The organism is Hymenobacter persicinus (assembly GCF_004167665.1).
Taxonomy (GTDB): domain Bacteria; phylum Bacteroidota; class Bacteroidia; order Cytophagales; family Hymenobacteraceae; genus Hymenobacter; species Hymenobacter persicinus.
In genome coordinates this window covers 1-56688 of sequence record NZ_SEWE01000021.1, presented here as the reverse complement: position 1 = coordinate 56688, position 56688 = coordinate 1, and the positions used below count along the sequence as shown (strand labels likewise).

The 56688-nt window shown below is 65.5% G+C and carries 47 protein-coding genes and 1 pseudogene (1 of these 48 only partly in view); 23 read left to right on the top strand and 25 right to left on the bottom strand.

Annotation, left to right across the window (positions count from 1 at the left end; genetic code table 11):
* Together EWM57_RS11550 and EWM57_RS11545 are read right to left on the bottom strand one after the other, a co-directional pair.
* A protein-coding gene (locus EWM57_RS11550; protein ID WP_207218304.1) for an alpha/beta hydrolase family protein crosses the window boundary here: on the bottom strand, window positions 1-412 show its 5' end (the start). Its footprint begins 479 nt before the window's first position; only the first 412 of its 891 coding nucleotides appear in the window; the start codon lies at window positions 410-412; its stop codon lies off the left edge, out of view.
* A gap of 107 nt (window positions 413-519) precedes the next feature.
* Window positions 520-996: a hypothetical protein gene (locus tag EWM57_RS11545; protein WP_129921301.1), complete on the bottom strand. Its 477-nt coding sequence runs from the start codon at window positions 994-996 to the stop codon at window positions 520-522.
* A 182-nt stretch (window positions 997-1178) separates the two neighbouring features.
* Between EWM57_RS11545 and EWM57_RS11540 the strand changes: the two genes are divergently transcribed.
* The 3 genes from EWM57_RS11540 (at window position 1179) to EWM57_RS11530 (ending at window position 3623) form a co-directional block, all read left to right on the top strand.
* Window positions 1179-2372, top strand: coding sequence for a helix-turn-helix domain-containing protein (locus EWM57_RS11540; protein ID WP_129921300.1), 1194 nt, complete (start codon window positions 1179-1181; stop codon window positions 2370-2372).
* Window positions 2373-2498: 126 nt separating this feature from the next.
* Window positions 2499-3035 carry a hypothetical protein gene (locus EWM57_RS11535; RefSeq protein WP_129921299.1) on the top strand — a complete coding sequence of 179 codons (537 nt, stop codon included), beginning with the start codon at window positions 2499-2501 and terminating at the stop codon, window positions 3033-3035.
* Between the two features lie 27 nt (window positions 3036-3062).
* Entirely contained in the window at window positions 3063-3623 is a 561-nt protein-coding gene (locus tag EWM57_RS11530; RefSeq protein ID WP_129921298.1) for a YceI family protein, read from the top strand.
* 73 nt (window positions 3624-3696) lie between these two features.
* Here EWM57_RS11530 and EWM57_RS11525 read toward each other — a convergent pair whose 3' ends face one another.
* The 5 genes from EWM57_RS11525 to EWM57_RS11505 all read right to left on the bottom strand — a co-directional run bounded on the left by EWM57_RS11525 (window position 3697) and on the right by EWM57_RS11505 (window position 8209).
* Window positions 3697-3984, bottom strand: coding sequence for a hypothetical protein (locus EWM57_RS11525; RefSeq protein ID WP_129921297.1), 288 nt, complete (start codon window positions 3982-3984; stop codon window positions 3697-3699).
* A 163-nt stretch (window positions 3985-4147) separates the two neighbouring features.
* Complete coding sequence (locus tag EWM57_RS11520; protein WP_129921296.1) at window positions 4148-5572, bottom strand: alpha-amylase family glycosyl hydrolase; 1425 nt, start codon at window positions 5570-5572, stop codon at window positions 4148-4150.
* Between the two features lie 135 nt (window positions 5573-5707).
* Window positions 5708-6103 (bottom strand): DUF983 domain-containing protein, encoded by a 396-nt coding sequence (locus EWM57_RS11515; protein ID WP_242510051.1) that lies wholly within the window; start codon window positions 6101-6103, stop codon window positions 5708-5710.
* Between the two features lie 169 nt (window positions 6104-6272).
* Window positions 6273-7136: an AraC family transcriptional regulator gene (locus EWM57_RS11510; protein ID WP_129921295.1), complete on the bottom strand. Its 864-nt coding sequence runs from the start codon at window positions 7134-7136 to the stop codon at window positions 6273-6275.
* A 122-nt stretch (window positions 7137-7258) separates the two neighbouring features.
* The gene (locus EWM57_RS11505) at window positions 7259-8209 is read right to left on the bottom strand and encodes an aldo/keto reductase (RefSeq protein WP_129921294.1); all 951 of its coding nucleotides are present in this window, start codon (window positions 8207-8209) and stop codon (window positions 7259-7261) included.
* 155 nt (window positions 8210-8364) lie between these two features.
* On the opposite strand from EWM57_RS11505, the gene EWM57_RS11500 reads away from it, so the two are divergent.
* The 3 genes from EWM57_RS11500 to EWM57_RS11490 all read left to right on the top strand — a co-directional run bounded on the left by EWM57_RS11500 (window position 8365) and on the right by EWM57_RS11490 (window position 11240).
* Window positions 8365-8802 carry a YciI family protein gene (locus EWM57_RS11500; protein ID WP_165370494.1) on the top strand — a complete coding sequence of 146 codons (438 nt, stop codon included), beginning with the start codon at window positions 8365-8367 and terminating at the stop codon, window positions 8800-8802.
* A gap of 130 nt (window positions 8803-8932) precedes the next feature.
* Window positions 8933-9736 carry a class D beta-lactamase gene (locus EWM57_RS11495; RefSeq protein ID WP_129921292.1) on the top strand — a complete coding sequence of 268 codons (804 nt, stop codon included), beginning with the start codon at window positions 8933-8935 and terminating at the stop codon, window positions 9734-9736.
* Between the two features lie 121 nt (window positions 9737-9857).
* Window positions 9858-11240, top strand: a complete 1383-nt coding sequence (locus EWM57_RS11490) for an OmpA family protein (RefSeq protein WP_129921291.1) — start codon at window positions 9858-9860, stop codon at window positions 11238-11240.
* An 81-nt stretch (window positions 11241-11321) separates the two neighbouring features.
* Here EWM57_RS11490 and EWM57_RS11485 read toward each other — a convergent pair whose 3' ends face one another.
* A complete protein-coding gene (locus EWM57_RS11485; RefSeq protein WP_129921290.1) occupies window positions 11322-14342 on the bottom strand; it encodes a TIM-barrel domain-containing protein in 3021 nt (1006 codons plus the stop codon).
* A gap of 119 nt (window positions 14343-14461) precedes the next feature.
* Here EWM57_RS11485 and EWM57_RS11480 point away from each other — a divergent pair, with 119 nt between their 5' ends.
* On the top strand, window positions 14462-14851 hold the full coding sequence (locus EWM57_RS11480; RefSeq protein ID WP_129921289.1) for a hypothetical protein: 390 nt from the start codon (window positions 14462-14464) through the stop codon (window positions 14849-14851).
* Between the two features lie 241 nt (window positions 14852-15092).
* Here EWM57_RS11480 and ggt read toward each other — a convergent pair whose 3' ends face one another.
* Entirely contained in the window at window positions 15093-16838 is a 1746-nt protein-coding gene (gene ggt, locus EWM57_RS11475) for a gamma-glutamyltransferase (RefSeq protein ID WP_129921288.1), read from the bottom strand.
* Between the two features lie 221 nt (window positions 16839-17059).
* On the opposite strand from ggt, the gene EWM57_RS11470 reads away from it, so the two are divergent.
* Complete coding sequence (locus tag EWM57_RS11470) at window positions 17060-19099, top strand: alpha amylase C-terminal domain-containing protein (RefSeq protein WP_129921287.1); 2040 nt, start codon at window positions 17060-17062, stop codon at window positions 19097-19099.
* Window positions 19100-19171: 72 nt separating this feature from the next.
* Here the strand turns inward: EWM57_RS11470 and EWM57_RS11465 are convergent, their stop codons facing one another.
* From EWM57_RS11465 to EWM57_RS11455, 3 genes are read right to left on the bottom strand one after another with little or no spacing between them, the layout of a single operon-like run.
* The gene (locus EWM57_RS11465; protein ID WP_129921286.1) at window positions 19172-19639 is read right to left on the bottom strand and encodes a YdeI/OmpD-associated family protein; all 468 of its coding nucleotides are present in this window, start codon (window positions 19637-19639) and stop codon (window positions 19172-19174) included.
* A gap of 13 nt (window positions 19640-19652) precedes the next feature.
* Window positions 19653-20129 (bottom strand): YdeI/OmpD-associated family protein, encoded by a 477-nt coding sequence (locus EWM57_RS11460; RefSeq protein ID WP_129921285.1) that lies wholly within the window; start codon window positions 20127-20129, stop codon window positions 19653-19655.
* A 22-nt stretch (window positions 20130-20151) separates the two neighbouring features.
* Window positions 20152-21093: a glycosyltransferase family 4 protein gene (locus EWM57_RS11455; RefSeq protein WP_129921284.1), complete on the bottom strand. Its 942-nt coding sequence runs from the start codon at window positions 21091-21093 to the stop codon at window positions 20152-20154.
* Between the two features lie 244 nt (window positions 21094-21337).
* Here EWM57_RS11455 and EWM57_RS11450 point away from each other — a divergent pair, with 244 nt between their 5' ends.
* The gene (locus EWM57_RS11450) at window positions 21338-23758 is read left to right on the top strand and encodes a glycoside hydrolase family 31 protein (RefSeq protein WP_129921283.1); all 2421 of its coding nucleotides are present in this window, start codon (window positions 21338-21340) and stop codon (window positions 23756-23758) included.
* Window positions 23759-23859: 101 nt separating this feature from the next.
* On the opposite strand, the gene EWM57_RS11445 is transcribed toward EWM57_RS11450, so the two are convergent.
* The 5 genes from EWM57_RS11445 to EWM57_RS11425 all read right to left on the bottom strand — a co-directional run bounded on the left by EWM57_RS11445 (window position 23860) and on the right by EWM57_RS11425 (window position 28268).
* On the bottom strand, window positions 23860-25212 hold the full coding sequence (locus tag EWM57_RS11445; protein ID WP_129921282.1) for an esterase/lipase family protein: 1353 nt from the start codon (window positions 25210-25212) through the stop codon (window positions 23860-23862).
* Window positions 25209-26183, bottom strand: coding sequence for a T9SS type A sorting domain-containing protein (locus tag EWM57_RS11440; RefSeq protein WP_129921281.1), 975 nt, complete (start codon window positions 26181-26183; stop codon window positions 25209-25211). Before EWM57_RS11440 ends, EWM57_RS11445 begins: the two co-directional genes overlap by 4 nt.
* 135 nt (window positions 26184-26318) lie before the next feature.
* Window positions 26319-27143, bottom strand: a complete 825-nt coding sequence (locus tag EWM57_RS11435) for a rhomboid family intramembrane serine protease (protein WP_129921280.1) — start codon at window positions 27141-27143, stop codon at window positions 26319-26321.
* A 43-nt stretch (window positions 27144-27186) separates the two neighbouring features.
* Window positions 27187-27762: a SusC/RagA family TonB-linked outer membrane protein gene (locus EWM57_RS11430; RefSeq protein ID WP_129921279.1), complete on the bottom strand. Its 576-nt coding sequence runs from the start codon at window positions 27760-27762 to the stop codon at window positions 27187-27189.
* A complete protein-coding gene (locus EWM57_RS11425; protein ID WP_129921278.1) occupies window positions 27714-28268 on the bottom strand; it encodes a hypothetical protein in 555 nt (184 codons plus the stop codon). The genes EWM57_RS11430 and EWM57_RS11425 overlap by 49 nt, the downstream gene beginning before the upstream one ends.
* Window positions 28269-28432: 164 nt before the next feature.
* On the opposite strand from EWM57_RS11425, the gene EWM57_RS11420 reads away from it, so the two are divergent.
* The 5 genes from EWM57_RS11420 to EWM57_RS11400 all read left to right on the top strand — a co-directional run bounded on the left by EWM57_RS11420 (window position 28433) and on the right by EWM57_RS11400 (window position 32200).
* The gene (locus EWM57_RS11420) at window positions 28433-28732 is read left to right on the top strand and encodes a hypothetical protein (RefSeq protein WP_129921277.1); all 300 of its coding nucleotides are present in this window, start codon (window positions 28433-28435) and stop codon (window positions 28730-28732) included.
* Window positions 28733-28805: 73 nt separating this feature from the next.
* Window positions 28806-29066 carry a hypothetical protein gene (locus tag EWM57_RS11415; protein ID WP_129921276.1) on the top strand — a complete coding sequence of 87 codons (261 nt, stop codon included), beginning with the start codon at window positions 28806-28808 and terminating at the stop codon, window positions 29064-29066.
* A 62-nt stretch (window positions 29067-29128) separates the two neighbouring features.
* Window positions 29129-29701 carry a hypothetical protein gene (locus tag EWM57_RS11410; protein WP_129921275.1) on the top strand — a complete coding sequence of 191 codons (573 nt, stop codon included), beginning with the start codon at window positions 29129-29131 and terminating at the stop codon, window positions 29699-29701.
* Window positions 29688-30329 (top strand): M15 family metallopeptidase, encoded by a 642-nt coding sequence (locus tag EWM57_RS11405; protein WP_129921274.1) that lies wholly within the window; start codon window positions 29688-29690, stop codon window positions 30327-30329. The genes EWM57_RS11410 and EWM57_RS11405 overlap by 14 nt, the downstream gene beginning before the upstream one ends.
* A gap of 110 nt (window positions 30330-30439) precedes the next feature.
* Window positions 30440-32200: a glycoside hydrolase family 10 protein gene (locus EWM57_RS11400; RefSeq protein ID WP_129921273.1), complete on the top strand. Its 1761-nt coding sequence runs from the start codon at window positions 30440-30442 to the stop codon at window positions 32198-32200.
* A 129-nt stretch (window positions 32201-32329) separates the two neighbouring features.
* Here the strand turns inward: EWM57_RS11400 and EWM57_RS21935 are convergent.
* Window positions 32330-32395 (bottom strand): annotated as a pseudogene (locus EWM57_RS21935) (hypothetical protein); the annotation flags it as partial.
* 264 nt (window positions 32396-32659) lie between these two features.
* On the opposite strand from EWM57_RS21935, the gene nagB reads away from it, so the two are divergent.
* The 5 genes from nagB (at window position 32660) to EWM57_RS11370 (ending at window position 41834) form a co-directional block, all read left to right on the top strand.
* On the top strand, window positions 32660-34576 hold the full coding sequence (nagB, locus tag EWM57_RS11390) for a glucosamine-6-phosphate deaminase (protein ID WP_129921272.1): 1917 nt from the start codon (window positions 32660-32662) through the stop codon (window positions 34574-34576).
* A 145-nt stretch (window positions 34577-34721) separates the two neighbouring features.
* A complete protein-coding gene (locus tag EWM57_RS11385; protein WP_129921271.1) occupies window positions 34722-37925 on the top strand; it encodes a SusC/RagA family TonB-linked outer membrane protein in 3204 nt (1067 codons plus the stop codon).
* A gap of 18 nt (window positions 37926-37943) precedes the next feature.
* On the top strand, window positions 37944-39242 hold the full coding sequence (locus EWM57_RS11380) for a RagB/SusD family nutrient uptake outer membrane protein (protein WP_129921270.1): 1299 nt from the start codon (window positions 37944-37946) through the stop codon (window positions 39240-39242).
* A gap of 150 nt (window positions 39243-39392) precedes the next feature.
* Window positions 39393-40574 (top strand): acyltransferase family protein, encoded by a 1182-nt coding sequence (locus tag EWM57_RS11375; RefSeq protein ID WP_129921269.1) that lies wholly within the window; start codon window positions 39393-39395, stop codon window positions 40572-40574.
* Window positions 40575-40652: 78 nt separating this feature from the next.
* Window positions 40653-41834, top strand: coding sequence for an acyltransferase family protein (locus EWM57_RS11370; protein WP_242510050.1), 1182 nt, complete (start codon window positions 40653-40655; stop codon window positions 41832-41834).
* Here the strand turns inward: EWM57_RS11370 and EWM57_RS11365 are convergent.
* From EWM57_RS11365 to EWM57_RS11350, 4 genes are all read right to left on the bottom strand, one after another.
* Complete coding sequence (locus EWM57_RS11365; RefSeq protein WP_129921268.1) at window positions 41831-43480, bottom strand: 3-(methylthio)propionyl-CoA ligase; 1650 nt, start codon at window positions 43478-43480, stop codon at window positions 41831-41833. The genes EWM57_RS11370 and EWM57_RS11365 overlap by 4 nt on opposite strands.
* A 125-nt stretch (window positions 43481-43605) precedes the next feature.
* Window positions 43606-45288, bottom strand: coding sequence for an FG-GAP-like repeat-containing protein (locus EWM57_RS11360; protein ID WP_129921267.1), 1683 nt, complete (start codon window positions 45286-45288; stop codon window positions 43606-43608).
* 243 nt (window positions 45289-45531) lie between these two features.
* Window positions 45532-48873, bottom strand: coding sequence for a glycoside hydrolase family 3 N-terminal domain-containing protein (locus EWM57_RS11355; RefSeq protein WP_242510049.1), 3342 nt, complete (start codon window positions 48871-48873; stop codon window positions 45532-45534).
* Between the two features lie 145 nt (window positions 48874-49018).
* Entirely contained in the window at window positions 49019-49675 is a 657-nt protein-coding gene (locus EWM57_RS11350; RefSeq protein WP_129921266.1) for an outer membrane beta-barrel protein, read from the bottom strand.
* Between the two features lie 198 nt (window positions 49676-49873).
* On the opposite strand from EWM57_RS11350, the gene EWM57_RS11345 reads away from it, so the two are divergent.
* Window positions 49874-51136 carry a carboxypeptidase-like regulatory domain-containing protein gene (locus EWM57_RS11345; RefSeq protein ID WP_165370493.1) on the top strand — a complete coding sequence of 421 codons (1263 nt, stop codon included), beginning with the start codon at window positions 49874-49876 and terminating at the stop codon, window positions 51134-51136.
* A 95-nt stretch (window positions 51137-51231) separates the two neighbouring features.
* Here EWM57_RS11345 and EWM57_RS11340 read toward each other — a convergent pair whose 3' ends face one another.
* Window positions 51232-51480 carry an antitoxin VbhA family protein gene (locus tag EWM57_RS11340; RefSeq protein WP_129921264.1) on the bottom strand — a complete coding sequence of 83 codons (249 nt, stop codon included), beginning with the start codon at window positions 51478-51480 and terminating at the stop codon, window positions 51232-51234.
* 254 nt (window positions 51481-51734) lie between these two features.
* On the opposite strand from EWM57_RS11340, the gene EWM57_RS11335 reads away from it, so the two are divergent.
* From EWM57_RS11335 to EWM57_RS11325, 3 genes are all read left to right on the top strand, one after another.
* Window positions 51735-52082, top strand: a complete 348-nt coding sequence (locus tag EWM57_RS11335) for a hypothetical protein (protein WP_129921263.1) — start codon at window positions 51735-51737, stop codon at window positions 52080-52082.
* Between the two features lie 196 nt (window positions 52083-52278).
* On the top strand, window positions 52279-53265 hold the full coding sequence (locus tag EWM57_RS11330) for a YitT family protein (protein ID WP_129921262.1): 987 nt from the start codon (window positions 52279-52281) through the stop codon (window positions 53263-53265).
* A gap of 108 nt (window positions 53266-53373) precedes the next feature.
* Entirely contained in the window at window positions 53374-54648 is a 1275-nt protein-coding gene (locus EWM57_RS11325) for a cation:proton antiporter (protein WP_129921261.1), read from the top strand.
* Between the two features lie 90 nt (window positions 54649-54738).
* Here the strand turns inward: EWM57_RS11325 and EWM57_RS11320 are convergent, their stop codons facing one another.
* Together EWM57_RS11320 and EWM57_RS11315 are read right to left on the bottom strand one after the other, a co-directional pair.
* Complete coding sequence (locus EWM57_RS11320; protein ID WP_129921260.1) at window positions 54739-55455, bottom strand: 3-ketoacyl-ACP reductase; 717 nt, start codon at window positions 55453-55455, stop codon at window positions 54739-54741.
* 164 nt (window positions 55456-55619) lie between these two features.
* Window positions 55620-56688 (bottom strand): PAS domain-containing sensor histidine kinase (locus EWM57_RS11315; protein WP_129921259.1); only part of this gene is annotated, 1069 nt, incomplete at its 5' end.

Genomic DNA, 56688 nt, shown 5'->3' with positions numbered 1-56688 from the left:
CCAGGACGCGGCGGGGCAAAATCGGGTAGCGCCGGGCCAGTTCGGGCAGGAAGTCGAAGCCCCGGGCCACGTCCTGAAACGTGCCGGGCCAGCCACCCCCGCGCTGGCCGAGGCGGCGGTACTCCAAATTCCAGGTGGCGTAGCCGGCCCGGGTGAGAGCTTCGCAGACGGGCGTCATGGTCTGCAAATCGTACGTGGCCAGCCAGCAGCCCCCGTGCAGCGCCACGACTACCGGAAACGGCCCCGCCCCCGGCGGCAGGCGCAGCTCCCCAAACTGCCGCAGCGACTCGGGCCCGTAGGCCAGGCGGCGGACGGCGCCCGCCGGAGCTGGCGGGGTGGCACCCCGGGAGTGAACTGGCCGCTGGCACGTGGGAAGCAACACCGAAAGCAGGAGCGCCAGAAGTATTTTCACCGTCGGGGAGTAAGTAGCCACTGAGCCGCTACGAACGCAAAACTGCGCCGCTCCGGATTGCCCGGGCGGCGCAGTTTATCTAAACGCGGCGCTGGTGCGGCCGCAGCTTATTTCTTCAGAATTGCCTGCACGTCGTTGGCGGGGTCGGCCAGGTTGGCTTCCTGGGGCGCCGACTGGCCGTTGAACAGCAGCAGGCCCCACGAATACGCCGGACTGCTCAAATCCAGCAGCGTGGGGCTGCCGGTGGTAGCAAAGCGCAACTGGGTGGCCGTGGTTTCAATAACCCGGATGCCCTTCGACTGCAGGTAGGCCCGCGACTTGGCCACGTAGGTCTGGTTGTCGTCGGCGCTGGCGCTGAAGTTACTGTCGCCGTACTGCTGGCGCAGGTAGCGGATTTTGGCCGCGTTAGGGGCGTACAGCACTGCGCAGGGTCCGGAAATGCTCAGCGTGGCGCCCTGGGCATCGGAGCTGGTGGTAGTGGTAGTCGTGGTGGAAGAAACCCGGGCAGCGGCGGCGGCCAGGCGCTGCTGGGCGTGCCCGGTCAGGGGCAGTAGCAGGGCGGCAGATAGTAGCAGTTTTAGCATGATAACGCGAATAAGGAGGCGGCCGGATTTTGGTAGAAAAGATACGGAAAAGCCCGCCGCTGGTATCGGCGGAAACGCCCGGGCCGCGTTTATTTTTTGGGGGCGGAAGTCCGGAACGCTGAACCGGGCCGCGCCCGGCGAGTAGGGTGGACCGGAAGGCGGAAAAAGCAGTTCTTTGCCGTATGCAGGTTGCCGTTACTCCCGACGTCGTGGTGCTGTTTGCCGTGCTGGCCCAGGCCGTATTTGCCGCCGCCCTGCTCTGGGGCGCGCGCTACAACCGGGTGCCCAACCGCTTTCTGGCCCTGCTGCTGCTGGCCATTGCCCTGTGGGTGCTCGACGGATTTTTCCGGGTCTCCGATATCTACGGGCAAAACCCGGACTGGTACTTTCTGCCTATCTACTACTCCTTCGCCTTCGGGCCGCTGCTGTATTTCTACGTGCAGAGCCTGATCAACCACGAGTTTCGGCTGCGGCCCGCCCAGGCTTGGCACTTTGCGCCCGTGCTGCTGCAGGCGGGGCTCTACTGGTGGCTGTGCTTTCAGCCCTACGCGTTTCGGCTCTGGTTTTGGCTGCACGTACACCGGCCCTACACCTACCGGCTGGAGTTTATTGGCACTTGGCTTTCCCTGCTGATTTACCTGGGGCTGAGTCTGCGGCGGCTGCGGGCCTACCAGCGCTGGCTGCCCGACAACTTCTCCGAAACTTCCCAGCTGCGGCTTTACTGGCTGCGGGCCCTGCTGCTGGTGCTGGCCCTGGTGAGCGGGCAATGGCTGGTGGAAGTGGTGCTGCGCGAGTTTTTCGACATCTACTACACCTACGACTACTCCACCTGGCTGCTGGGCGGCGTGGTGCTGCTCATCGGCGTGGTGGGCCTGCGCCAGGCTGATATGCAGGCCGTAAACTTCGTCCCGGAAGAGCCCCGGCCTGCGGGGACTTCCCCAATGCCGGCTACGGTCAGCAACCCGCTGCCACTCACCGTGGCCGAAGCAGCTCCGGCCGAGCAGGCGCCGGCTGCCGAAGTGCCCGGACCGGCCGTGGTGGCACCGGCTGTGGTGGAGCGCATTCGCCGGGCGCTGGAAGACGAGCAGCTGTACCTGAACCCAACCCTGACCCTGGCCGAGCTGTCGGCGCACACCGGCTTAGCCCCGCGGCTGATTTCATTTACCGTCAATGCTGGGTTCGGCAAGTCGTTCAACGACCTGGTAAACGGCTACCGGGTGGAAGCCGTGAAGCGCCGCCTGGCGCGGCCCGCCGACGTGGCTCGCCTCACCCTGCTGGGCATCGCCTTCGAGTGCGGCTTCAATTCCAAAACCACCTTCAACCGCATCTTCAAGCAGTTTACCGGCCTCGCTCCCAGCGACTACCGGTCCGACTAAGCAGACAGTGGGGTAGGGTGGAATCCGGCCCAGATCATGATTCGGGACGTGCCGCATCCGGATTCGGGGCGCTTCCGGGCGAGGAGGCCGCCACTTTTGAGCCGTACTTCTACCCCGAAAACGGCCATGAAAAATCTGCTTTTCCCGCTGGTGCCGCTGCTGCTTGGCGCCTCCGTCGCCCCGGCCCAGCATGCTGCCCCGGCGGCCTGGACCGACCACACCCGGGCCCTGCCCGACAAGCTCCGGCGGGTGCCCGTGGGCCTCACGCTCTGGCATTCGCCTAACCCCAACTACCCCGAGGCTGATCCGGCCCAGCCCGGCAAATACGTTTGGAAGCACCGCACCATGGTGCGCAACGAAGTAGGCGAGGCCCTGCAGGTGGTGGAGTGCGGCAGCTTTATCTGGTACAGCGCCGCGGGCTGGCAGGCCAATATGGTGGAGACGCCGGCGGAGTTTGCCGAGCTGTTCGAGTGCCCCCAGGGCCGGCTGCGCCGCGGCGTGACTTACACGTTTGCCAAAAATTACCGCTACGGCGACGGCGCCAAAAGCCTGTACGGGGGCGACGCGCTCTGGTACATTCTGGCCAAAGACTCGGCCGGCAAGCTCTACAAAGGGTTTGGGCTCATCGAAACCGAGGCTACCGTGCAGCCAGCCGGAAAGTAAACGCGCCACCCGCAACGACCTGCACCCATGAAAACTATCTTGCTTACTTGGCTGAGCTGCTGCCTGCTGGCCTTCCAGCCGGCTCCACTACCGTACCAGGCTGATACCGCTGCCAGCCAGCTCACCTGGATTGGCCACGCCGAAACCGGCCCCTGGGCGCCCTCGGGTACGCTGCGGCTGCGCCAGGGCCGCTTCGACTACGAGGGTACCCGGCTGCGCAACGGCCGCTTCGAGTTCGACATGACCACCATCACCCACGCCGATAACAAATTGCAGGAGCACCTGCGGGGCGAGGATTTCTTTGCCGTGGACCGGTTTCCGACGGCCGTTTTTGAGCTGCGCGAACTGCGGCAGGGGCAGGCCGTCGGGCAGCTCACGCTGAAGGGCATCACCCGGCCCGTCCGGTTTGCGGCCACCCTCACCCGTCGCCCCGACGGGCAGCTGCAGGTGCGCGGCACGGCCAGCGTCGACCGGACTCAGTTTGGGGTCAACTACAACTCGAGCAGCTTTTTTCAGAACCTGGGCAGCTACGCCATCCGCAACGACTTCCAGCTCACGTTCGACCTGCTGGCCGCGCCGCGGCGGTAGGAGAGGGCATAAAAAAAACGCCCGGCTGCGGGAATGGCAGCCGGGCGTTTGGGAAAGCAAAGCCTTGCGAAAACTAGTCGCGGGGCTTGATTTTAGCTTTTTTACGCTTGTCTTTCACTTTCGCGTCGGCGGGTACAGTTTGCACCGGAGCGGTCTGGGTGACCGTCGTGGCCGGGTTCACGGTCGTCGTGGTCGATTCTACGGTTGTCGTCGAAGCAGGAGCAGGCGTCTCCACGATAACCGGCGCCGTCGTCGGAGCGGGCGTGGTAGTCGTTTGCTTGGTCGTTGTGGTGCTGGTCTGAGCACTGGCCGAGTAGGCACCCGTGACGAGCAAGGCGGCAGCAACAAGAAGCTTTTTCATGGGAGCAAGAGTTTTCAGTGGAAACTACGCCCGCTGCAATGCAGGAGCTTTATTGTAGAAGCCTCTAACGGAGCTTTACCGGGAATGTTGCCGACAGCGGGATTTTGTTTGCAATTTCATCGGCCGCCACGGTCCGCCTGCGGCTATTGGTCTGGGCATTGTCCTACTTTTCCGGAATCCGCTCATACACCGCGTAGCCGTGCGGGGGCAGCGAAACGACGGTGCCGGCCTCCAGGCGCCGGGGCTGCCCGGTGAAGATTTCGCGGTAAGAGCCCGCGGGCACCTCGGCCAGGGCCAGCTGCCGCGCCTGCGCCGCCACGTTCACTGCCACCACGATGCCGGCCTCGGCTTTCTGTCGCGCGAAGGCAACTACGTCGGGCGAGTCGGGGGTGGGCAGCACCAGCAGCCGGCTGCACGGGTCGCCGTTGAGCAGGGCCGGATGCTGCTTTTTGAGCGTGAGCAGCTTGGTGTAAAAGCCCGCCAGCGGGTAGCCCTGCCAGGCAATGGAATCTTTGTCGAAAAAGGAAAGGCGCTTTTTCAGGGCGGCTTCCTGCCCGCTATACACCATGGGCATGCCCGGCAGGGTGGCGGCCAGCACGGCCATGGGCAGCACGTTGGGCCCCAGCCGCTCATACTCGCTGCCGTCCCAGGCGTTGATGTCGTGGCTGCTGGTAAAGGTCATCAGGTACACGCTCGGCGGGTAGGTGCGGCGCTCCAGGGCCAGGTACTTGCCCAGGGCCGCCGTGGGCAGCTGGTGCCGGCCGATGCTGTCGAGCACGTCGTGCAGACGCAGGGCGTAGGTCATGTCGAAGGCCTTTTCAAGCAGGTGGGTGTTGGGGTCAAATTCGCCGGGCGGCAGAAACGTGGGCGGAAACAGCTCGTCCCACTCGGCCAGCATAAACACGGGCTTGATCTGCTCCAGGTCGTGGCGGGCATCTTCCCAGAAGTCGGTGGGCACCAGCCCAGCCACGTCGCAGCGGAAGCCGTCGAAGCCCACGTCGCGCACCCAGTACGCCATCGACTCGCGCATGTAGCGGCGCAGCGCGGGCCGGGTGTAGTCGAGGTCGATAACGTCCTGCCAGTCGGCCACGGGCGGGCGAAACTGGCCCTGGGGCGTTTTGGTAAACCAGTCGGGGTGGGTTTTGGCCAGCTCACTGTCCCAGCTGGTGTGGTTGCCGACCCAGTCCAGAATGACGTGCATGCCGAGCTGGTGGGCCTGGGCAATCAGGTGGCGCACGTCGTCCAGGGTGCCCAGGTCGGGGTTTACGGCCTGGTAGTCACGGATGGAGTAGGCGCTGCCGAGCTGGCCCTTACGCTTGAGTTCGCCGATGGGCTGAATCGGCATAATCCAGAGGATGCCCACGCCCATGCGCTGCAAACGCGGCAGGTGCTGCGCAAAGGCCTTGATAGTGCCTTCGGGCGTGTACTGGCGGATATTGACCTCGTAGATACTCGCGTTGCGGGCCCAGTCCGGGTGCCGGATGGAGTAGGCCGCCGGGGTGGGTGGGCATTGCTGGGTGGGTTGCTCGTGGGAGCAGCCGGCAAGGAAGCTGGCGCCCAGAAGCAGGGGCAGGAGTCGGTGGAGCATGCCCTAACTAACGGCTTTTTCGCCGGGAAAGACAGCCGGCCGCCCCGCAAAAAGCCCTCCGCAGCCCCCGCGGAGCGGACGGCCGCGGAGGGCTTTTTGCGGGGATTGAGCCGGTGGCTGGCCGCCAAACGGGCTTTAGCGCTGGGACTGGGAGGCGGCGTTGGGATTGTAGCTGATGCCGCCAAACAGGTACAGCATCAGGGCCCGGGAGTAGCGGATAACCAGCGGGGTGGTTAGCAGCACCGCTACCGTGACGCCCAGCACGTAGACCCACACCGGCGGGTCGCCGGCCAGGTAGTAAAGCAGCACGCCCACCACGACGAAAATGGCCACCGTGAAGCCGTAGCTCACGTACATGGCGCCCCAGTAGAAGCCGGGCTCCGGCTCCAAGGCCTGCCCGCAAACCGCGCAATGCGCCGGCATGGCCGAAAAGCGGGTGCTCAAGGCCGAGGTGCTGAAAATCTTGCCCTCGTGGCAGCGCGGGCAGCGCAGGTCAAGCAGAGCCAAGGCGGAAGAATCGATTCTGGACATAACAAGGGGAGGTTAGATAAGCGCAGGTCCCGGGCTGTTTACGCGGCCCCGACCGGAGCAGTCGAACCGGGAGGAAAGTTTCCCGCGGCCACTGCCCAGCCTGGTACTACAAAGGTCGGGCCCGCAAGGGGGAATAAAACCAGCTTTCTGCGGGCAGTTACCGGACAAATCAACGATTCTGCCGGTACGTCTCCGGGGTTTGGCCAGCGTGTTTGCGGAAGTAGCGCCCGAAATACGACGCATCTTCGAAGCCGAGCCGGTCGGCCACCTGAGCCACCGACAGCGCCGAGTGCCGCAGCAGGCGCCGGGCTTCCACCACAATGCGCTCCTGGATCAGGGCACTGGCGGTTTTGTTGAGCACCCGGCGGCACACCGCGTTCAGGTGGTTGGGCGTCAGGTGCAGCAGGGCGGCGTAGTCGGCCACGGCGTGGCGGGTGCGGAAGTGCTCATTGAGCAGGCGGCCGAAGTCGCGCACCTGCTGGGCGCCCAGGCCCGCACTCCGGCCCGGCGCCGCCGAGTAGTGCCGCGTGGCCAGCTCCAGACTCAGGTGCAGGTAGGAACGAAACACGTCGGCTTGGTTGGCAAACGGGCTTTGGCTTTCGGCCAGCAGCCGCTCAAACAGCGGGTAGATTTCCGCCTCTCCCGGCGGCAGATTCAGCACCGGCGCGTTGGGGCTGCCAAAAAACGGGTACTCGTAGAGGGTGCTGCCGGGGTAGCGGAATAGGTAGAAGTCGGCGTCGAAAAACACAATCAGGCCCTGGGCATCGTCGGACAGCTGCCAGCTGTGGACCTGGCCCGGGGTCATGAAAAACAGGCTGCCGGGCTGCACCGGGTAGTCGAGCAAATCGATGGTGTGGGTGCCCCGGCCCCGCGTGACGTAGAGCAGCAGGTAGAAGTCGTGGGCGTGGGGCACGCTGATGCCGGGAAACCGGCTGACGTGGGTGGCCAGCTGCTCGACGTAGTATTGCTGCCGCGGCCGGGCCGGCTGCGGAAACGACGCAATGGCAAAGACCGGCGGAGCGGGAGGTTTCATGCGCAGCGGCGAAGGGAAAAGCGAAAATCGGCAGCGCCGGCCGGATTCCGGTTGGGGCGGACAAAAAAAGACCGGCCCACCGGGTTCAGCGGCGGGTCCGGTCCGGTACGTTCAGCAAAAAGCTAGGCGCTGGCCTGGCCTAGTTCGCGCAGGTCGTCGGAGCTGAGCTCCAGCTCGGTGGCCTTGAGTAGTTCCGTAACCTGCTCGGGGCTGGTGGCGCTGGCAATGGGGGCCGTCAGGCCGGGCTGGGCCATAATCCAGGCCAGGGCCACCTGGGCCGGGGTGGCCTGCTGCCGGGCTGCCACCGCATCGAGGGCGCGCAGTATCCGCAGACCTTTCTCGTTGAGGTATTTCTGGCCCACGCCGCCGCCCCGGGCGCTTTTCTGCAGGTCGGCCTCGGTGCGGTATTTGCCGGTCAGGAAGCCCGCGGCCAGCCCGTAGTAGGGAATCACGCCCACGTGCTGCTCCTGGCACAGCGGCAGCAGGTGCTGCTCGAAGTCGGCGCGGTCGTAGAGGTTGTAGAGGGGCTGCAGGCTTTCGTAGCGGGGCAGGCCGAGCCGGGCGCTGGTCTCCATGGACTCGCGCAGCCGCTCGGCCGAGAAGTTGGAGGCCCCGATAACGCGCACCTTGCCGGCCTTCACCAGCTCGTCGTAGGCGCGCAGGGTTTCCTCCACCGGCACCGTGGGGTCGTCTTTGTGCGACTGGTACAGGTCGATGTAATCGGTTTGCAGACGCTTGAGCGAGCCTTCCACGGCCCGCAGAATGTAGTCCTTGGCCAGGCCCTTGTGGGTGTCGTTGACTTCCCAGCCGACCTTGGTGGCAATGATGATATCGTCGCGGCGGCCGCGCTGCCGGAGCCAGTTGCCGATGATAGTTTCCGACTCGCCGCCCACGTGGCCCGGCACCCACACCGAGTAGCCGTCGGCCGTGTCGATGGCGTTGCCGCCCCCGCCCACGAAGGCGTCCAGAATGCGGAAGGAAGTGGCCTGGTCGGCGGTCCAGCCAAACACGTTGCCGCCCAGCACGAGCGGGGCCAGCTGCAGGTCGGATTGTCCGAGAGTTCGTTTTTGCATAACGGAAAAGTAAGCTGGTAGAAGCCTATACTACCTGCTCAGGGGGGAGAATTGTTTTGGGCCGGCAAAACCGCAGACGCGCCGGGCTCGTTCATTAAAGCCGAAAAAGGGCAGTTGGCTCGTGCAGTTGGATGTGCCACCCATTTCCCAGGCAGATGAAAAAAGTCCACCTCTTCCTCATGCTGAGCGGCCTCGTGCTCAGCTCCGCCCCCGGCGCGCTGGCTCAGCGCAAGGCGTCGGCCGCGGCCACCGCGGGCCGGCAGCAAGCCCGGCAGGTGCGTGATCTGGCCGCCCAGACCACGTACTATATGGTGCTGCTGAAAGCGCCCAAAGACCCCGAAACTAATATTGAAGCCGCGGCTTCGGTGCGGGCCGCCCACATGGCGTTTTTGCAGCAGCTGCGGCAGGAAGGCAAGCTGGCGCTGGCCGGCAGCTGCCCCGGCGCCGACCAGAACCTGCACAGCATGTATCTGCTCAAAGTCACGGATCTGGCGGCGGCCCAGGTGCTTACCGCCACCGACCCGAGCGTGAAGCTGGGCCGGCTCACGGCCGAGGTGTATCCGTGGGTGGGGCAAACTAGCGGCAAGCTCTAGGGCGACCTATATTGCGGGAGGCTTTTCAGGCACAGTGCTTGTAAAGACGCAACGCACGGCGCCGGACGGTGTCGTTTGCTTCCGCCCGGCACCAGTGCCGGGCGGCCTCCTGCTTTATTCTTCGCCGCTGATGCGTCTAGTACTATTTTTTGGCCTGCTGCTCGCCCAGACGGGGGCCCTGGCTCAGGCTCTGACCGAGCGTAACTTCCAGAAGCACTTCGACGACTACGGCGTGCGGGGCTCGTTTCTGCTCTTCGACCAGAGTGCCAACCGCTTCACGGCCTACAACGTGGCCCGCTGCAACGAAGGCTTTCTGCCTGGGGCCACCTTCCAGATTCCGGCCGTGCTCATCGGCCTCGATACCGGCGTGCTCAAGGATACCACCCAACTGCTGCACTACGACGGCACCCCGCCCGCCGATCCGCAGTTCAGCAAGGACGTAACCGTGGGCTGGGCCATTCGGCAGAAGTGCGAGCCCTGCTTCCAGCAGCTTTCCCGCGACATTGGCGTGAAGCGCTACCAGCAGAAGCTCATGGGCCTCAAGTTTGGCAGCATGGTGGTGATGCCCGAAAGCCTGGACAGCTTCTGGCAGGCGGGCATGTCGCGCGTCTCGCAGTTTCAGCAGGTCGCGTTTCTGCGCCGCCTCTACAACCAGCAGCTCCCCCTTACGCCCCAGAGCCAGGCCCAGACCAAGCGCCTGTTCCGGTTGCAGAGCCGGCCGGGCTGGACCCTGTACGGTAAGCTTGGCAAAACCCGGCGCGGCAAGATGAGCAATGGCTGGTTTGTGGGCTGGCTGGAGCAGGCCGGCAGCGTGTACTTTTTCGCCCTCAACATCGAACCCAAGGACGGTAAAGACGCCAACGAGCAGTTTCTCAAGGGTCGCCGCGAAATCACGGAGCATTTGCTGCAGGAGCTCAGCCTGATGCCCAATTAGTTGTTGCCAAGAACGCAGAAGCAGTTCCGGCCCGCTACGGAGTATATATTAATATCTAAATTATCGACTTATAAAGCTCAGTCACGTAGGAGGGGAATCTTTCACCCTAATTCCTACCATCATGAGTCAGAATCTGTTAGCGCTGGTCCAGGATTACTTCACCGGCGACACCGTCCGTCAGACCAGCACGGCCCTTGGAGAAAGTGAAAGCGGCGTGGGGACGGCCCTGAAAAGCGTGGTTCCGTTGGCGCTGGCGGCCTTGTTTGCCCGCTCCCAGCAGTCCGGCGGCCTCTCCGATGTGTTTAGTATGTCCCAGCAGGCGCACAGTACGGGCCTGCTCAATAACCTGGGCGGCCTGCTCGGCGGCCTGGGCAGCGGCACCATGACTGCCAATACCACCAGCACCACCGACGGCGGCCTGCTCAACCGCGGCGCCGAGCTTTTGCGCTCCGTGCTGGGCGGCGGCTACTCCACGGCCGTGGAAGGCGTCAGCCAGCAGTCGGGAGTGCGTACCTCGTCGGTGGGCAGCCTGCTGAGCATGGCCGTGCCGGTGGTGCTGGGGCTGCTGGGCCGGCACGCGGCCCAAAACAACCTCGATGAGCGCGGCCTGGGAACCTACCTGGGCGAGCAGCGCAGCTCCATTACGGGCGCCTTGAGCAGCCTGCCCGGCAACCTGGGCGGCATCCTCTCGACGCTGGGTCTGGGTGGGGCCGCCGCCGCGATGGGTAGCGCAGCGCACAACGTGGGCAACGCCATGGACAACACGGCCCACCGCGTGGCCGGCGGCGTGCGCGGGGCCGTGACCGAAGTGGAACGCAACACGCCTTCGCGCTGGCCCTGGCTGCTGGCGGCCCTGCTGGCCCTGGCCGCCATCTGGTGGCTGATGCGCAGCTGTGACCGGAAGCCCGAGCCGGCCGCCACAACCACCGAAACCGTCACGACGGACACCACCGCCATGGCGCCGGCCGCGCCCGCGCCCGCCGCGGCGCCCACCGGCCGCTACGATGCCAGCACCGGCAATTACATCTACGACATCGGTACCGACACCCAGGTGAAGCTGCCCGACGGCACCGTGCTGAACATAGGCAGCAACTCGGTGGAAAGCCGCCTGTTTAACTTCCTCAACGACGCCAACCAGACCGTCAGCGACGATAAAACTCAGGGTTGGATGAGTCTGGACCGGGTGTACTTCAACACGGGCAAGTCCACGCTCACGGCCGAGTCGCAGGCTCAGCTGAAAAACATTGCGGCCATCTTAAAAGCTTTCCCCAACGCAGCCCTCAAGCTGGGCGGCTACACCGATAACGTGGGCAAGGCCGATATGAACCTGACCCTGAGCGCCGACCGCGCCAACGCGGCCCGCAAAGCCCTGCTCAACAACGGTGTCGACGCGGGTCGGGTAGCGGCCGAAGGCTACGGCCAGGAGCACCCCATTGCCTCCAACGATACGCCCGAAGGCAAGGCCCAAAACCGCCGCGTCGACGTGCGCGTGACGAAAAAGTAAGCCGGGCATAATTCAGTGAAAAAGCCCGCTCCACGCAAGTGGGGCGGGCTTTTTTTGCGCCGGTGCCGGCTGCGGAGCGGCCTACCTGCCGGACGGTAACATGACCAGCTGCTGGTGCTGGCCGTTGAGTTCCGCGCTATAGACGCCGCCCGCAACGGGCTGGCCGGCCTCGTTGCGGCCGTCCCAGAGGAGCGTGTGCGCGCCGACCGGCCGGAAACCTGGCGTGAGCGTGCGCACGAGCGTGCCAGCGGCGTTGCGGATGCGGAGGGGGTAGGCGCCGGGTGTGAGCAGGGAATAGCGCAGCGTGGTGCTGCCGACGAAGGTGCGGCTGTCGGGGGCTTCGAGGGTAGCAGGCTCCGGGGCGCTGCCCTGGGTGGCCGTGGTGGTTAGCTTCAGCCCCCGAATCGACACCTGAACCGACTTGCTTTCGAGCAGAAACTGAAGCCGGAGCTGGCCGGTGGCAGGGTCGTAGTGCCATTCGGTGGGCGGCACCGTTTCGCCGTCGAGCAGCACGGCGGCGGGGGCGGCGGCCACCCGTGGTACCAGCAGCTCGATGGTGCGCCAGCCCGGAGCCGTGGCGTAGGATTTGCCCGCCACGCTCACCGTAATATCGGTCTGGGCAGCGCTGGTCTGGCCCGTAAACGAAATCAGCTGGAACATCTGGGTCTGCCCCACCAATGCGGATTTGCCGTCGTCGTCGTACAACGTGAAGCTAGAGGCAGGCACGGCCGGGTCGGCATAGTAGCGCACCCGCAGCGTGTCGGTGCGGTAGTGGGCGGTGGTGTTGACGTAGGGCGCCAATGGCAGAAACGCCCCGGCCCGCACCAGCAGCGGAATCCGGGCCAGCGGGGCGGGCACGGCCACCGTGCGGCCCCCAGTCAGGGTCTGATTCGAGTAGAAGTCAATCCAGCGGCCGGCGGGCAGCACCACGTTGCGGCGGCGCTGCCCGGGATGCATCACCGGAGCCACCAGCAGGTTCGGGCCCAGCAAATACTGGTCGTTGACGTTGGCCAGGGCTTCATTTTGCTGCTGACCTTCCTGCCAGCGGCGGTTGACTGTAAATGCTTCGGCTCGGGCTCCGGCCCAGGTTGAATTGTCCGTAAACCCGGCCGCTTTTTCCTCGGCGCTGAGGCTCCCTACTTCGCCAGAACTATCAGCCGCCCCACCGGGCCTGGAGGCAAAGTGGGTGGGCCCGTAGTTCATCGGGCGCACCAGCGGGGTGCCGGTCTGCGAGTTTTCCCAGGCCAGGGTGTAGAGGTAGGGCAGCAGCTCGTAGCGCAGGTGAGTGGCGTTGCGCACGCTGCTGCGGTAGGGCTCGGGGTACCAGTAGGGCTCGGGAGCCACCACGGCGTGGGGGCGCAGTACCGGCCCCAGGCTGGCCAGCTGCATCCAGCGGGTGTACAGCTCAGCATCGGTGTTGGAGCCGGCAAAGCCGCCCGCGTCGGAGTGCATGTAGCCCACGCCGCCCATGCCCATGCCCAGGATAATCGGAATCTGGGCCTGGTAGCCCGACCATGACCGGCTCACGTCGCCGGACCACGGAAACACGCTGTTGCGCTGCATACCGGCCCAGCCCGAGCGCACGAGGTTGAACAGCCGCTCATCCCGGTACTGCTCGGCGTATTTCTTGGCGAAAATATCCGACCAGGCCAGCCCGTAAGCATTGTGCAGGGCCCGGGTGGAGCCCTTCAGGTGGTGCATGTCGAGCGGATGGTTTTCGGGCTCACCCAGGTCGCTCCACCAGCCGGCCACGCCTTCTTCCTTGCGGCGCTTGTAGTAGGTCCAGAGCCAGTCCTGGGTTTCGGGCCGGAACATGTCGAGCAGCGTGGCGGGCCCGGCCCAGAACGAGGCCACGGTGTAGGCCCGGCCCCGCTCGTCGGTGCCGACCAGCTCCCGGGCCCGCACTTCGGCATCGTTGCGGGAGGTGCGCATCACGTAGGGCTCCGAAATCAGCACCGTTTTCACCCCCGCCGAGTCGAGGCGGCGCAGCATGGTGGCGGGCTTGGGAAAGGCATTGTAGTCCCACTCCAGGTTGCCCTGGTCCTTGGTGGTGCCAAACCAGTACAGATCGAGCACCAGGGCGTCGAGGGGGAAATCGGCGCGGCGCATGCGGCGGGCTACCTGCTCGGTTTCGAGCTGGCTGCGGTAGCCAAATCGACTTTGCAGCAGGCCCAGGGCCCAGCGCGGGGGCAGGGGCTGGCGGCCGGTGAGCTGGGTATAGCGGTCCAGGATTTCGGCGTAGGAGCTGCCGGCAATGATGAAGTAGCCCAGGTTGACGAGGTTTTCGCCGCTGTACTCGAGCACGTCCTTCCGCGTGGCGCCCAAATCGAGCGTGGCGGCCGTGTAATGATCAAATAGCAGGGCGTACCCCCGGCTCGACACCACTACGGGCAGGGTAATACCCAGGTTGGCAGCCCCGTTCTGGAAGCCGTAGTGAGCCTGATTGTAGAGCTCCAGCCGACGGCCCCGGCGGTCCAGGGGCAGGGCCCGGGAGCCGGTGCCGTAGAGGTGCTCCCCCGGGCTCAGCCGAAACGAAACGCCGGTGCCGCCGGGCCCGGAAGCTTCGCTGGTGCGCCGCTGAAACACGCCAGCGGCTTCGGAGACGAGGGTTTCGCCCTGTTGTCGGTAGCTCACCCGCAGCGGGTTTTTCTGGATGACGACCGTGCCGGTAACCGTGCTGCCCGCTAGCTGCGGCCACACCAGCTCATTGGCCGTGCTGCGCACCAGGCTGCCGTCGGGCTGCCGATTGTTCAGGTAAGTCTCCAGCTTGCGGTTGGGCTGGGGCGGCCGGGGCACTTGCACCACGCTGACGGAAGCATCGGGCTTAACGGCGCTGCCCAGCGGAAAAAACTCCACCCGAATGACGCCTTCGGCCCAGGGCCGGATGCGCAGCGTGCCGCCGTCGGTGCTCTGGATGCTTAGAATGCCGTCGTCGTAGGTGTGGCTGCGGTAGTTGCCGATGCTCACCGGGGTAGCCGGCACTTCGCGCTTGGCAAACGGGTCCTGAGTGGGCGGACCGGCTTCGCGCTGGGCGTAGGCGGCCGGAACCAAGGGTGAAAATAGCAGGGAAAGCAGCAGGGCGCGGCGGAAACGGGCAGGCATGGCGGCAAAAGTCAATGGGCCCGGCAAGATACTGCGGCCCCGCCCGCGGCACCAACTTTCCGAGCAACGACGCGGCCGAATCTGGCGTAGAGCGTAATTCAACCCCAACTCCTACCGCCATGGCCCTGACTTCCGCCACCCTCAACGACGAACTTTACCAAACCAACCTGTCGCTGGGCGACCTGTTCAACAACCACACGTTTGCCCACGACCCCAGCGGCCTGATTCCGCTGATTGACCACTGGGCGCCCTACCTGCAAAATTCCAGCAGCTCGGTGACCACCACGGCCGCCGCCGCCCTGAACCAGCTGCGGGAATACGTGCAAACCGGCGACCGGGCCAACACCAGCGCCCTGCTCCAGCAGCTGGGCGAGCAGGCCTCCAAGTCGGCCAGCAACGTGCACGACTGGGTGGGCAACCACGGCCACAACGGCATCGGCGACCAGCTGCGCCACCTGGGCCAGCTGCTCATCATGGCCTCGGGCAACCTGCGCAACTACGTGCGGTAAGTGGTGAGATGGTGAAATTGTGAAATGGTGAGTTTGCCGTTCAAATGGTGCAGAGCTGCGCTATTTGCCCTAATCTTGCCCTGAATTAGCCTGAAATTTGATGCCCAAAAAAGCCCTTGCGCCAGCTGACGCAAGGGCTTTTTGCTTTTTCAATCAAAAGGCGGATTACAACACGTTACACCCGCGCCACCAGCGCATAACCGCGCCGTCAGAACGTCAACTCACCATTTCACCATCTCACCTAATACCCCTGGGCGGAGTCGTCGCCGCGGGGGTCGGCGCCGCCTTCGAGCCGGCCGTCGGGGAGCACCCGGATGGCGTCGATGCGGCCCCAGCGGCCCCGGGGCTTGAGCACGTAGCCGCGCTGGCGCAGGGAGTCGATGCCCACCGGCAGCAGGGAGTTTTCTTCGACGTCAATCTGGTCGGGCAGCCACTGGTGGTGCAGGCGCGGGGCGGCCACGGCCTGCTGCATGGTCATGCCGTAGTCGTACACGTGCACGATGGCCTGCAGCACGCTGGTGATAATGGTGCTGCCCCCGGGCGTGCCGACCACCATTTCCAGTTTGCCATTCCGAGTCAGGATGGCGGGCGTCATCGAGGACAGCATCCGCTTGCCGGGGGCAATGGCGTTGGCCGTGCCGCCCACCAAGCCGTAGGAATTGGGCACGCCGGGCTTGCTGCTGAAGTCGTCCATTTCGTTGTTGAGCAGGAAGCCCGCTCCGGCCACCACCACCTTGCTGCCGTAGGCCCCGTTAAGGGTGGTCGTGCAGCTCACCGCGTTGCCCAGCGCATCCACGATGCTGTAGTGCGTGGTCTGGTCCGACTCGTAGCCGGCAATGCCCGCCCCGGCCGTCACGTCCCGGCTGGGCGTGGCGCGGAAGGGCTGCATGGTGGCCATGCGCTGCCGGTTGTAGCTTTTATCGAGCAGCTGCGCCACGGGCACCTGGCCGAAGTCCGGGTCGCCGAGGTAGGTGGCGCGGTCGGCATACACGCGGCGCTCCGCTTCGGTTATCCAGTGCGTGGCCTGGGGGGAGTGCCAGCCGGCTTTCTGCAAATCGTATGGCTCGAGCATCTGCAGCATCTGCAACAGCGCCACGCCCCCGGAGGAGGGCGGTGGAAACGTCAGCACGTCGTGGCCGCGGTACTGCCCGTGCAGCGGGGTGCGCCACTTGGGCTGGTAGGCTTTCAGGTCGGCTTTGGTGATGATGCCCTTGCCGCGCTGCATTTCGGCCACGATAAAGTCGGCGGTGGCCCCCTCGTAGAAGCCCGCGCGGCCCTGGTCACGGATGCGCGCCAGGGTCCGGGCCAGCTCCGGGTAGCGAATCACGTCGCCGGGGTGCCAGGTGCCCGGAATCAGGTAGGCATTGTAGGGGTTGACCTTGGCAAAATCGTTTTTGGTGCTGTTCAGGCCCGCCGCTTCCTTGTCGGTGAGCGGCAGGCCCTGGGTGGCCAGATCCACGGCGGGCTGCACCACGTCTTTCCACGGCAGCTTGCCCAGCTTCTGGTGCAGCGCCTCCATGCCCGCCACGGTGCCCGGCACGCCCGCGGCCCGGTGGCCCAGAATGCTCAGGTTGGGTATCACGTTGCCCTGCGCGTCCAGGTACATGTCGCGCGTGGCGGCGGCGGGGGCCGTTTCGCGGAAGTCGAGGGCGCCCTCCTGCCCGTCGGCGCCGCGGTACAGCAAAAAACCGCCCCCGCCGATATTGCCGGCCGCCGGCAGCGCCACGGCCAGGGCAAACTGCACGGCCACGGCCGCATCGTAGGCGTTGCCGCCCCGGCGCAGAATCTCGACGCCGATGCGTGAGGCCGCCGGGTGCGCCGATACCACCAGGGCTTTGCTCGCCGTGATGCCGGCCGTGGCAGCGGGCAGCAGGGCGTAGGTGGCCGCGGCCGGTGAGGTTGTGGAACTGGTCGAATGGGAGGGCGGCGCGGCGGTGCAGTAGGTCAGCAGCGCCGTCAGGCCCAGCAGGGGCAGGCGAGAAGTCATGCGGTGAAGGTAAGGCTCCGCCGCAAATCATGCCGCTCGTCCGTAGTAGGATTGTTTCAGAAGTAGAAAACCATCCTACAATTGCCGGAGGCCGTGAAAAGTAGGATGAATCCAGAAAATAAAATCACTCCTACTAAGGCTGTCCGGCCGCCGCTGCCGATGGATTTGTTTCGTAGTTCATTCGTAATTGTAGCTTTGGGCCAAACCTGCTCCGTTCTGCTATGACCACCGCCGACTCCACCGCTTCCGCTCCCGTGCTGCCCTTGGTGCAGCACGATTCCTGGCTGGCGCCCTACGAGCCCATCCTGCTGGCCCGGCAGGCGCGCCTGGCCCAGCGTCTGGCCGACATCACGGCCCAATACGGCTCGTTGGTGAAGTTTGCCTCCGCCCACCAGCGCCTGGGCCTCACCTACGACGGGCGCCGCCGGGGTTACTGGTTTCGGGAGTGGGCGCCAGCGGCCAACTACTTGGCGTTGATTGGCGACTTCAACCAGTGGGACCGGGGCGCTGATCCGCTGCAACAGGGCCCTGATGGAGTCTGGGAGGCCTTCTTTCCCGACAAGGAGTACGCCGGCCGCCTCACCCACGGCAGCCGCTACAAGGTGCACGTAGGCGCCGCCAACGGGGGCAAGGACCGGCTGCCGGCCACCCTGCGCCGGGCCGTGCAGGACGAGCATACCAAGGACTTTGCCGGCCAGGTCTGGCGCCCCGAAACCCCGTTTGCCTGGTCTGATCAGAAATTCCGCATTCAGAACTACGTGCGGGAGCCGTTTATCTACGAGGCCCACGTGGGCATGGCTACCGAGGAATACCGGCTCGGCACCTACCTGGAATTTGCCGAAAAGGTGCTGCCCCGGGTGCAGGCGCTGGGCTACAACTGCATCCAGCTGATGGCCATCATGGAGCACCCCTACTACGGCTCCTTCGGCTACCACGTGGCCAATTTCTTCGCCGCGTCCTCGCGCTTCGGCACGCCCGAGGAGCTCAAGCACCTCATCAACGAGGCCCACAACCGCGGCATTGCCGTGCTGCTCGACGTGGTGCATTCCCACGCCGTGAAAAATGAGGCCGAGGGCCTGGCCGACTTCGACGGCTCCGGCGGGCAGTATTTCCACCCTGGCGCGCGGGGCAACCACCCCGGCTGGGACTCCAAGCTGTTCGACTACGCCAAGCCCGAGGTGCAGCAGTTTCTGCTGTCGAATCTGCGCTACTGGCTCGATGAGTTCCACTTCGACGGCTTCCGCTTCGACGGGGTGACCAGCATGCTCTACCACCACCACGGCGAGGGCGTCAGCTTCGGTTCCTACGACCAGTATTTCGGACCCGAGGTGGACGAGGACGCGGTGTTGTACCTGCAGCTGGCCACCACGCTGGTGCACGAGATGAAGCGCGGGGCCCTGCTGATTGCCGAAGACATGAGCGGGATGCCCGGCCTGTGCCGGCCCATCAGCGAGGGCGGCATCGGCTTCGACTACCGCCTGGGCATGGGTATTCCCGACTACTGGATCAAGCTGCTCAAGCACCGCCGCGACGAAGACTGGAACCTGGGCGAGCTGTGGTACACGCTCACCAACCGCCGGGCCGGGGAAAAAACCGTGGCCTACGCCGAAAGCCACGACCAGGCCCTGGTCGGCGACAAAACCCTGGCCCACTGGCTGCTCGACGCGGCCATCTACGAGCACATGCATCGCGACGATGCCAGCCCCATTGTGGCCCGGGGCGTGGCCTTGCACAAGCTGATTCGCCTGCTCACGCTCAGCCTGGGCGGCGAGGCTTACCTGAGCTTTATCGGCAACGAGTTTGGCCACCCCGAGTGGGTCGACTTTCCCCGCGCCGGCAACGACTGGAGCTACCAGCACGCCCGCCGCCAGTGGAGCCTGCCCGACAACCCCGACCTGAAGTTTCAGTTTCTGCAGGCCTTCGACCAAGCCATGGTCACCACGGCCCGGCAGCGCCGGCTGCTGGCAGCTCCGCAAGCCCGGAAGCTCAACGAGGACGACACCAACCAAGTTCTGATTTTCGAGCGGGGCGGGCTGATTTTCGTGTTCAACTTCCACATCAGTGCCAGCATCCCCGACTACCGGTTCTTCGTGCCCCAGCCCGGCCGCTACCGCGTCATCCTCTCGTCCGACCACGCCGACTTCGGCGGCTTCCAGCGCGTCGACGACACGTTGACTTACGAGACATTCCGTGAAGACGGCGTCGACAAGCTCAGCCTCTACGTGACCAGCCGCACGGCCCTGGTGCTGGCCCGGGGGTAAGTTTAAGCCCACAAAAAAAGGCGGCCCGCAGTGTCCGGGTCGCCTTTTTGGGGTCTGCAACGAAAGGCCGGTCTAGCTCAGCTTCTTGCCCTGGGTTATCATTTCCACGGCCTGAGTCAAGCGGCGCTGCCGGGTTTCGGGTCGTTTGGCGTCCGTAATCCAGCGGGCAAACTCCTTGCGGTGGGTGAAGGCCAGCGCGTCGAAAGTTGTGCGGGCGCCGGGCACGGCAGCCAGGGCCATGGCCAGCTCCTCGGGCACTGCCACGGTGCGCTCCGCCAAGTCCCGGTTCAGGCTCACGTGCACCACGTCGCCGGGCTGCTTGCCAATGACGGCGCGGGTAGCCTTGTGCACGAGCAGCATGTGCTGGCCCCCGCCCATCGGGCTCAGGCTCGATGTAAACGCGTGTCCGTCGATGGTGCCCTGGACCCGCAGCTGGCCTTTGGTGCCAAACAGCGCGGGCACGTCGAGGGGCGGCAGGCAGAAGCAACCGCCCCCGGAGGTTCCTTGAAGCTGGGCTTCAAAGCTGTGCATCTCACTCATAGCCTGCGGGCGCTTAGCCGAGCTTTTTGCCGCTGGCAATGCGCTCCAGGGCTTCCTCAATGCGACGCTGGCGGGTTTCGGGCTTCTTGGCGCGCTCAATCCACTGCACGTACTCGCGGCGGTGGGGGTAGGCTAGGGCATCAAACTTGGCGCGGGTACCGGCCGTGCGCAGGGCGCGCTCCAACTCCTCGGGCAGCTCCAGGGTGCCCTCGTCGGTGTCGGGACCAATGACAACCTGCACGTCGGAGCTCCAGCTTTTGTTGATGGCGTTGCGCAGCTGCTTGTTGACGGGCAGCGTGTACTCGCCTTCCTTGTTCTGAATCAGGGTGAGGCGAAACGGGAAGCCGTCGACGGTGCCGCGCACGTGAAACGGGGCGCGCTGGGGCGCAAAGACGGCCGCCACATCGAAGGGCATCACCACGACCACGCCGCCGTCGGTGCTGTCAAGTTCAAGGGTGGCGTCGAAGCGCTGTTCGGGAGAATCGGACATGAAAAGAAAGTAAAGCGGCCCGCTAATCCGCGGGTGAAAAGCTGTTGAGCACCTCGTAAAGAGCCTGCGTGTCGTCAGGAGCCACCACCCGGCAGCGGCCGGCGGCAAATCCGTAAGTGGCCTGCAGCCGGTCCGCCACGGCAGGCGTGGCGGCCAGAATCAGGTCGGCCCGGCGCAAAGTTAAGCGTTCCAGCTCCAACGCCCAGCCCCGGTCGGCGGGCGTGTTGCGGTCGGCGGCCAACGACTGCACGTGCAGCACCAGCGGCCGGCCCGTGAGCTGCCGGATTTCGAGGGCGGCCAGCCAAGCGGGCCAGTCGGCGGCGTAAATCACGGCAAACTCCTGCCCCGCGGCCTGGGGTGCGGCAAACCGGGCGTACTGAATCACGCGGAAGTTCAGGTCGGCCGCCGACTCGTCGTCGTCGTTGCGCAGCGCGGCCAGAGCCCGCACCAGGGGTTGCCGGGCGGCTGAATCCGCCGGCGTCGGTATGGTTGGCTCCGGTTCAGGCAGCGTTAGTTCGTCGGCGGGCTGGCTCAGGGCGCTGGCTTCCGCCGGGCCGGGCTCAGCCCCAACCTCCCGACCAGCGGGAGCCAGCTCGGGCTGCTCCAGCCCGCCCGCCGCGGCCGGCCGCAGGGGCCGGGGCGCGGCCGTAGTCACCGTGAAGCTGCTGTCCGCCGCGGGTGGGGCCGCCGTGGTTGGGTCGGCGGCTTCGGCAGGAGCTGGCGGGGGGCTGGCGGCGCCGGCGTAGGGCGCGGCCGGGGCCTGCCAAGCCCCGGCGGGGCGCTGGGTTGTGGCCAGCAGCTGCGGGTCGAGGTTGCCCAGGCCGGTTAGCTGGGTCTGCGGAATCGGGACCTGACCCGCGGGCAGGTGGGGCAGCAGCACGGCCAGCGCCACGGCCTTTGCCGACAGGCTGTGGGCGAGGGTGAGGGCACTGGGGGCCACCGGCTGGGCCGGGGCAGGGGGCATTTCATCCCAGCCTAACAGCAATACTTTGACGGGCTGTAACTTCATAGCTCGAACGGACGGCGGAAAAGAAAAAACGGGGTAAAAGGCCGCCATGCTAGGTGTGAAGGCCATTTTTGGGATGGGAAGGTAATGTTAGGCAAAAATCGCGGGAATCGTTTTTTACCTTGCAGGCTTCCGTGCGGCGCCTCTGGCCCCGCCGGAATATTTTTTGCCCGCCTTCTTGGCCCCATCTCCACGAGCTGACATGATTCAGGAAAATAACTACATGGTCAATGACCTGGCTGCGAAAGGGAAGCAGGAGTTCTTCCCCGGCCAGGTGCTGACCGGCATCCAGCACGACCACGACTTTCTGTTCTCCTGCGACAACGGCGTGCAGCTGAGCGTGCAGGTGATTACCGACAAGATTCTGCGCTTCCGCTACGCCACCGAGGTTGGCTTCGCCCAGGATTTCAGCTACGCCGTGCCGGCCGACAGTCCGCGCCCGGCCCCGGAGTTTCTGGAGTTTCGGGAGAAGCCCGACCACTTCCGCATCACCACCGACCGCCTGATCTGCACCATCAGCAAGGAAACGCTGCGGGTGCGGGTGCTCGACCGCTCGGGCAACGTGCTCAGCGCCGACGAGAAAGGCTTCCACTGGGAGTACGACGACGAAACCGGCAACGACATCGTCAAGATGAGCAAGCAGGTGCAGAGCGGGGTGCACTACTACGGCCTCGGCGACAAGCCCGACAACATGAACCTGCGCGGCAAGCGCTTCACCAACTGGGGCACCGACACCTACGGCTACACCAAGGGCTCAGACCCGCTCTACAAGAACATTCCCTTCTACCAGGAGCTGCAGCAGAAGATTGCCCACGGCATCTTCTTCGACAACACCTTCAAGGCCTCGTTCGACTTTGCCGCCGAGCGGGCCGACGTGACCAGCTTCTGGGCCCAGGGCGGGGAGATGAACTACTATTTCATCTACGGCCCCTCCCTGCTGGAAGTCACCCAGGAGTACACCCGCCTGACCTGCCCGCCCGAGCTGCCCCCGCTCTGGGCCCTGGGCTACCACCAGTGCAAGTGGAGCTACTTCCCCGAAAGCAACTTCAAGGGCATTGCCCAGGGCTTCCGCGACCGGAAAATCCCCTGCGACGCGCTCTACCTCGACATCGACTACATGGACGGCTACCGGTGCTTTACCTGGAGCCCCACGCACGTCCCCGACCCCAAGCGCATGGTGCGGGAGCTGGCCGAGGATGGCTTTAAGACCGTCGTTATCATCGACCCGGGCATCAAGATTGACCCCCAGTACCCGGTCTATACCGAGGCGCTGGCAAAGGACTTTTTCTGCCGCCGCGCCGACGGCCCCTTGATGAAGGGCTCGGTGTGGCCCGGGCTCTGCAACTTCCCCGACTTCACCCGCCCCGCCGTGCGCGAGTGGTGGGCCGGCCTGTTCAAGGGGCTGATTCAGGAAGACGGGGTGCGCGGGGTCTGGAACGACATGAACGAGCCGGCCGTGTTCGAGAAGGGCACCTTCCCCGACGACGTGCGCTTCGACTACGACGGGCATTCGGCTTCCCACAAAAAGGCCCACAACATCTACGGTATGCAGATGGCCCGGGCCACGGCGACGGGCGTGAAGCAGTTCAGCTTCCCCAACCGGCCCTTCACCATCACCCGCAGCACCTACGCCGGCGGGCAGCGCTACTCCTCGGGCTGGACCGGCGACAACATTGCCTCCTGGGAGCACCTGTGGCTGGCCAACATCCAGTGCCAGCGCCTGAGCATCTCCGGCTTCAGCTTCATCGGCTCCGACGTGGGCGGCTTCATCGACACGCCCGACGGGGAGCTCTACGCCCGCTGGGTGGCGCTGGCGGCCTTCCACCCGTTTTTCCGCACCCATAGCTCCGGCGACCACGGCGAGCAGGAACCCTGGAGCTTTGGCGAAGCCACCACCGACCTGGTCCGCAAGTTCATTGAGCTGCGCTACCGCCTGCTGCCCTACATGTACAGCACGTTCTGGCAGTACGTGAGCCAGGGCACGCCCATGCTGCGCCCGCTCACCTTCCTCGACCAGAACGACACGGAAACCTACCTGCGCATGGCCGAGTTCGGCCTCGGCGACCACCTGCTGATCTGTCCCATCACTCAGGCCGGGGCCGACGGCCGCTGGATGTATCTGCCCCGCGGCGACTGGTTCTACTACTGGACCGACGAACTCCGGCAGGGTGGGGCCGAAGTGTGGGCCAGCGCCCCGCTCGACCGGATTCCGCTCTTCGTGCAGGCCGGGGCCGTGCTGCCAATGTACCCGCTGATGCAGTACGTGGGCGAGAAAAAGGTGGAGGAGCTGACCCTGCACGTATACTTCAAAAACGGCGTGCAAAGCAGCGTGGTCTACGACGACGGCGGCGAGGGCTACGGCTACCAGCAGGGCCAGAGCAGCACCCGCCGCTTCACCCTCACCGGCACCGATACCACGCTCACGCTCACCCAGACCATCGAAGGCGACTACCAGCCCAGCTTCACGACCTACCAGCTCATTCTGCACGGTCTGCCCTTCGCGCCGAGCACCGTCATGGTAGATGGCCAGGCGGCCGTGAGCGGGGAAGTGGCCGCCGAAGCCGGAGCTGCCCTGCCGGGCGTGGTCGTTGGGGCTGATTTCAAGGAAATCATGCTGAAGTAGCCGGTCAACCGCTCAGCCAAGTAGTGCCAAAGCCCCGTCGCCCAGTGCTACGGGGCTTTTTGCGGGCCCGAAGACCGGCGCGGCTCCCCCGATACTTCAGATTAGCTGCCGGTTGGTGCTTCGGTCGTCCCGGTTGAGGCTTCGGTCGTTCCCGCCGGCGCTTCGGGGGCTCCGGTTGGAGCTTGGGTCGTGCCGGCCGGGGCTTCGGTTGTTCTGGCTGAAGCTTCAGTCGTCCCGGTCAGGTCTTCGGGCGTACCGGTTGGGGCTTCGGGCGGGGCAGGGGAGCGCACCCACTCGCGCAGGTAGGCATACACCTCCGGGTTGGAAAGCAGGCTGCCGTGGTGCTGCTGGGTGAAAACCCGGGTGCGAATGTTGGTATCGGCGGGCCGGGCGGGGTCGCCGAAGAGCCGGCCGATGGCGCTGCCCCCGCCCACGAGGCCGTCGCCGAAGTAGTGGTCGAGGGCTGAGCCGGCCGTTTTGAGCAAGGAGCCCACCAGCACGTGGTAACTCACCCCGGGCAGGGGCGGCACCACCGTGCGCGGGGCAAACAGCACGTCGTTGGCGTGGGGGTGCTGCCAGTCCTGGGCCACGAGAAGGGCGTGGCGCAAGTCCTTGATGCCGTTGCTGCGCTGGTCAATCAGGTCGCTCAGCAACCGGGTCGGGGCCACGTTCACCTTGCGCAGTACCACCGACGTGAGGTGGCTGTTCTGCTCCAGAAACGAGCCTTCGTTGGGCACGCCCAGCAGAAACACCGATTTCAGCCGGGCCAGCCAGGGCGCTTCGGGCCGGGCAGTGGGTTGTGCATTGGGTGCCTCGGGGCCCTCGGACCCGGGGCCGGAAAGCGGAGCCGCTGGCTGAGCCGAAGGGTCTGAGGATGCCAGCTCAGGGTGGGTACCGTAGTAGCCGGCGCTGCGGATGACCAGCCCGCCCATGGAGTGGCCGATGAGTACCAACTCCCGGGTGGCTTCCGGGTAGGCTGTCACGAGCTCGGTGAGGAGCTGGTTGAGCTGTTCGCCGTTTTCGGAAATGTGCAGGCCGCTGTTGTAGCGCACGTACAGGCATTGCACCCCGGCCTCGCGCTGAAGCAGGGGGCCGTAGCGGGGCGCGTCGGGGAAGCCGGCCTGCCAGATCAGCTCGTCGCCCATCAGCCCGTGCAGAAACACCACCGTCTTGTTGGGCGCTGGCGGCAGGTGCAGGTCGGCCACGGCCACGTCCTGGCCGTAGCGGCGCAAGCTGAACGCAATGGCGCGCGGGTCGTGACGGGCGGCTAGCTGGTCGCCGATGGCCCCGTTGAGGATGGGCAGCGTGAAATGGCGGTAGGCCTGCCCGGTGCGGTAGAGGTAGTCAATGCCCGTCACGGGAAACAATGCCGCCCTTCGGGCAGCCGCCGACAAGCGGCGCCAGCGCGAAGGGCGGTCTGGGGAGTCCTCGGAAGGGGCGGGGGAGTCGGTCACTTAATCAGGAGCTGGTGCATTACCGGGCCACGCGGCGTGTCGAGGCGCAGCGAGTACACGCCGGCCGGCTGGCTCCGCAGATCTACGGGGCGGGTGCCGGTTGCGTTGGCGGGTTGGGCGGGCTGGCTGAGCACCACCCGGCCCAGGGCATCGGTTACGGTGTAAGCGCCGGTGAGCAGGCTGGTTTCCGTGGTGGCGGCCAGGGCAAACAGCCCCGTGGTGCTCGGGTTTGGATACACGCCCACGGCGGCCTGGAGCTGGGCGTCGCGGGTGGCGGTGGCCGTGCCGGTCATCACCACGTCGTCGATGAAGAGCGAGTTGCCCGCCGTGAAGTCGCTGTTGCTGTCGTAGGTGACGTCGGCGGAGGCAAACACGATGTGGATGGAGTCGGGCACGACGCTGGACTTGTAGGTCAGCGGCACGGTGGCCAGGGTGTAGGTAGTAGCAGTAGTGGGCAAAAACAACCGGCCCTTGGCAACAAGCTGGCGCACACCGCCCACGGTGCGGGTCAGGGCCACGCTGGCCGTCGGCCGGTCGTCGGAAGTGGCGACGGTGCCGGCAAACTTGTAGTAGAACTGCATGCGGGCCGGGCGGGAGGTGTAGGGCAGGCCGCCGACCAGGTCCAGGGTGTCAGCGTCGACGTCGTTCTGGGTGATTTTAGTGCCCAACGCCAGCAGGCCGGGTCCGACGACGGGCGGAAACGTCAGGTTCACCGAGGTGAGCTTGGCCGCGAAGCTGCCCGCGTGGGCATCTGTGGACTTGGTAACGCCCCCGCTGGGCGGCAGCGGAAAGCCGGGCAGGGCCACGGCCAGCGCGTCGTCGAAGGTCAGCCAGTCGGTGGGCGCGTCGCCGTGGCGGGTCACCCAGGTTTCGAGCGTGCCGTTGGACACGGCTTGCTGGGCGCGCGCGGTGCCCAGGGTCAGCAGGCCGGCCGCGGCCAGCAGGGAGAAGCGAAGTAGTGCTGTTTTCATAATGCGGATGAAATAAGGGTTGGGGAGAAGATGAGCAGCCTAGCTAAAACGTTGCACGACGGCCGCAAAGGTATTCCCGGCCGGCTGATTAGCCCAATAAACCCCAACTTAATCCGGCTGCCAACGCCTTGTTTTTCAGCGGCGGGGACCTACGGCTTTAAAAACTCCGCCCACGAGCAGGCCGGTGGCCAGACCACCGAGGTGGGCGGCATTGTCGGTAGTGGCTTTGAGGCCGGCTTCCAGCTCCCCGGGCACCAGCAGCAGCACGAGCCAGATTAGGCTGTAGCGCTGAGCTTTGGTCATGGGCACGGCGCCGGTCAGAGCCAGCATGAGCACTAGGCCGTAGAGCCCGAAAATAGCCCCCGAGGCGCCCACCGAGTTGATGCCCGCCGAGTGCCACCAGAGGCTAAACAAGCTGCCCCCGATGCCGCTGAGCAGGTAGGTCAGCAGCAGCCGGCCCGGCCCGACCAGTGTTTCGCTCAGGCGGCCCAAAAACAGCAGGGCCAGGGAGTTGAGCAGCAAGTGCGCCACGCCCCCGTGCAGAAAGCAGCTGGTCAGCAGCCGCCAGGGCTGCCCGTGCAGGGTCAGGGGGGAGAAATTGGAGCCCCAGGCAATGAGCGTGTTGGCCGCGGGATGAAACGCATCCATGCCCTGGGCCACCATGGCGGCAAACACGGCCAGATTGAGCAGTAGCAGCAGGGGCGTGACGAAGTAGGTCCGGGACAAGCCGAAGAGCTGCTGCCCGATTTCGGCCAGCAGGCCCCGCTCCACGGCCGGCGCCGGAAGAATGTGGCCGGTGCCGGGCCGCGGGGCCGCGGGCACCAGCTCCCGGCGCTGGAGCTCCCGCACCGCCGCCTCGCCTACTGCCGGCGGGTAGCGCAACGCATTCTGCGCCAGGTATAAGAGCTCCGCGTCGGTTTTCTGGGCAAAGAGCTCGTCGGGGGAAGAAACTGGGGCCATACGCAAGCAACCGCCGAGCGGCGCAGAAGATTTAAGCCCGGACCTATTTTGCGCCCGGTTGGGTGACGATAACCACGGCTCCGTCGTGGGCGCGGGGACCGTAGAGCTCGGTGGCCCGCTTGGGCTTGAGCACCGCAATCCGGCTGATCTGCTCGGGCTTCAGCGCGCGCACCACGGCCGGGGCCGCGCCCGAGCTTGGGTCACTGGGCAGGAACTCCCCGTCGAGTATGTATAGTGGGTTGTGAATACCGTGAGGGTCGGGCAGGGTTTGCACCACGGTCACCTCCGGAGTCAGGGCGCTGAAGTCGTGGTGCTGGCGCCGGGGCCGCTGCCGCCGGGCCGCGGGCACGCCCAGCAAGATCTGGCGGATGTACTGCACCGAGTCGTTGAGAAAGACCAGCTCGTCGTTGAGCGGCAGCTCCTCCCGACCGTAGAGCCGGCTCATGCTGGCCAGGGATTCCCGCCGCACCCGGGCGGCCTGCTGCATGAGCTGCACGCGGGTGGTCATGCCGGGCTGAAGCTTATGGTCGTACACCAGCACGCTGGTCAGGCGCCGCCACTTGTCGAGGGTCAGGTCAATCTGCCCCGGCAGGGTGGGGGCAACCCGGCCGGCCCGCACCTGGTCGTAGAGGTAGGCCGACTGATTTTCGGCGTCCCAGAAGCGGCGGGCCAGCAGCAGGTATTTGCGACGGGCGGCGGTGTCGGCCTGCTCGCCGGGGGGAGGGCCGCGGGCATCTGGCGCAGCTGGGTTTCAGTGAGGGCCTCAAAGGAAGGCAGCACGTGGGTTTCTACGGCTACCAGCTCGGCCGGGGGCGCCGGCCGGGGCTTGGGCGGCGCTGCCGCGGGCGCCGGCCACAACAGGTAAGTGACCAGGGCCAGCGCTGCCACCCCGGCGCCCATCACCGGCCGCAGCCAGGGCCGCGCGGGTGCTTCCACCGGTTCGTCGAAGGTAGGGGCGGGGGCCGCCGGGGGCAGGAGCCGGTCGGGGGCCACGCCGCGGCGCAGCAGCTCCCGCCGGGCGGCTTGCACCAGCTCGGCGTGGTAGTAGGCGGCGTTCTGGGTGATAAAGAGCAGCTCGGTATCGGATTTGGCAGAGTAGAAATCGGTGCCGGGAGGAGCGGACATAAGCGGAAGGGGCGGATAATGACGGGTAAGTAGCCGGGCAAGATGGGTAAAGTCCGGCAAACCCCCAGCCCGAACCAGGCCGGCGGGCGCGCGTATAGCATAAGGGCCGGGCGGTGCGCCGCCGTGGCCCCGGTGTTTTCTTCCGCTTCCTTAGCCTTACTCCCATGCCCGACCAACCCACCTCCCAGTCCCCGCTCGACCAGCAAACCGAAGACCAGCGCCGTAACCAGGAATTTCAGCCCGACGGCCGCCAGGCCCCCGGCGACCACTCCACCGGAGCCAACGCCGACGACAACTCGGGCAGCGGCGGCACGGTGGGCGGCACTGCCATTAAGGGCAAGAACGTGGCCCACGGGACAACCTACGACGCGCCTGGCAATGCCGCCGAGGGCGACGTAGGCGGCAGCACTACCAGCAGCGGCACCGGCGTGTCGGGTGGCGAAACCGGCCAGGTTCCGCTGTAATTCACCCCGCTTCCAACCCGGACTACGCCGGTTTGCCTTTCCCTTTTTATTTCCCCTCCTGATTCTGTTTCCCATGGCCAATACCCCCGAAAACCCCACCCCCGACCAGTCCACCCCCAGCACGCCCAGCGCGGCTTCCGAGCAGGAAGGCCGCCAGAACGATTCGGCGGCGGCCGCAAGCCCCGCCGCCGGCGAAGCCTCGCCGCCCACCAGCACCCAGAGCAACCTGGGCAATGGTGAGGGCATCCGCGGCAGCTACGGCGACGCCAGCCAGACCAACGGCCTCGAAGGCGGCCCCGACTCCGACGAAGACGGCAGCCCGAAAGGCCAGTAAGCTCTTTAGTGACTTGCCCCGAAGTGAAGCCAGCATGCCCCGGAAGCGTATCTTTCCGGCGTATGCTGGCTTCTCGTTTTGGATTGGGGTGGATTGTGGTCGGGCTGCAAGTGGTAGCGGCCCCGGTGCAAGCCCATCGCGGCAATCCGCTGCCGCGCCTGCTGCGCGCCGACGCCACGCGGCTGGGCCGGGTCGGGCGGGAGCCGGGCCGCTACCGCTTGCAGGTGCTTTCCACCCGCATCGACCGGGACGCCCGCAACCGGCCCCACTTTCGCACGTTCCGCTACGGGGGGCGGCCCCGGCAGTACTTTTACCCGGCCAGCACCGTGAAGCTGCCCGCCGCCGTGCTGGCCCTGCAAAAGCTGCGGGGGCTGCGCTACCGGATTCCCGGCCTCACCCTCAACTCCCCGCTGCGCATCGATTCGACCTTTGTCGGGCAAACCCGCGTGGAGCGTGATACAAGCAGCGCCACTGGCAAGGCCAGTATCGGGCAATACATTAGCAAGGTGCTGCTGGTAAGTGATAATGACACCTTTAACCGGCTCTACGAGTTTGTGGCCAGTATCCGCTCAACGCGGAGCTGCGTCGCCCCCGCCGCCCTGAGCCGCTTCAAGCTTCCCTATGACCAGCCCTGACGTTTCGCCCAGTGCGGCCGGCGCGCCCGTGGTGCTGACGGCGGCCCAGTACCGGCAGTGGGTGCGGCAGAATCCCGAGCAGGCCCTGGTTGATCTGAGCGGCTTTATTCCCGGCCTGCGGTTGGATATCCGCTACGCCACGGCCCACAACCTGCTGGGAGTGCCGCTCTACGCCAGGGCGGCCGCGTATCTGCGGCGGCCGGCGGCTCAGGCGCTGCGGGAAGCCCAGCGGGAGCTGGCCGGGCACGGACTGGGGCTGCTGGTCTTCGATGCCTACCGGCCCTACCGCGCCACGGTGCGCATGTGGAACCACGTACAAAATGAAACCTACACCGCCCCGCCCTGGCGCGGCTCCCGCCACAACCGGGGCTGCTCCGTGGACGCGGCTTTGGTGACGCTGGCCACCGGCCGGCCCGTGCCCGCCCCCACCGACTTCGACGACTTCACGCCCGCCGCCCACGCCGACTTTGAGCCGGTGCCGGCCGCGGTGCGCCACTACCGCACCCTGCTGCTGACCGTGCTGGCCCGCCACGGCTTTGGCAACTACGCCGGGGAGTGGTGGCACTTCGACTTTCACCGCTGGGCCGAATTTGACCTGCTGGACCTGGATTTTGCCGAGTTGAGCTAAAGGAGAGAGGCACGGCCGGCAACGGAAAAACCGGGCGCTGGCCCGAATCTAACCGTGCACGCCCGCGCCGGGCTGCGTAATTTGCGGACGTTTTTCCCGTTTCCGTGCTGATGCTTCGATTGTTCCCGGCTAGTCGCCTCCTGGTTTTTGCCCTTCGCCTCGTTTTCCTGCTGACCTTGTTGCCCCGGCTGCTCCAAGCCCAGGACGCCCCGCCCAAGCGCGAGATGCGCGGGGTCTGGATTGCCACCGTCGAGAATATCGACTGGCCCAGCAACCGCACGCTCACGCCCGAGCAGCAGCGCCGCGAGTACCGCCGCATGCTCGATATCCAGCAGCGCAACGGCATCAACGCCGTCTTTGTGCAGGTGCGCCCCGCCTCCGATGCCTTTTACCAGAGTGAGCTGGAGCCCTGGAGCAAGTGGCTGACCGGGCAGCAGGGCAAGAGCCCGGGCTACGACCCGCTGCCCTTTCTGATCGAGGAGGCCCACCTGCGGGGTATGGAGTTTCACGCCTGGTTCAACCCCTACCGGGCCAGCATGGACTCCGTGACGCGCCGCCTGGCGCCCACGCACCCGTTTCGCCAGCACCCGGAGTGGTTTATCCGCTACGCGGGCCTGCTGCTCTACAACCCCGGTCTGCCCGCCGTGCGCCAGCACATCACCGACGTGATTCTGGACGTGGTGCGCCGCTACGACATCGACGGCATCCACTTCGACGACTACTTCTATCCGTACCCCGAGCCAGGCCAGAAAATCCACGACGAGCAGGCCTTCCAGCAGTACAACCCCGAGGGCCTGGCCCTGGCCGACTGGCGGCGGCAGAACGTGAACAAGCTCATCGAAAGCCTGCACGACACGATTCAGGGTACCAAGCGCTGGGTGAAGTTCGGCGTCTCGCCGTTTGGGGTCTGGATGAACAAGAGCGCCCACCCTGAGGGCTCCGACACCCGCGCCGGGCAGCCCAGCTACGCCAACCTCTACGCCGACTCCCGCCTGTGGCTGCAGCAGGGCTGGATCGACTACATCGTGCCCCAGCTCTACTGGAGCTCCACGTTTAAGCTGGTGCCTTACCCGGTGCTGCTCGAGTGGTGGACCCGTAACCACTTCGACCGCCACCTCTACATCGGGCAGGGCTTCTACCGGATGCTGGAAAACACCCGCTCCGATACGTCGTGGCGCACCCCGCGGGAAATGCCCAAGCAGATCCGCCTGAACCGCTCGTACCCGACGGAAGTCAGCGGCAGCGTGTTCTTCAGCTCGAAGTCGCTGCTGCGCAACCCGCTGCACATGCAGGACACGCTGCGGCAGAACCTGTTTCGCTACCCGGCGCTGGTGCCCACCATGCCCTGGCTCGACGCCGTGCCGCCCCGCCCGGTGCAGAACCTGGTGCTGACCCGGGCCGCGCCCGCCATTACCCTCACCTGGCAGCCCGGCCCGGCCGCCCCCGACGGCGACCTGGCCCGCTACTACGTGGTGTACCGCTTCACCAAAGACCAGACGCCCACGCCCGACGACCCGCGCAACATTCTGGCGGTGGTACCCGCCCGCCCCGGCATCTCGCCCACGCTGGTCGACACCGCCGCCGTGCCCGGCACCGACTACGCCTACTACCTCACGGCCGTCGACCGTCTGCACAACGAAAGCCGACCGCTGCGCGTGACCACCCAGGGCAAGGCCGCCGAAGTTATCGTGGCCCAGGCCCCCGCCGAAACCCCGGTGGTGCCGCCCAAGCCCGCCCCGGCCGTGCGCCCGCCGCTGCCCGCCCCGCGCCCCGCGGTGAAGCCCACCGAAACGGCCACCGTGACCAAAGTCAAAACCAAGGTCAAGCCCAAGAAGCGCGGCTTCTTCGCCCGCCTCTTCGGCGGACGGTAGCGGCGTTGCGGCCGTTTGAAGCACAAAAAAGCCCGGCTCAGCAGCCGGGCAGGGGGGGCCTTCATCCACCGAGAACTGGGTGCGGTAGTTGATGTTGGTACGGCCGGCGGCGCCCTTCTTGGTGGTGATAATCACGGCCCCGTTGGCGGCACGCAGGCCGTAGAGGGCGGCGGCGGGCCCTTTGAGCACCGTCATGCTGGCAATATCCCCGGAGTTCAGGTCGCCGGCGCGGTTCTGGCTGGCCGTGCTGCGGCCCAGCGGCCCGTTGAAGGCCGAGAATGCTGGCTACGCGAAGAGAAGGTAGAAGATTTGTCGGCAAATGGCTGAAAAAAGCGCTGATAAAGGAATCAAAGCTCTTGCGGCAGAAAAACTATATATGGTATTTTAAGCAGAAAATAGCGCCGCGTAGGTGCAGTACGCGGGGCGCCGGTTATCGTTTTCACCCTTTCCTCCATCCGTATGATGCTCGTGCCCACTTCCGCCCCCGCGCTGTCCGTTGCCATCCACCCCGACTCGGAAGTGGCTTCCGTGGCCGTGGCCAGCACCATTGCCGAGCTGATCCGGACCCGGCAGCAGGAAGGCCGCCCCGCGGTGCTGGGCCTGGCCACCGGCTCGTCGCCGACGCGGGTGTACGAAGAGCTGGTACGCCTGCACCGCGAGGATGGCCTGAGCTTTCAGAACGTGGTCAGCTTCAACCTCGACGAGTACTACCCCATGGCGCCCGACTCCTTGCAGAGCTACGTGCGCTTTATGCGCGAGTACCTGTTCGACCACGTCGACATCCGGCCCGAAAACGTGCACATTCCCGACGGCACGCTGGCGCCCGAGCAGGTGGGGGAGTTCTGCCGGAACTATGAGGCCCGGATTGCGGACGCCGGCGGTATCGACTTGCAACTGCTCGGCATCGGGCGCACGGGGCACATCGGCTTCAACGAGCCCGGCTCGGGGCCCAAGTCGCGCACCCGCCTCATTACCCTCGACCACATCACCCGCACCGACGCCGCCTCCGACTTCTACGGCGAGGAAAACGTGCCCCGTCGGGCCCTCACGATGGGGGTGGGCACCATTCTCGAAGCCCGCCGCATCGTGCTGCTGGCCTGGGGCGAGGGCAAGGCTGCCGTGATTAAGCGCATGGTGGAAGGCGAACCCAGCGACTCGGTGCCCGCTACGTATCTGCAGCAGCACCCCCGCGTGGATGTGGTGCTCGACGAGGCCGCCGGGGCCGAGCTGACGGCCCAGAAAACGCCCTGGCTGGCGGGTGCGCCCTGCGCCTGGGCCGACGAGGCGCTCGTGCGCAAGGCCGTGACCTGGCTGGCCCGTAGCCTGGAAAAGCCCATTCTCAAGCTCACCGACGGCGACTACAACGAAAATGGCCTCTCCGAACTGCTGGCCGAGTCGGGCCCGGCCTACAACATCAACATTCGGGTCTTCAACCAGCTTCAGCACACCATCACGGGCTGGCCCGGCGGCAAGCCCGACGCCGACGACACCTACCGGCCCGAGCGCGCCGCGCCCTTTCCCAAGCGGGTGCTCATCTTCTCGCCCCACCCCGACGACGACGTGATTTCGATGGGCGGCACGCTGCTGCGCCTTGTCGACCAGGGCCACGACGTGCATGTGGCCTACCAGACCTCGGGCAACATTGCCGTCTTCGACGACGAGACCCTGCGCTTCGCCGAGTTCGTGGCCGACTACGACGCGGCTTTCCGCCTCGACGAGCAGCCCGCCGAAACGCTCTACCAGCGGGTGGCCGACTTTCTGAAAAACAAGGCCCCGGGCCAGGTTGACTCGCCCGAGGTGCAGCAGATCAAGGGGCTCATCCGCCGGGGCGAGGCCAAGGCCGCCTGCCGCTACGCGGGCATCCCCGACGACAACGCCCACTTCATGGATTTGCCGTTTTACGAAACCGGCCGGGTGCGCAAAAAGCCCATCGGGGAGGAAGACATCCGGCTCACGATGGAGCTGCTCAACCAGATCAAGCCCCACCAGATCTACGCCGCCGGCGACTTGAGCGACCCCCACGGCACCCACCGGGTGTGTCTGGCCGCCATCTTCGAGGCCGTGCGCCGCCTGCGCGACTCCGACACCGGGTGGCTCAACGACTGCTGGGTGTGGCTCTACCGCGGGGCCTGGCAGGAGTGGGACGTCGACCAGATCGAAATGGCCGTGCCCCTGAGCCCCGAGGAGCTCACGCGCAAGCGCCGGGCCATCTTCAAGCACCAGTCGCAGAAGGACCGGCCGCTGTTTCCCGGCGCCGACCAGCGCGAATTCTGGCAGCGTAGTGAAGCCCGCAACCGCACCACGGCCAAAATCTACGACCAACTCGGCCTGCCCGAATACGAGGGCATTGAAGCCTTTGTGCGCTGGGAATTCTGAGGCGGCTGGTCAGGGAACCAATCCGGCGGCCGGGTGGGCTTGCGTGGTGGTAGTATGAAATTGAAATAGTGTTTTTTTATATAATTTATATTATATATTAAGTGCGGATTTTGGCTTTCTCTCACCTCTTTTTTCCCTCTCCGATATGCGAAACCCTTACTTGTTTGCGAGGCTGACCTTCGGGCTTAGCCAGTTGCTATTTGGCATTCTGCTCAGCTTCCGGGCGCTGGCCCAGACCGGCGACACCCAGCCCTACACCCTGCAGGGGCGCGTCACGGACGGGCGGGGGCAGGGGCTGCCCGGCACCACGGTGCTGCTCGGCGGCACCACGCTCGGCACCGCCACCGCCGCTGACGGCACCTACTCATTGCCCGTGCGGGTGGCGCCCGGTACCTACACGCTCACTTTCACCGCCATCGGCTACAAAGCCCAGACCCGCAGCCTCACGCTGGGTGCCAGCCCGACCGTGACGGCCGACGTGACGCTGAGCGAAGCCGTGCAAACCCTGGACGACGTGGTGGTAATCGGCTCGACGGTGAGCGTGAGCCGCCGGGAGCTGGGCAACGCCATCAACACGATTAACGGGCAGGAACTGACCCGCAGCGGGTCGGGCGGGGTGCTCAACTCCCTGCAGGGCCGGGTGCCGGGCGCCCAGATTGTGCAGAACTCCGGCGACCCGGCCGGCTCCATTTCCATCCGGCTGCGTGGCATTCACTCCCTGGCCGGCCCTTCCGACCCGCTCTACGTCATCGACGGCGTGATTGTGAGCAACGTGAGCACCAACGTGTCGCAGCTGGCGGTGAGCAATGACGTGGGGGTGGCCAACCCCGGCCAGAACCGCCTCGCCGACCTCAACCCCAACGACATCGAGAGCCTGAACGTCATCAACGGGGCGGCGGCGGCGGCCATCTACGGCTCCCGGGCTGCCAACGGCGTGGTGCTCATCACCACCAAGCGCGGCAAGAGCGGGGCCCCGCGGGTGTCGGTTTACACCAGCTTTAGTATCAACGAGCTACGCAAGTCGGTACCGGTGAACACCTACGGCAAGCAGTTTGGCTTCGCCGCGTTGCGCCTCTACACCATCGGGGCGCCCACGGCGGCCCAGCTGGCGGCCAACCCTGGCGTCACGACCGTCGGTATCAACCGGGCCAATACCGTCACTCAACTGGCCTCCAACCTTGTCGACGTGCCCCGCTACAACTACTTCGACCAGATTTTCCGCACCGGCTACGGCACCGACAACGGCGTGTCCATCTCGGGCGGCTCGGAGCGGACCCAGTACTTCGTGTCGTTGGGCTACCTCAAAAACCAGGGCATCATCCGGGGCACCGACTTCACGCGCTACAACGTGCGGGCCCGGGTGGATCAGCGCCTGACCGACTGGGCCAAGGTGACGGTGGGCACGAGCTACATCAACAGCTTCTCCAACGAGAAGGCCAACGGCAACGTGTTTTACAGCCCCATCAACGCCGTCAACATCACCAACAACATCTACGACCTCAACCAGCGCGACGCGGCCGGCAACCTGCTGGCCGTGGAGCCCACCCGCGTCAACCCGCTCTCGACCATTGAGGACATGAAATTCACCCAGGGCGTCAACCGCACCATCAGCGACGTGCAGGTGAATCTGACCCCGTTCAAGGGCTTCTCGCTCGACTACATTCTGGGCGTCGACGCCTATTCTCAGGTGGGGCAGAGCTTTATTCGGCCGTATCCGTACCAGGCCACGGCGGGGCTGCCGGCCGCGCGCTACCCCTTCGGCTACGCTGCCAACGGCAGCAACGCCGTGCTCCAGCTCAACTCCGACCTCAACCTGGGCTACGAATATGCCCTGACCGAAGACCTGAAGCTGAACCTGCGGGCCGGCTACAGCTACCAGTTTGCCCAGCAGGAATACGCCACCCAGCAGGGGCAGAACCTGGCCCCGTTCATCACCACCATCCGCGGGGCGGCCAGCAGCACTGTCACTTCCGACTTCTCGCTGGACCGCTACAACCTGAGCGGCTACTACGGCCAAGCCACCATCGGCTTCCGCAACCTGGCCTTTTTGACCGGGGCCGTGCGCCGGGACCGGTCGTCGAAGTTCTCGGCTTCGCAGACGAACCAGATTTACCCCAAGGTCAGCGCCTCGGTGGTGGTGTCGGACCTGGACGGGTGGAAGAATGCCGGCTTCGCCACAACCTTCAGCACCCTGAAGCTGCGGGCCAGCTACGGCGACGCGGGCAACCTGACCGGCATCGGCTCCTACGACCGGTATTACGCGTTTAACCCGGTGGTTTTCCCCCGCAACGCCATTGTACCCGGCGGGCAGTTTGCTAACCCCGAGGTGAAGCCCGAGCGTCTGCGCGAAATTGAGGGCGGCGCCGACCTGGGCTTCCTGCGCGACCGGCTCACGCTGGGCGTCACGGCCTACTACCAGAAAATCAAGGACCTGGTGGTGCGCCGCAACCTAGCCCCCACCACCGGCGGCTCCCTGATTGTGAACAACGTGGGCAGCATGGAAAACAAGGGCTTGGAGCTGCAGCTGACCGCTGTGCCCGTCAAGACGGCCGACTTCAGCTGGGACGTGACCTTCCTCTACAACCGCAACCGCAACAAGGTGCTCGACCTGCCCGGCCTCGGCGGGGCCACCCAGGCCATTGCCGTCGACAACGTGGCCGGCGCCCCGGTGTACCTGCTGGCTGGGCAGCCCGCGGGCGTGTTCTACGGCTCGGCCTACGCCCGCAACCCCGACGGCTCCTACCTGCTCACGCCCCAGGGCTTCCGCCAGGATGAGCGCACCAGCGGGCAGGCCGTGGGCTCGGTGTTCTACGTGCCCTCGCGCGGGGCCGACGGCCAGCCCAGCTACGGCCCCGGCACGGCCGTGGCCAACGTCATCATCGGCAACCCCAACCCGAAGTGGACCGGCTCGTTCAGCACCAACCTTACTTATAAGAAGCTGGGTTTGCGGGTACTGCTCGACGCGGTGCAGGGCGTGGACGTGTTCAACGCCGACCTGCGCACCCGCCAGGGCGTGGGCCTCGGCGACCTGGCCGAGCAGGAGCTGCGCGGCGAAATCCCGCGGGGCTCGATTTTCGCCATCTACAACACCCAGGAATTCCGCATCGACGACGGCTCCTTCGTGAAGCTGCGCGAGGTGAGCCTGAACTACGGGCTGCCCACGTTCACCAAATTTATCACGGCCCTGGACCTGGCGTTGGTGGGCCGCAACCTGTACTCCTGGGACAGCTACAACGGCTTCGACCCCGAAACCAGCGCCGGCGGCTCCTCCGACCTGCTGCGCGCCATCGACTTCGGCAACGTGCCCGTGCCGCGCACCTACCAGCTCAAACTCACGGCAACTTTCTAGCCCTAGCCTTCCGTCATCATGAAGAAAATCCTTCTCCTCGCGGCCGCGCTGGGGCTTACGCTCGGCAGCTGCAACAAAGATTACCTGAATCCCAGCACCGCCAGCCAGGATCAGGTGGCCACCTCCTCCGACGGGCTGATTATTCTCTGCAACGGCCTGCAGGCCCGCTACACTACCGGCGGCCTGCTCAGCGTGCTCTACAACACCGTGGCCCTGGGCGGGCTCAGCGCCAACGAGTTTATCGTGCTCAACCAGGGCAATACCGAGGAAAACAACATCAAGCTCGGCGGGGCCAACGTGAACAACAGCAACGGCGTAGTGCGCAACCTCTGGACCCAGTGCCAGCTCGTAAAGGCCAATGCTGACCTGGTGCTGGCCAACGCGGGCAATGGCGCCGAACCCGGCACCCGCAGCGGCATCGTGGCCTACGCCAGCATTTTCCGGGCCCTGGCCCTGGGTACGCTGGCCCAGTACTTTGAGCAGACACCGGTGGTAGTGCAGGAAATTGCGCCCTTCGTGCCCCGGCAGGATGCCCTGCGCAGCGCCGTCGCCCAGCTCGAAGCCGCCGCTGCTGCCCTGGCCGCCGCCCCCGTTTCGGCCGACTTCAACGCCAAAATTATCCCCGGCATCGACCTGCCTAACACCATACAGGCTCTCATTGCCCGCTACAGCCTCGAACTCGGCGACTACGATAAAGCCCTGGCTGCCGCCGGCCGCGTGGACCTGACCAAACGCTCGGTGTTTAACTTCGACAACAACGCCCGCAACCCGCTGTTCGACGTCGTATTCGGCAACCGCAACATCTTTGAGCCCACCGACGCCAACCTGGGCCTGAGCGGGGTGCTGGCCCCGAACTCCGCCGACCGGCGCCTGCCGTTTCTGGTTCGGACGGCGCCCGCGCCCACCCAAAACCGCGGCCTGGGCTTCTACACCGCCAACGACGCGCCCATTCCGGTGTACGTGCCCGGGGAGATGCTACTGATCCGGGCCGAAGCCTACGCCCGCAAAGGCGACTTGCCCAACGCCGTCACGGAGCTCAACAAAGTGCTGACCAAAACGCCGGCCACCGACCTCTACGGCCTGGGCGCGGGTCTGCCGGCCTACTCGGGGCCGCAGACGGCCGACGCCATTCTGCTCGAAATTCTGCGCAACCGCAACATTGAGCTGGCCTTCCAGGGCTTCCGCCTCGCCGACAGCCGCCGCTTCGGCCGGCCCGGCCCGGGCACTACCGGGGCGGAGCGCAACCGCAACTTCTACCCGTATCCGCGCACGGAGCGCGAAAACAACCCCGCCACGCCCCCGGACCCGGCGAACTAGCCGGGAGAAAAGCGGATTCGCTTGTCCTGCGCCGTCGGTTGCCGCTCCCTTTCGGGCTGGCCGCCGGCGGCGCTTGGCGTTGGAAGCGGCTAAAAACGCTATTTTGCACTACCCGCCGTCGTCTGAGCGGCAAACCCAGCTGCTGTCCTCATGCAAACTACCACCCAGGCCGCCGTCGAAACCACCGGGGCTCTGCCGCTGGCGGAAGCCTCCCAGCCCGGCCGGCTGTTGTCGCTCGACGTGTTCCGCGGGCTCACCGTCATGGCCATGATCCTGGTCAACAACCCCGGCGACTGGGGCCACATCTACCCGCCGCTGGAGCACGCCGAGTGGAATGGCTGCACGCCCACGGACCTGATTTTCCCCTTCTTTCTGTTCATCGTCGGCGTGAGCATCGTCTACGCTCTGGACTCAGCCCGGCGCGACCCGGCCCGGCATGGGGCCCTGCTGCTGCGGGTGCTGCGCCGCTCGGCCATTCTGTTCGGGCTCGGCTTTTTCGGGGCCATCTTCCTGCAGTGGGACCTGAGTACGGTGCGGATTCCGGGCGTGCTGGTGCGCATCTCTTGGGTGTTTCTGGCCTGCGCCGTCCTCTTCGTCAAAACCGGCTGGCGCACCCAGGTCGGGCTGCTAGCCGGGGCGCTGGTGCTCTACAGCGTGCTGCTGCAAGGGGTGCCCGTGCCCGGTTTCGGGGCCGCCAACCTGGAACCTGCCACCAACTTCGGCGCCTGGCTCGACCGGCTCGTGTTCGGTGAAAATCACCTCTGGAAGCAGAGCCGCACCTGGGACCCGGAAGGGCTGCTGGGCACACTGCCCGCCATTGGCACCGGCCTACTGGGGCTGCTGACGGGCCAGTGGCTGCGCCGTGCGGGCGTAGACGCGGCCACGAAAGTAGTGTGGCTGCTGCTGGCCGGGGGCGCCGCCATCGTGCTGGGGCTGGGGTGGCACAGCTGGTTTCCCATCAACAAAAGCCTGTGGACGAGCTCCTACGTGCTTTACACCGGCGGCATTGCCGCGGCCACGCTGGCGGCTTTGTACTGGCTTTGCGACGTGCAGGGCTGGCGGCGCGGGACCAAGCCATTTCTAGTCTACGGCGTGAATGCCATTACCGTGTTTTTCCTGTCCGGGCTGGTGGCCCGCGGCCTCAACAGCTGGAAAGTCCCGTTCCGGGGGCAGGCGGCCGTGAGCGTGAAGCAGGTGCTCTACGAATCCCTGTTCGTGCCCCTCTTCACCGACCCGCGCAATGCCTCCCTGGCCGGGGCCCTGACGTGCGTACTGATCTGGCTGGGCGTGCTCTGGGTGATGTACAACCGCCGCATCATCATCAAGGTCTGAGTTCGGCCTAGCAACTGCCCGCCACCCAACCTCGCTGCCTGCGTCTATCTTTTCCCAAGTCTTACCTTCCGATTCTTCGTGCACTCTATTTCTCCGATTCCGGCCCTTGCGGCCGCCCCTGCGCCGGCCGCGGCCACCCCGCCGCTGCGCCTCGTGTCCCTGGACGTGTTTCGCGGGCTGACGGTGATGGCCATGATGCTGGTCAACTTTCCCGGCTCCTACGCTTATTTCACCCCGCTCACCCACGCCGACTGGCACGGCTTCCACCTGGCCGACCTGGTCTTCCCCTGCTTTCTGTTTATCGTCGGAGTGTCGTTGTCGTTTGCCCTGGGCCGGGCCCGCCTCGACCCGGCCCAGCACGGCCCGGCCCTGCGCAAGGCCCTGCGGCGCACCCTGATTCTGCTGCTGCTGGGTATGTTCATCGACCTGGTGCCGCGCTTTTACTTCACGTCTTTCCGGAGTCCGGGCGTGCTGCAGCGCATCGGCCTCGTGTCGTTGGCCTGCGCGGCGCTGTTTCTCAAAACCGACTGGCGCCGGCAGCTGGCGGTGCTGGCGGCGCTGCTCATTGGCTACAGCGTACTGCTCCAACTGGTACCCGTGCCCGGCTATGGGCCCGCCAACCTGGACCCGGTGCACAACCTTGGCGCCTGGCTCGACCGGCTCGTCTTCACCCGCCACCACCTGCTCATCGACTGGGACGGCTGGGACCCGGAAAGTTTGCTGGGCACGCTGCCGGCCATCGGCACGGGCGTATTGGGGCTGCTGGCGGGCCAGTGGCTGCGCCGCCCCAGCGTGGACGCGCCCACGAAAGTGGCCTGGCTGCTGGTGGCCGGCTTTGGGCTGATTGTACTGGGTCTGATCTGGAGCGGGTGGTTTCCCTTGAACAAGCAGCTCTGGACCAGCTCCTACGTGCTCTATACCGGTGGCATTGCCGCGGCCACGCTGGGTGCGCTCTACTGGCTCTGCGACGTGCAGGGCTGGCGCCGGGGTTTCACGCTGCCGCTGGTATTTGGTACCAACGCCATTACCGTTTACGCGCTGTCGGAGCTGGGGGAGCGGCTGCTGTCCAAGACCAAAGTCGCGGAAACCACCGCCACCGGGGAGCCCCTGGCGCTGCGAACCTACCTCTTCGAGCACTTCGTGGCCCCGCACTTCGCCGTGCCCGAGCTGGCCTCGCTGTTCTACGCCGTGGCCTACACGGCCATCTGGGGGCTGGTGGCCTGGCTCTTGTACCGCCGCCGCATTTTCCTGAAAATCTAGGTTGAAGCGGGAAACTCGTAGCCGGCGAAATCCTGGCGCAGCCTGGTTTTGAGCAGCTTGCCGGTGGCCGTGTGGGGTAGCTGATCCACGAACTCCACTGCTTCCGGCGTCCACCAGCGCGCCACCTTACCCTCGAAAAAGGCCAGCAGCTCTTCTGAGCTGACTTCAGCGTCCGGCTTGCGCACCACCACCAGCAAGGGCCGCTCACTCCACTTGGGGTGGGGCACGCCGATAACGGCCGCTTCGGCCACGGCCGGGTGGGCTACGGCCAGGTTTTCGAGGTCGATGCTGGAAATCCACTCCCCACCCGACTTGATAACGTCCTTCGAGCGGTCAGTGATGTTCATGAAGCCTTCCGCGTCAATCGTGGCCACGTCGCCGGTGCGGAACCAGCCGTCGGCGGTGAACTGGCTGCGGTTGTCGGAGTTGTAGTAAGCCCCGGCCACGAACGGACCGCGCACGAGCAGGTCGCCGAAGGCTACGCCGTCGTGGGGCAGCTCCCGGTCGTCGCCGTCCACGATTTTCAGGTCGATGCCGAAGATGGCGCGACCCTGCTTGGTGCCGACGGCAAACTGCTCGTCGGGGCTCAGGTGCAGCTGGTTGGGCTTAAGCGTGTTGACCGTGCCCAGCGGGGAGGTTTCGCTCATGCCCCAGGCGTGACGAATCTGTACGCCTAGCTCCTCGTCGAAGGCCCGGAGCAGGGCCGGCGGGCAGCTGGCCCCGCCCACAATCATCTTGTGCAGGGTGCTGAAGCGCGCTTTTTTCTCCCGCATAAACGTGAGCAGCCCAAACCAGATGGTGGGCACGCCGGCGCTGAAGGTCACCCGCTCGTTCTCAAACAGCTCAAACAAACTGGCCGCGTCGAGGCCGGGGCCGGGCAGCACCAGCTTGCAGCCAATCATGGGGGCTAGGTACGGAATGCCCCAAGCGTTGACGTGAAACATGGGCACCACGGGCAGAATCACGTCGGTGGCCGCGCAGTTGAAGCAGTCGGGGAGGCCGGCGGCGTAGCTGTGCAGCAGCGTGGAGCGGTGGGAGTACAGCACGCCCTTGGGCTGGTCGGTGGTGCCGGAGGTGTAGCAGAGCGAGGAAGCCGTGTCTTCGTCGAAGGTGGGCCACTCGAAGTCGGCGCTGTGGGCGGCCAGCAAATCCTCGTAGCAGCGCAGGTCGGGATGGGCGGGGCTGGTGGCGTCCTGGGGGTCGGGCATGTGGGCGCGGTCGGTGAGCAGCACCCAGGTTTCGACCTTGGGGCAGAGCGGGGCCAGCTTTTCGACCAGCGGCAGGAAGGTCAGGTCGAAGAACACGAGGCGGTCTTCGGCGTGGTTGATGATGTAAACCAGCTGCTCGGCAAACAGGCGCGGATTGATGGTGTGGCACACCGCGCCCAGGCCGGAAATGCCGTAGTAGAGCTCGAAATGGCGGTGGTTGTTCCAGGCCAGCGTCCCGATTCGGTCCCCGTTCTGCACGCCCAGGGCCGTCAGGGCGTTGGCCAGCTGTTTGGCCCGCTGGTGCGCCTGCTGGTAGGTGTAGCGGTGAATTCCGCCCTCGGTCAGGCGCGACACGATTTCGGTGTCGCCGTGCCACTTGGCGGCGTGCTCGATAAGCCCGGCAATGCGCAGGGGCTCGTTCATCATCAATCCTAACATGGGCGGGGAAGTTGGCAGTGGGCAGAGCTGGGAAGTAATCTACGGTTATCGGAGTGAGTTCACCAAAAAAATACCCCGGCCGTAACCCGGCCGGGGCAAAAGAAAGAGTCAGTTGACAAGCGCCGCTATTCCACCACGAGCCGCTGGGTGGTGGAGGCGTCGCCGGCCCTCACGCGCACGGCGTACACGCCGGGCGCCAGGTTCTGCAACGCTACCGACAGCGTGCCATCAGCGGCCGGGCGCCCCACGGTGGGAGCGGCCACCGCCTGGCCCAGCACATTGAGCACTTCCACCGTCACGACCCCGCTGGCGGGCGGCAGTTGGAGCGTTACCTGGTCGTGGGCGGGGTTGGGATACAAGGCCAGGGGCAACGAGCTGCGGCCACCGCGCAGGCTCTGGGGCCGTAGCTGGTTGAAAAACACGTCGATGCCGTGGGGCATGGAGGGGTTCGAAGTCTGGTGGCCCGTGTACACGTCCAGGGCGTTGTCGCCATTGAGGTCGGCGGCGGCGGCCATCGTAAACGATTCGAAGCCGATGAGCACGGCATTGGCCGAGGCGAAGTTGGCCTGTCCGTCGTTGAGCAGAATCTGGGTGATGCCCCGGTCGTTGGTAACCAGCAGGTCCTGGTCTCCGTCCCCGTCCAGGTCGCCAGTGCCCACGTGGTAGGTGCGGCTCAGGGCGGCCACGTTGCGGAAGGGCTGCAGGCCCCCCGTGCCCGTACCCAGCACTAGGCTCACGTTGGCCGTCAGGGCGCTGGAGCAGGCCGCGTCCATGTGGCCGTCGTTGTTGAAGTCAGCCACCACCAATGATTGGGCGAAGATGTTAACTGCGGTGCTGCTGCCGGCGCTGAACTGCCCGGTGCCGTCGTTGAGGTACACGTGCAGCCGGTCTTCGGTCAGGATGAGCAGGTCCTGGTCCCCGTCCTCATCCATGTCGGCCGCCGCCAGAGCGCGGACCGTCAGGGTCAGCGGGCTGGGCCGGCCTGAGCCGAGCCCCGCTGGCGCCCCCGGTAAAAACAGCAGGTTGCTGGAAGCCAGTACGATGTCCTGAATGCCGTCGGCGTTGAAGTCGGCGGTAGCGGCTTCCGGGAAAAAGTTGTTGCTCAGGTTTTGCCGGCCCGAAAACGTGCCCTGCCCCGTGCCCAGCGCCAGCGTGGCGTCGCTGCCGTTGGCCGTCGTGACGAGCAAATCCAGGTTGCCGTCGCCGGTGACGTCGGTCAGGTACATGCGGCGGGGAAAGGCGGCAATGCTCACCGTGAGGGGCTGGGCTGTAAACTGCCCCGCGCCGTTGTTGAGGCAGATCCGGGCCTGGGAGCCCTGAAATTCGCCCACCACCAGGTCCAGGTCGCCGTCGTTGTCAACGTCGCCGGCCACGACGGCCGCGGGCTGGTTGCCGGGTGGCGGACCCAGCGTGACGGGCGCACCGAACGTGGCCAGGGCCGGGCCCGCGGCGGCTGTAAACCCGAACACCCGGGGCGGACTAGCCACCGATGCCGGAATGGTTACGCTCACTTTCTCGCCCGGGGAAAACGGCTGGGCCGGCTGCAGGCTGATGGTGGCCGTGCCCCCGCCGCTGACCGCAACGGCCCGCTGGCCTCGCTGCTGGTTGCCAAACAGCTTGATGTTGGCGGCGGCCGCCGCCGGTACGGCCCGCGAAAACGTGATGGTCACCGGCGCGGTGCGGACGGCGTTGTTGGCGTGGCGGCTGGGCAGGGTGCTGAGCACCGTGGCAGACTGCGCCCCGGCCGCCACCGGCAGCAGCAGGCCGAGCAAAGCCAGGGAAAGGGAATAGGAAGTAGAATTGGGCATAGGTAGAGAAGGTAGGTTGGCTAAGCAGAAAAGACCGACAGGCAACTGGGATAAGCTATGTGCCGTGCGGCAGGTCCAGGCCGGCCGGGACCGTAAGCTACTACGGTTCTCCGGGTTAGCGCGTTGACAAGCTCGGCAGTGGGCTGGAAATCTAGCAGATACCAGCGTAAAGTAAAACTGGCCCGCCTCCGGGATAATGAAAAAAGCCGCCCCGAAATGCTCCGGGACGGCTTGACTGTATTGCTATTCCTCAACGCTGGTTTCGACGGCCTGGCGGTGGGGTTGTCGGACGCTTTCCAGGGCCACCTGCAGCACGCCGGTGCGCACGTTGAGCTCGGAAATCTTGTTGTTGCGCCGGCTGGGGTTCACGCGGTTGGTCAGCACGATGCAGATCAGGTCTTCCTTGGGGTCGACCCAGAAGTAGGTGCCGGTGAAGCCGGTGTGCCCGTAGCTGAGCGGGGAAGCACTTTTCGCCGAGTTGACGGCCGGATTCGTGGCGGGCCGGTCGAAGCCCAGGGCGCGGCGGTTGTCGGGGCAGAACTGGCACTTGGTGTACTCGGCCAGGGTTTCGGCCTTGAGCAGCTGCTGGCCACCGTACTGACCTTTCCAGGCGTAGAGCTGCACGAGCTTGGCCAGGTCGTTGGCGTTGCCGAACAGGCCCGCGTGGCCAGAAAGGCCGCCGAGCAGGGCCGCGCCCTCGTCGTGAACCGTGCCGTGGAGCTGGCCGTGGCGGAACAGCGAGTCGTACTCGGTGGGGGCAATGCGGCTGAGCGGGAAGCGGCGGGTGGGGTTGAAGCCCAGGGTGGTAGCGCCCAGCGGCCGGTAGATTTCCCGGGTTACGAACTGATCCAGGGGCTGGCCGCTGGCGCGTTGAACGAACTGCGGATACATAATAAACGACAGGTCGGAGTACACGTAGCCGGGCTTCTCATTCAGCGGCGACTCGGCAATGGCCTTGGTGATGCGCGCCGGGAAATCCTTCCGGGCCCACAGGCGCGGGCCGGCCGACAGGGGGAAGCGGGCTGAGGAGTCGGGGCGGAAAAAGCGGCGGCTCAGCTCCAGGGGCTGGTTGGTGGGCACGGCCTGGGCTTCCGGGCTTTTGCCGAGCAGGGCGTTGAAAATTCCCCGGGGCTTGGTGTAGTCGCGCCAGAACGGAATCCAGGCCTTCAGCCGGGCCTGGTGGGTGAGCACGTCGCGCAGCTTGAGGTCCTGCTTGTTGGTGCCCTTGAACTCGGGAAACAGCTGGCCCAGGGTCATGTCGGGGTTGAACTTACCCTCGTCCTGGAGCTTCATCAGGGCGGGCAGCGCGGCGGTGGTTTTGGTTACGGAGGCCAGGTCGTAGAGGTCGGTGTTGCGGACCGGGCGGCTAGGCCGGCCGGCCTGGGCGGGCGCGTCGGCGAAGGAGTGGGTGCCGTAGCTTTTGCGCAAGACCACCGTGCCGCGGCGGGCAATGAGCACCTCGCCGCCGGGGAAAGCCCGGGCCGCCAGTGCCCCGTTCATAATGGAGTCGACGCGGGCTTCGAGGTTGTCGTTCATCTCCACGTCCTCGGGGAAGCCGTAGCGCAGCCGCAGGCCGCCCCGGGTGGTCAGGCCGTAGCCGCGGGCGTACTTGTCGGTGACCGTGACGGGCAGCTGGCCGGTGGCGCCGAGGCCGCCGAAGATAATTTCAGCCGTCACTTCCTGCACGTTCTTGCTTTCCTGGTAGGCCAGTAGCACCGCGTCGGCGCGGTCCAGGTCGCGCACTTTCGCCACGGCGTAGGCGTTGCCGAACACGCTGACGACCACGCGCTGCTTGGGGCCGGTTATTTCGCGCAGCAGCAGGTTGGTTTCGGGCGTCACGCCGAAGGCCGTGGCGGGCAGGCGGCCCAGGTTATTAAGGCCCACCAGCACCATGTTGTAGCGCTTCAGCGTTTCGCGCATCCGGGCCAGCTCGTCCAGCGTGGCCGTGGCCGACAGCCAGTAGTTATCGGCCGGGGCGTAGTCGGCCACCATGCGCTGGAAGTCGGTGGTGTCCTTGGTGCCGATGGTGAGCGTGGCCAGGCGCAGCGTGTCGAGGCGCTGCAGGGGCAGCAGATTTTTCTGGTTGCGCAGCAGCGTCACGCTCAGTTCGGCCAGCCGGTGGCTCAGGGCCTGGGCGTGGGGCGTGTTCAGGTCGGCGGTGAGGTTGCGCAGGTCGATGGGCCGGTATTTATTCAGGCCCGCCCACTGTTTCAGGGCCAGCACCTTGCGGCAGCGGCGGTCAATTTCCTCCTGCGAAATCTGGCCCTGGTTGATGGCCGCGCGCACCATGCGGATGGCCAGCGGAATGTTTTTCGAAAATTCCAGTACGTCGTTGCCGGCCAGCAGCGCCCGCACGTCGGCGTCGCCGGGTGGGTACTTGCTGATGACGCCCTTCATGTTCATGGCGTCGGTGAAGATGACGCCCTGGAAGCCGAATTTCTGCTTCAGCAGCCCCGTCACGATAGGCTTGGAGAGGGTAGAGGGCATGCCCGTGGTGTCGAGGGCCGGAATGTTGAGGTGGGCCACCATCATGCCGCCCAGACCGCGGCGCATCAAATCCCGGAACGGAAACAGCTCGAGCGTGTCAATCCGCTTCCGGTCGATGCGCAGCAGGGGCAGGGCCAGGTGGGAGTCGGTGTCGGTGTCGCCGTGGCCGGGAAAGTGCTTGGCCACGGCCAGCACGCCGTGGTCCTGCATGCCCTTCATGTAGAGGTAGCTTTTCTCGGTCACGTTCTCGCGGTTCTCACCCCAGCTGCGGAAGCCGATGACGGGGTTGGCGGCGTTGTTGTTCACGTCGACCACCGGGGCGAAGTTGACGTGCATGCCCAGGCGCTTAAACTGCGCGGCCACCTCCTCGCCCATGTCGTACACGAGCTGGTTGTCGCGCACCCCGCCCATGCTCATCTGGTAGGGAAAGCGCTGCACGCTGTCGAGGCGCATGCCCACGCCCCACTCGGCATCCATGGCCACCAGCAGCGGCACTTTGCTCTGGCTCTGGTAGCGGTTGAGCAGCTTGCTCTGGCGCACCGGTCCGCCCTGGAAAAAGACCATGCCGCCGATGCCGTACTGCTGAATCAAGGTAGAAATCGAATCCTCGTCGATGCGCTGGCGGTTAGAGTAGGCGGCCACCATAAACAGCTGGGCCACGCGCTGGTCGGGCGTGAGCGTGCTCATCACCGAATCAACCCAGCGGGAGCCGGCGGCCTGAGCGGCGAAAGGTACGGGCAGGGTGCCACGGGTTTTGGCGGCAACGGCTTTGCCCGCGGCCGGCCGAACTGCGGCAGCTTCGGCGGGAGTGGTAGGGGCTGCAACCGGCCGGCTGGCGGCGGCGCGGGCCTGGGCGCGGCGTTTGGCGGCCTGGGCTTCCTGATAGTCGGCAATTTCCTGGCGCCGCCGCGCTGCCCGCTGAGCGGCGGCACTCAGCTTGGGCTGGCGCCGGGCCGGGCTTTTGGCGCGGCGGGCAGCGGTGACGTGGGTGGTTTTCTTTTTGGCCACCGACTTTTTACGACGTTGAGCCGCGAGGTCGGCGGGGCTGAGCAGCACCAGCAGCAGCACCAGGAGCGAGAGGAAGCGGGAGCAGGACAAAGGCGGGGGGTGGCAGTTAGGTAGGAGTTGAGCGGCTAATTTAGGGGAATCTGCCCGGACCCGGGGTGCCGGTTGGGTCTGCCCGGCGGCCAAAAAGAAAGCCTCCCAACCTGGGAGGCTTTCAACAACTAATAGCCCGTGCCGCTTACCGCAAGCGGTAGCGCAGGCCCAAGCCTACCGAGGGGTAGCGTAGCAAGGCCAAGGCCGGCGCAGTTCTGACCGTAAGAGTGAGCTTGTTTACCTGCGCGTCGAAGGTGAGAGCCAGGCGCGGGCTGAAGCCGTATCGCAGGCCGGCCCCAACCGTCAGGTAAGGATCCATCACCTTGCTGTCGATGCGCTCAGAGCCGATAATGACCCCATCCTTGCCGGTCGTGGTCTGAGAGAGCCAGCGGGAGTACACCAAGGTGATACCGCCGGTAAGGTCAAACTGCAGGCGCTTTTCGGGCTGGCGGGTAAGCGAGTAGCGGACCGACAGCGGAACGTCGGTGGTCCAGTGGTCTTCTTCCATGCGCCGGCCGGGCTCCCCGGGCAGAGGCGAAGCCGTTGAGCCGTAGGTGTGCTGCTCGTGGCGGTAGCTGGCCCCCAGCTGCAGGGCCAAGCGGGGCATTGCCTGGTAGCCTGCCACCAAGTGGGCCGGCAGCACCGTTATTTCATTGTAGCGCCCAGGGTAGTCGATCAGATAGCGGTGAAAGCCGGCCTGCAGGCCCACGTAAAACCGGCTGGCGGGAGTGGGAGCCGTTTGGGCCAGAAGTGGCTGGCTAGCAAATAAGGCAATAGCACAGACCGCGTAACGAAGCAGCATAGGACGTAAAAAAAATAGAGAGGTAAGTAAGAAAACGACCACAATACTAAAGCAAAAACAGTGGAAAACCGGTTGCCTGCCCAGCTCATTTTCCGCGCCTGGCCCGGATTTGGCTATTTTTGTGCAGCGTGTACAAACCCGGGCGCGGGCTCCGTTACGGGAGTCCGCGTTATCTGCTCATCTTCAATCCTGGCTGCTTTGACTTTCCTGCCTTCCTCCCTTCCGTTTTCCTGGCGCCGCCTCAGCCTGTTGCTGGCTCTGGTGCTGCTCGTCCAGGCCGCCCAGGCCCAGGTGCAGCTGCGCGGCACCATTATCGATAAAGACACCAAGGAGGCCCTGCCTTTCGCCAGCGTCTCGGTCAACAAAACCACCATCGGCACCACCACCAACGTCGACGGCGAGTTCTCGCTGAACGTGCCCAAGCTGCCCGTCACGCTGATTCTCTCCGAGCTGGGCCACCTGCGCGACACGCTGCGGGTGACCTCCAACGCCGAGCTGCTGCGCATTCCGCTGGCCTCGGCAGTGGTGGAATTGCCCGAGGTGAAAGTCGGCAGCTACCCTTACCAGCTGGTGAATCACGCCTACCAGGAAATGGAGAAAAACTACGGCCGCAAGTACTTCGGCAAGGCTTTCTACCGCCAGATTACCCGCATTGCCAACCAGCCCACCGAGCTCCAGGAAGTGGTCTGGAACGTGAAGTCCAGTAACGCCCGCATCGAGGGCACCACCATGGCCCAGGGGCGCTACGCCGCCGTGCCCAGCATCACCAGCTTCGCCAACTTCTCGCTCTACACCAAGTCCTACGGCCTCTACGACGCCAATGCCGATACGGCCAAGTCGCTGGCCCTGCTGAGCCCGAACGTGTTCAAAAACTACCTGCTCGAGCTCAAGGGCGTGCTGGCCGGCGCCGACTCGCTCAAGGGCGGCATTGCTGAAATCGACTTCGAAACCCGCCCCGAGCTGACCAAGTACCGCGCCCAGGGCACCGTCTGGATTGACATCGATACTTACCGCGTGGTCCGCTACCGCATGAGTACGCCCAACTTCACGGCCAGCACCAACAACGTCAACCAGAAGTTCCGCAACACCAAGCTGGAACTCGAAATGGCGTTTCAGGCCACCGAAGCGCCCACGGCCCCGCTCGAGTACATGAAGGTGAACCTCAACTCCGAACTGATTACCCCCGGCAAGCCCGTGGCCCCGCTGAGCGTATCCTCGTTCACCTATTTCTACGACACCAACACCACGCCCACGGGCCTGCCCTACGCCCGCGTGAGCGTGCAGGACCGCGACCTGGAAGCCATCAAAAGCGTGAAGTACGACCCCGCCTTCTGGGTGAACAACTCCGCCGTGAAGCGCACTCCGGTCGAGGACGAGGTGATTCAGTCGTTTGAGAAAAAGGGCGCTTTTGGCACGATGGTGAAGGCCCCGGAGAAAAAGCCCGCCACCCGCCGGCGGTAAGTGGCGGGCCCCGCGGCCAGCCGTTAACCACCAAAAAAGGCCCCGCCGGATTTCCGGCGGGGCCTTTTACAAATTACAAAGACCAGTGGTGGCCGCTACGCCGCCAGCCGCTCCCGGGTCACGACGGCCTGGTAGGCGGGGAAGTCATCGGCGAAGGCAAACTCGGCGAGGGTGATTTCGCCGTCGACGTAGCGTTGGAGTTCAGCAATTATTTCGGAACTGGGAGGACTGCCGCCCAGTGCCGCCACGGCCACGCCCCATTCGGCGCACCGCTGCCGCTTGAGCCGGGCAGAAACCTCTGCTTCGCTCAAGCCTTCGGGCAAAGGATTGAAAGGCGTTTTCATTTTTGTTGATAGGTGGTGGTAAGCAGTATACGAAGGCGCGGGCCAAAAGGTCGACTGTAAGCCGGCGGCCGGCGGGCTTCGGGTGGGCAACAGCTGCCGGGGCCGCCGGAGTTCCGTCGCCGGGCCGCGGGGGCGAATACTGCCGCCGATGAATACTTTTGCGCTGCCGTTGGTTGTAAAGAAGCCCTCGTACGTAGAAACTCCGCTCACCAGTTCCCCTTGCCTTGTCCCAACCCGTTGTCATAGCCCCGCCTTTGCGCCGCAGCCTCCTGACCCTGGTGCTGCTGTGGCTGCTGAGTGCGCCGCAGTGGGCGGGGGCAACGCCGGTCGGGACGGTGGTGCGGCCCGCCGGCCTGCACCGCGCTAGCCAGGCGGCCCTGCTCGGGGAGCCGCTGTTGCTGAACGGGGAAGCGGTAGCACCCGTCGCGCCGGGGCTGGCCCCGCTGGTGCCCCACCTGCCCCTGGATTTTGCCCTGCTGCCGCTGCGCCCCCACTGGCTTACGCTGCCGGCTTACACGGCCCCGGCCCGGCCCACGCCGGCCGGTGCCAGCCTGGCCCAGCGCCGACTCCTGCGCGCCTCCGTGGCGCCCCAGGCTCCCTAGCACGCCCGAAACTTCGTGTGCCGCGCCGCTGCGTTGCGCTTTTCCCAATTGGAAAGCGCCGTAGCCCCGCGGGAAATTTTTCGTGTTTGTCTACTTCCGGACCCCGGGCCGCCAGCAGAGTGGTCGGGGCAGGGGCGTGGGGCCGGTTGGGTGAACCAAGCCGGCCCCGGATGCCTGCCGGGCAATTGTGAGCGTTATGCTGCTTCCCCAACTTATTATGCACAACCACTTGGAAAAGAAGCGCCGCGCGGTGGCTTCGGCCGGGCCGGCTGCTTTTTCTCCTTCCCCCGAGTTCCTCGACCGGGCCGAGCAACTGCCCACGGGCTGGCAGTTTCGGCGCCAACTCGGGCAGCTGATTTTTATCGTGCTGGGCGTGTTTTCGGCGGCCCTGGGTCTGAAGGGATTTCTGCTGCCCAACGAATTCATTGACGGCGGCGTGACCGGTATTTCCCTGCTCACCAGCCAGCTTACCCACGTGTCGTTGTCGCTGCTGATTGTGGTGATAAACGTGCCTTTCATCGTTCTGGGCTACTTCCAGCTCGGGCGCGGGTTTGCTCTCAAAACCCTGCTGGCCATTGTGGCCCTGGCGTTGGTGCTGCTCGTCATTTCCTTTCCCACCCTCACCCAGGACAAGCTGCTGATTGCCGTCTTCGGGGGCTTTTTCCTCGGGGCCGGCATCGGCCTCACCGTCCGCGGCGGGGCCGTGCTCGACGGCACGGAGGTGCTGGCCGTGTACCTGAGCAAGAAAACCCCGCTCTCGGTCGGCGACGTGATTCTGCTCATCAACCTGGTGATTTTTGGGGCCGCGGCCCTGCTGCTCTCGGTCGAAACGGCTTTGTACTCGATTCTGGCCTACCTCTCGGCGGCCAAAACCATCGACTTCATCATCGAGGGCATTGAGGAGTACACCGGCGTGACCATCGTGTCGGGGCGCAGCGAGGAAATCCGCAAGATGGTGACCGAGCAGCTCGGCCGCGGGGCCACCATCTACGCCGGCAAGCGCGGCTTCGGCTCCACCGGCCACCAGCTGGCTGCCGTCGATATCCTGTTCACGGTTACCACCCGCCTGGAGCTGACCAAGCTCACCGACGAAGTCAACAAGATTGACCCGCAGGCCTTTATCGTGATGCACAGCGTGCGCGAAACCAAGGGCGGCCTGGTGAAAAAGAGGCCCCTGCACTAGCCATTCTGACCAGCGCACTCCTGAAAAATCGGGTTTCGGGACGCGGCTTTCTAGTCGGGCTGGCCGCCGCTGCGTATCCAGGTACCTCGCCATTCTTCTCTCCCGCGTATGTCGCTCTACAATATTGCCGTGATGCTGCTGGGCGTGGCCATTCTGGGCGTGGCCTGGCTGCCTTCCCTGCTGGAAAAATACCCGCTCTCGTACCCGATTCTCTACATTCTGCTGGGAATGGGCGTATACGCGCTGCCGTTGCCGCTGGCCCTGCCCTCGGCCAACCCCGCCGCGCACGGTACGCTGGTCACTCACTTGTCCGAGCTGTGCGTTATCGTGGCCCTCACCGGCACCGGCCTCAAGATTGACCGCAAGTTCTCGTTCCGGACCTGGCAAAATCCGCTGCGGCTGGTGCTGATCCTGATGGTGCTCACCATCAGCGGGCTGGCCGTGGTGGCCTGGGGCGTGGTGGGGCTGGCCCCGGCCTCGGCCCTGCTGCTGGCCGCCTCGCTGGCGCCCACCGACCCCGTGCTGGCCGGCGACGTGCAGGTGGGGGACCCCGGCGAGGGCCGCGAAGACAACGTGCGCTTTGCCCTGACCGGGGAGGCCGGGCTCAATGATGGGCTGGCCTTTCCCTTCGTGTACCTGGCCCTGGCTTTGCTGCCCGCCGCCATGCCGCTCACCGACCGGCTCTGGCACTGGCTGCTCATTGACGTGCTCTACCGGGTGGCCGCGGGCCTGATGCTGGGCTGGCTGTCGGGCAAGCTGCTGGCCTACCTGATTTTCAGCTTGCCCAAGCGCGTGAGCATCAAAACCGCGGCCTACGGCTTCGTGTCGCTGGCCGTGACGCTGATTACCTACGGCGTCACCGAGCTGCTGCACGGCTACGGGTTTCTGGCCGTCTTTATTGCTGCCCTCACCCTGCGCAGCTACGAGCGGGCGCACGAGTACCACAAGCAGATGCACGCCTTCACTGACCAGATGGAGCGGCTGTTTATCGTCGTCATCCTGATTCTGTTCGGCGGGGCGCTGATGAGCGGGCTGCTGAAGCCGCTTACCGGGCCCGGAGCGGCGCTGGGCGTGCTGCTGGTGCTGGTGCTGCGGCCGCTGGGTGCCTTGCTCACGCTGGTGGGCACCCGGAAGGTGACCTTGGCCGAGCGGGGCGTGATTTCCTTTTTCGGCATCCGCGGCATCGGCTCCATCTTCTACCTGGCCTACGCTCTGGGCAAGGCCGACTTCCCGCAGGCCGACGAAATCTGGGCCATTGCGGGCTTCACCATGCTGCTTTCCATCACGGTGCACGGGGTGCTGGCCACGCCAGTCATGGATTGGCTGGACCGCCGCCACGGTCGCCGCACGGCCGCCGAGCTGACCCTGGAAAGTGAACAATAAAGCCCCTGACGCCAGCTGGGGATTATCAAAAAAGCCCGTTGCCGGATTCCGGCAACGGGCTTTTTGGGGCTGAAGGGCAGTGAGTAGCCGCTACGGATTCGTGCTCCACATGCCGGCTTCCTTGATAAAGATGCGGCGGTTGAGCTTGAGTTGGGCAATCATGAATTCGGCCAGGTCCTCGGGCTGCATCACCTTATCGGGGTTGCCGTCGGTGAGCTTGTTGCTGATGGCCAGCTCCGTCGCCACCGTGCTCGGCGTCAGGGCTGACACCCGGATGTTGTGCTTGCGTACCTCCTGCATCAACGACTCGGTGAGGCCCAGAATGGCAAACTTCGAAGCCGAATAGGCACTGGTGGTGGCGGCGCCGCGCTGTCCGGCGGTGGAGGCAATGTTGATGATGTCGCCGGTTTCGCGCGCAATCATATCGGGCAGCACGGCGCGGGTGGCGTAGTAGGTTCCCATCAGGTTCACCTGCACAATGTGCTCCCACTCGGCCGGGGGCATGTCCACGAGCTTGGCGAAGGTGCCGATGCCAGCGTTGTTGATCAGAATGTCGATGGGGCCGAGCTGCTGCTTGACCTGGTCGATGGCCGCTTCCACGGCGGCGCGGTCGGCTACGTCGGCCGTCACGACGGCGGCCTGGCCGCCCAGGGCCTCAATTTCCTTGGCCACCGATTCCAGTTGGCTGGCGGTGCGGGCCAGCAGGCCCACGTGGGCGCCTTCCTGGGCCAGGGCCAGCGCCATGGCGCGCCCGATGCCTTTGCCGGCCCCGGTAACCAAGGCAATTTTTCCGGTGAGTGATTCCATGCGTAGTGCTTGTATAGTCGGATGTGTGGCTGTATAACTACAATCCCCGGGCTTGGTTGCGCCCTCCCGCCCTGGAACACCCATTCAGGGCGGTGCGGATTCAGGGTTAAGGATTAGCAATCAAACGATTGAGCTGCCGGCTACTCCAAAAAAACCGTGGGCCGCTAAACTTGCTCGGAAGCAGACGGAGTGGGAAAGCGGATGCGCACGTAAGTACCAAAGGCGGGGGTGGAGCCCACGTCTATCGTACCACCCAGCAGGGCTACCCGGTCGCGGATAGTGCGCAGGCCGATGCCGGCGCCCGGGGCCGGGGTAGACGCAAAGCCGACGCCGTTGTCTTCCACCCGCAGCAGCACAAAGCCGGGTACGGTTTCCACCGCCAGGCTGGCCTCACTGGCGCGGGCGTGCTTCACCACGTTTTGAGCCAGCTCCTGGGCAATGCGGTAAATGGCCAGCTCCAGCGGTTGGGGCAGGGGCGGCTCCGCATCCAGGTCGATGAAGCACTGAAACCGCAGCCCCCGGCTGCTGAAGGCCCGACCGATGTCGGACAGGGCCGCGGCCAGCCCAAACTCCACCAGCACGGTCGGGGTCAGCTCGTGGGAAAGGGTACGGATCTGCCGGATGGCGTCGGTGAGCAGGGCGCTGGCCCGAAGCCGGGTTTCGGGGCCGGCCCCCAGCTGGTCGACCTGCAGCTTGGCTGCGTACAGGGTTTGCCCCACGCCGTTGTGCAGGGTGTCGGCCATGCGCTGGCGCTCGGTTTCCTGGGCTTCGAGCACGGCGTTGAACAACGCCTGCTGCTGGGCCCGCTGCAGGTGCAGCAGTTCGGCCGTGGCCTGCTTGCGGGCCGTTATTTCGTGCCAGGTCACTACCAAGCCGTCGCCGAAGGGGGCGGCGGCAATATGGTACCAGGTTTCGCGGCCTTCCTTGGGATAGAGCAGCTCAAAGTTTACGGGCTGCTGCTGCTCAACTACCCGGCGAAACTGCTCCAGCACGCCGTTGGTGCGCATGGCGGGGGCTTCCTCCAGCAGGCGGCGTCCGCGCACGTCGAGGCGCTGGAGCAGGCGGTGGGCCGCCTCGTTGGTCAGTAGCCACTCAAAGTCGAGCAAAACGCCCGCCGCGTCGCGTACGCACTGCAACACCTGCACGCTGTCGAGCGTGGCGTGGAACACGGCCTCGAGCAGCTCCTTGCTGGCACGCAGATCCTGCTCCATCTGCTTGCGGTCCGTGATATCG

Excerpts from the sequence above, each read along its gene's own strand:
- EWM57_RS11350 (WP_129921266.1), bottom strand. The coding sequence starts at position 49,675 with ATGCTGCTTCGTTACGCGGTCTGTGCTATTGCCTTATTTGCTAGCCAG.
- EWM57_RS11425 (WP_129921278.1), bottom strand. The coding sequence starts at position 28,268 with ATGTCCGCTCCTCCCGGCACCGATTTCTACTCTGCCAAATCCGATACC.
- EWM57_RS11330 (WP_129921262.1), top strand. The coding sequence starts at position 52,279 with ATGCTGCTTCCCCAACTTATTATGCACAACCACTTGGAAAAGAAGCGC.
- EWM57_RS11420 (WP_129921277.1), top strand. The coding sequence starts at position 28,433 with ATGCCCGACCAACCCACCTCCCAGTCCCCGCTCGACCAGCAAACCGAA.
- EWM57_RS11520 (WP_129921296.1), bottom strand. The coding sequence starts at position 5,572 with ATGCTCCACCGACTCCTGCCCCTGCTTCTGGGCGCCAGCTTCCTTGCC.
- EWM57_RS11455 (WP_129921284.1), bottom strand. The coding sequence starts at position 21,093 with ATGCCCCCTGCCCCGGCCCAGCCGGTGGCCCCCAGTGCCCTCACCCTC.
- EWM57_RS11500 (WP_165370494.1), top strand. The coding sequence starts at position 8,365 with ATGAAAAAAGTCCACCTCTTCCTCATGCTGAGCGGCCTCGTGCTCAGC.
- EWM57_RS11450 (WP_129921283.1), top strand. The coding sequence starts at position 21,338 with ATGATTCAGGAAAATAACTACATGGTCAATGACCTGGCTGCGAAAGGG.
- EWM57_RS11365 (WP_129921268.1), bottom strand. The coding sequence starts at position 43,480 with ATGTTAGGATTGATGATGAACGAGCCCCTGCGCATTGCCGGGCTTATC.
- EWM57_RS11360 (WP_129921267.1), bottom strand. The coding sequence starts at position 45,288 with ATGCCCAATTCTACTTCCTATTCCCTTTCCCTGGCTTTGCTCGGCCTG.
- EWM57_RS11485 (WP_129921290.1), bottom strand. The coding sequence starts at position 14,342 with ATGCCTGCCCGTTTCCGCCGCGCCCTGCTGCTTTCCCTGCTATTTTCA.
- EWM57_RS11325 (WP_129921261.1), top strand. The coding sequence starts at position 53,374 with ATGTCGCTCTACAATATTGCCGTGATGCTGCTGGGCGTGGCCATTCTG.
- EWM57_RS11375 (WP_129921269.1), top strand. The coding sequence starts at position 39,393 with ATGCAAACTACCACCCAGGCCGCCGTCGAAACCACCGGGGCTCTGCCG.
- nagB (WP_129921272.1), top strand. The coding sequence starts at position 32,660 with ATGATGCTCGTGCCCACTTCCGCCCCCGCGCTGTCCGTTGCCATCCAC.
- EWM57_RS11495 (WP_129921292.1), top strand. The coding sequence starts at position 8,933 with ATGCGTCTAGTACTATTTTTTGGCCTGCTGCTCGCCCAGACGGGGGCC.
- EWM57_RS11385 (WP_129921271.1), top strand. The coding sequence starts at position 34,722 with ATGCGAAACCCTTACTTGTTTGCGAGGCTGACCTTCGGGCTTAGCCAG.
- EWM57_RS11540 (WP_129921300.1), top strand. The coding sequence starts at position 1,179 with ATGCAGGTTGCCGTTACTCCCGACGTCGTGGTGCTGTTTGCCGTGCTG.
- EWM57_RS11460 (WP_129921285.1), bottom strand. The coding sequence starts at position 20,129 with ATGTCCGATTCTCCCGAACAGCGCTTCGACGCCACCCTTGAACTTGAC.
- EWM57_RS11380 (WP_129921270.1), top strand. The coding sequence starts at position 37,944 with ATGAAGAAAATCCTTCTCCTCGCGGCCGCGCTGGGGCTTACGCTCGGC.
- EWM57_RS11320 (WP_129921260.1), bottom strand. The coding sequence starts at position 55,455 with ATGGAATCACTCACCGGAAAAATTGCCTTGGTTACCGGGGCCGGCAAA.
- EWM57_RS11465 (WP_129921286.1), bottom strand. The coding sequence starts at position 19,639 with ATGAGTGAGATGCACAGCTTTGAAGCCCAGCTTCAAGGAACCTCCGGG.
- EWM57_RS11470 (WP_129921287.1), top strand. The coding sequence starts at position 17,060 with ATGACCACCGCCGACTCCACCGCTTCCGCTCCCGTGCTGCCCTTGGTG.
- EWM57_RS11490 (WP_129921291.1), top strand. The coding sequence starts at position 9,858 with ATGAGTCAGAATCTGTTAGCGCTGGTCCAGGATTACTTCACCGGCGAC.
- EWM57_RS11415 (WP_129921276.1), top strand. The coding sequence starts at position 28,806 with ATGGCCAATACCCCCGAAAACCCCACCCCCGACCAGTCCACCCCCAGC.
- EWM57_RS11410 (WP_129921275.1), top strand. The coding sequence starts at position 29,129 with ATGCTGGCTTCTCGTTTTGGATTGGGGTGGATTGTGGTCGGGCTGCAA.
- EWM57_RS11480 (WP_129921289.1), top strand. The coding sequence starts at position 14,462 with ATGGCCCTGACTTCCGCCACCCTCAACGACGAACTTTACCAAACCAAC.
- EWM57_RS11525 (WP_129921297.1), bottom strand. The coding sequence starts at position 3,984 with ATGAAAAAGCTTCTTGTTGCTGCCGCCTTGCTCGTCACGGGTGCCTAC.
- EWM57_RS11340 (WP_129921264.1), bottom strand. The coding sequence starts at position 51,480 with ATGAAAACGCCTTTCAATCCTTTGCCCGAAGGCTTGAGCGAAGCAGAG.
- EWM57_RS11510 (WP_129921295.1), bottom strand. The coding sequence starts at position 7,136 with ATGAAACCTCCCGCTCCGCCGGTCTTTGCCATTGCGTCGTTTCCGCAG.
- EWM57_RS11435 (WP_129921280.1), bottom strand. The coding sequence starts at position 27,143 with ATGGCCCCAGTTTCTTCCCCCGACGAGCTCTTTGCCCAGAAAACCGAC.
- EWM57_RS11400 (WP_129921273.1), top strand. The coding sequence starts at position 30,440 with ATGCTTCGATTGTTCCCGGCTAGTCGCCTCCTGGTTTTTGCCCTTCGC.
- EWM57_RS11440 (WP_129921281.1), bottom strand. The coding sequence starts at position 26,183 with ATGAAAACAGCACTACTTCGCTTCTCCCTGCTGGCCGCGGCCGGCCTG.
- EWM57_RS11515 (WP_242510051.1), bottom strand. The coding sequence starts at position 6,103 with ATGTCCAGAATCGATTCTTCCGCCTTGGCTCTGCTTGACCTGCGCTGC.
- EWM57_RS11405 (WP_129921274.1), top strand. The coding sequence starts at position 29,688 with ATGACCAGCCCTGACGTTTCGCCCAGTGCGGCCGGCGCGCCCGTGGTG.
- ggt (WP_129921288.1), bottom strand. The coding sequence starts at position 16,838 with ATGACTTCTCGCCTGCCCCTGCTGGGCCTGACGGCGCTGCTGACCTAC.
- EWM57_RS11530 (WP_129921298.1), top strand. The coding sequence starts at position 3,063 with ATGAAAACTATCTTGCTTACTTGGCTGAGCTGCTGCCTGCTGGCCTTC.
- EWM57_RS11505 (WP_129921294.1), bottom strand. The coding sequence starts at position 8,209 with ATGCAAAAACGAACTCTCGGACAATCCGACCTGCAGCTGGCCCCGCTC.
- EWM57_RS11545 (WP_129921301.1), bottom strand. The coding sequence starts at position 996 with ATGCTAAAACTGCTACTATCTGCCGCCCTGCTACTGCCCCTGACCGGG.
- EWM57_RS11535 (WP_129921299.1), top strand. The coding sequence starts at position 2,499 with ATGAAAAATCTGCTTTTCCCGCTGGTGCCGCTGCTGCTTGGCGCCTCC.